This is a genomic window from Brevibacillus sp. NRRL NRS-603, assembly GCF_003013445.1.
Lineage (GTDB): Bacteria > Bacillota > Bacilli > Brevibacillales > Brevibacillaceae > Brevibacillus > Brevibacillus formosus.
Genome location: NZ_PXZN01000013.1, coordinates 346029 through 402007, shown reverse-complemented (window position 1 = coordinate 402007; position 55979 = coordinate 346029). Strand labels below are relative to the sequence as shown.

Below are 55979 nucleotides of genomic sequence, written 5' to 3'. Positions count from 1 at the left end.
CGATCATTTTGCTGATAGCCTGTTCTTTGTTCAAACCATCGAGCATGCCGGAGTTGATGTGCTCTCCGTCGCCTGTATACGCTTCTTTGGAGATATCTCCACCAGCGATTACTTGCTTGATTGGCAGATCGAATGTTTTCGCGAACTCATAGTCGCGTTCGTCGTGGGCTGGAACCGCCATGATAGAGCCTGTTCCGTAGCTGATCAGCACGTAATCCGCAACCCAGATTGGCAGACGCTCGCCGTTAACCGGGTTGATTGCATACGCTCCGGTAAACACTCCTGTCTTTTCTTTCGCCAGATCAGTACGCTCCAGATCGCTCTTGCGCTTCGCTTGATCCAGGTACGCTTCCACTGCTTCTTTTTGCGCTGGTACGGTAATTTGCTCAACCAGCTTGTGCTCAGGAGCCAGTACCGCATAGGTTGCTCCGTAGAGAGTGTCTGGACGAGTTGTAAAGACGGTAAAGGATTCGTCATGGCCTTCGATACCAAAGGTTACTTCTGCCCCTTCAGAACGACCGATCCAGTTGCGTTGCATTTCCTTGATGCTCTCTGGCCAATCCAGTTCATCCAGGTCAGCGAGCAGTCTTTCCGCATACGCAGTAATTTTCAAGACCCATTGTTTCATTGGGCGGCGTTCTACTGGATGTCCGCCACGCTCACTTTTTCCGTCAATGACTTCTTCGTTCGCCAAAACCGTTCCCAAAGCTGGGCACCAGTTTACAGCTACCTCGTCAATATAAGCCAAGCCGTGCTCATACAGCTTCGTAAAAATCCATTGTGTCCACTTGTAGTAATTCGGATCGGTTGTATTGATTTCGCGATCCCAGTCGTAGGAGAATCCGAGTGACTTGATTTGGCGACGGAAGGTGTTGATATTGTGCTCGGTGAATTCTGCCGGATCGTTTCCTGTATCGAGCGCGTACTGCTCCGCTGGCAAACCAAACGCATCCCAGCCCATTGGATGGAGAACGTTATATCCTTGCATCCGCTTCATGCGGGACAAAATATCGGTAGCCGTATAGCCCTCTGGATGTCCTACGTGCAGGCCAGCTCCAGATGGATACGGGAACATGTCGAGTGCATAAAACTTTTTCTTGCCTTCATCCTCGGAGGTTTTGAAGGTCTTGTTCTGCTCCCAATATTGCTGCCACTTCTTTTCGACATTTTGATGACTGAATACCATGGTAAAGCACTCCCATCTTAAAATAGGTGAAGATACGAAAACCTCTATCGAGGATTGCTCAAGGATGAGCGATCGCGTATTAGCGGAATGTTTTCCGTATAAAAAAACCTCACATCCCAGATCGCACTTGCGAAAGGGACGAGAGGTTGTTAACATTCCCGCGGTACCACCCAGATTGGCAAATGACTAAGCATTTGCCCACTTGTTTCATCCGTATCGGGGATAAGCCGCTCACCCTTACACAGTCATGGCGTACATGACCTTGGGGGCAAGTGCTGGGAGGTGAGTTCAGATAGATCCGGGTTGACTTGCACCATCCGTCAACTCTCTGTGAATGCTCGAATCCTATTCCTACTATTCCTCTTAAACGCGTCGAAATCTGTAGTTATAACGCCATTATAGTCAATCCGAACCAATCATGTCAAACTTTTCGGCTTGCGGGCTGAGAAAAATAGGCGCTCACTCGCTTCATGCGGCGGCAAATCCGAATAATCAGCGGTAATGACGATGTCAGTGAAGCCGGCATCTGTAAGCCAACGCATCAGTTGGACAGGCTGGTAAGCCCGTTGCCAATGCTCTTCTTCCATCCGCTCGTAGAATCCGTTTGGCTGACGAATGAAAAACGTTAACTGATGCTCTACCTCTAGTCGCAGCGGGTCGCAATAACATTGCCAAATGTACGAAACTTCATCTTCTACATGTGTGAATGTCTCGTCTCCGAATATGTGCAACATCTTGTACGGACTGTGCACATCAAACAGAAAGCTCCCACCAGGCGCGAGATGAGCGAAAACACGCTTGAACGTTTCCTGCACATCCGCTTCTTCTGTAAGATAGCTCAATGAATCACACAAGGAGATGACCGCATCCGCTTCCGGCAAGGACAGCTCCCGCATATCCTGCTCCACCCACGCTACATCCACTTGCTCCTGCCTCATTTTGTCATAGGCGATCGCAAGCATTTCTGTTGAGAGATCCACTCCAGTAACACGGTATCCCCGCTTGGCGAGTGGGATCGCAATCGTGCCAGTCCCACACCCAAGATCAATGACCCGCACAGGCTTCTCTCCCTTTGCCCAATGACGCTCGACCCAATCGAGCCACTGGTCATAAGGAGTATCCGCCATCAGCCTGTCATATACAGCGGCCATGTGTGCGTATGCCATCTGACCTTACCCTTGCGCGCTGAAGGAAACTTCCTCTGCGTCCTTCCACAGGCGCTCCAGGTTGTAAAACTCGCGATCTTCGCGATGGAAAACGTGAATGACGATATCGCCCAGATCAACCAGTACCCAGCGACCTTCATCCGCTCCCTCGATACCGCGGACGTCAAAGCCGTTTTTGTGGGCTTGATCACGGATTTCTCGAACAATTGCCTGTACTTGACGCTCGTTGTTTCCGTGGCAAATCATGAAATAGTCTGCGATCACGGACAGCTTTTTAATATCGAGCACCTTCAAGTTCTCTGCTTTCTTGTCCTCTGCTGCCTTTACAACCAACTGGGCCAAATCTTCTACTGTTTTAACCATCAAAACCCTCCTTCTCTCCCTTTGCGGGAAACCAAATCGTTATAAGCCGTTAATGTCAACGGGAAAACCGTCTTCTGCTTCTCTATCAAAAATTGAATCGTGCCTCCCAAGGCGAGTGCCAGGGCGGCATCCAAATCATACATGACTTTGGCGCGAATAAAATCGACACCAGGGTAATCCCGGTTTGGTTCTATATAGTCTGCCACACAAACGACTTTTTCTAACAGGGACATGCCAGCCCGACCCGTTGTGTGGTAACGAACGGCTTGTAAAATATCTGCATCCGTTACACCTAGATCAGTCTGGATCACAATGGCTGCTGCAAAGGCGTGCCACAGCTCTTTTTCCCCTTCCAAAAGCTCTGTAGGCATATCGTGGCGAACGAGAATCTCGAACATTTTTTCCACAGGCCAGCACTTACAGTAATCGTGCAACAGACCAGCAAGCTCGGCTTTGTCAGGATCAGCCCCGAATCTCTCTGCCAGCTCGCGAGCCGACGCAGCGACCCCAAGCGTGTGCTTGTAGCGTTTTTCATGCATTTGTTGCCGTACGCGAACGAGAAGTTCTTCCCGATTATCCAAAAGTCTCATAGATTCGGTTCTCCTTTATATAGCGCTCCACGGCATCAGGCACAAGATAACGGATGCTTTTCCTGGCAGCTGCCTTCTCGCGAATCATCGTGGAGGAAATGTCCCAAACAGGCATCTCCACAAATGTGACGTCCTCGCTCGATTTTAGGTCCAGTTCGGTTCCTGGCCTCGCTAGACCTATAAAGCGTACCATATGAATCAGCTCTTGGTACTGGTACCATTTGGGCAAGATTTTTACCATATCTCCCCCCATGATAAAGGAAAACCGGCAATCCGGGAACTGCCTGATGAGCTGAACCATCGTATCATAGGTGTACGATGGACCTTTTCTTTCGAACTCCACATCTGTTACACGAAACACCTCGTGATCAGACACAGCGAGCTGAACCATTCGCAAGCGGTGATGCGCCAGCGTCAGACTTTCTCTCTTTTTGTGTGGTGGAACATGTGTAGGCATAAACCAGACTTCATCCAGGCCCGCTTGCTCTCTGGCTTGTTCGGCCGCCAGCAAGTGCCCGCAATGAATCGGGTCAAACGTTCCTCCCATGATCCCTACTTGCTTGATTGGCTGTCTCATTGCATGCGGGTCACTTATGGCAGCTTGATCGTCTTGTTCTCCCGGGACTCTTTGTACAAGACAACTGTATGGCCAATCAACTGCACAAGCTCTGCTCCAGCTCCTGCTGCCAGATCTTCTGCCACTTGATGTTTATCGTCATTATTGTTTTGCAAGATCGCTACCTTGATCAATTCACGTACTTCCAACGCTTCTTTGATCTGCGTAATCATATTTTCGTTTACGCCGCCTTTTCCTACTTGGAAAATCGGGGTAAGATGATGTGCTTCTGCGCGCAAAAAGCGCTTTTGCTTGCCGGTCAACATCGGCAATGCCTCCTTTTACATCCTGCCAATCAGGTTGTTTTCTTTAGTTGTTGCAAGACGACCTCACGCATAACCCCAGTCGGTGCTCGTTCGCCCGTCCACAGCTCGAAAGCCAGTGCACCTTGATTCACGAACATGCCGATTCCGGAATGAACAGTGGCTCCGATGGCACGCGCTTCTTTGAGCAGACGTGTTTCGAGCGGGTTATAAATCAGATCGCTCACGGTTAAATCAGAATGAAGCCATTCTGCTGGCACAGGTGTCTCCTGCACGTTTGGCAGCATTCCGATCGATGTCGTATTAATCAACAACGAAGAATCCGCAATAGCTGCTTCCCCTTCACCCTGTTCTACAATTTTCGTAGGCACAATCGTCCCGACATGCTCAGCCAATACGGCGGCTCTTTCGCGGGAACGATTAATGATGCGAATTTCCTTGACTCCTTGTTCAGCCAAGGTAAACGCCACTGCACGCGCAGCGCCTCCAGCCCCTACCATGGTTACCACTTGCTTTTCAAGAACGATTCCCGTCTCTTCCACAAGCGAACGAACATAGCCCATGCCATCTGTGTTATAGCCGATCAAGCGCCCATCACGAGAAACGACGGTATTGACGGCACCGATTCGTTTGGCAAGCGGATCGATTTCATCCAGCATCGGCATGATAGCGACCTTGTGGGGGATCGTGACGTTAATCCCTTTCAAGCCTAACGCGCGAATACCCGCGACTGCATCTTCCAGATTTTCCGGTTCCACATCGAACGCAGCATAGGCAAATCCCAACCCGGTCTCTGAAAAAGCTGTATTGTGCATCATCGGTGATTGCGAGTGGGAAACTGGATGCCCAAATAGGCCAACCAGTTGTGTTTTGCTTGTAATCATGGAGCTTTTCCTCCCCGGACGTCTCTCTATAGCATATGGCAAGGGGCAAGGCTAACTCGACTTTTCTTGCTTAAGCTAGATCAGCCCTTTGCGCATCCCAACACTTACGCCTTTAGGTGCATGCACGACAACACTCGCTTCGTGTTTTCCTTGGATGCTGACCCAGCCCAAACCGGAAATTACGATATCAGTTGTCGTCGTGGACTTGTTGATTTTAAAGGTGTGCTTCACAAATGGTGGAAGTGCTTTCGCAGCTTCCTCCCCTGTTGGCGGCACCAGCAAGGTTCCATGATGCTTTTGCATCACTTCGTCTGCTTTCTCCAGCTTCGTCCGGTGGATGTACAGGTCGTTGTCGACATAGACGATGAACGGCTGTCTCTCTCCGCGTACGAAATCGATACGGGCTAAACCACCCAAAAAGAGCGATTGTCCATCATCGAGCTGATACACCTTGGAGTTGATCCGGCTAGTCGGGGTAATCTTTCTCAAATCAGTCGGGGATACCATATGTCCAATCTGGTCGCGATTAATGATCCCCGGCGTATCAAAAATGGAGCGGCCATCCTCGAGCGGAATCTCGATTTTGTCCAGTGTCGTTCCAGGGAATGGAGAAGTCGTAATCTCCAGCTCGGCCGCACCATAGTCATGCAAGATGCGGTTGATCATGGTCGATTTTCCTACGTTGGTCACACCAACGATGTAAACATCTCGCCCTTTGCGCAGCTCTCCAATGCGATTCAACAGTTCATCGATATGAAGCCCTTTTTGCGCGCTGATCAGTACGACATCCTCCGGGCGCAGTCCTCGTTCTTTTGCTTCGTGCTGCATCCAGTTGCGTACGCGGTTCAGATTGATGTTTCTCGGCAGCAGATCAACCTTGTTACCCACGAGCAAAATCGGATTTTTCCCGACAAAACGTGGCAAACCCTTGAGCCAGGAGCCTTGGAAGTCAAAGATATCGACTACCATCACGACAAGAGACTCCGTAGAACCGATGCCATCCAAAATCTTGAGGAAGTCGTCATCGCCCATTCCAACGGGAGCTACTTCATTATAATGCTTGATACGATAACACCGCTGGCAAATGACTACCTTTCTGCCAAGCGCGGACTCAGGTGCATAGCCAGGTTTTTTTGCATCTGCTGTCTGAATGGCAATCCCACATCCAGCACAAGAGCCATGCATTTGTTCCGTCATGCTTTTCTCCTCCACGAAACCATTCCTTTCCTCTCCATCCAATTAAGGGCCACACGCTCCATCTGACGATTAAAGCGCGTCCAAAAACCATCCGTCTGGGCTACAGGAACGACCAGGATCGTATGAAATCCTAATCGATTTCCTCCCAGCACATCGGTAAACAATTGATCGCCAATGACAACGGTCTCAGCGATGGTTACATTCATCTGCCGCACTGCCTGCAAAAAGGCACGGTTTGTCGGCTTTTTGGCCGCATAAATAAACCCGAGATTTAATGGGGCACAGAAGCGGTCTACACGCTCCTTGTTGTTGTTGGAGACAACCGTGACCTGTATACCAGCCTCATGCATGCGAGCAAGCCAGTTGATGACCTCCTGGGTTGCATGTGGCCTGTCCCATTCCACCAAGGTATTATCCAAGTCTGTAATCACCGCACGGATGTTATTTCGTTTCAATTGATCTATGTCAATGTGATGGATTGATTCGACGAACTGACTAGGCATCAGCTTCTCTAAAAACACGGGGCACCTCCAAATGATGTGAAGCAATCAACCGCGATTTCGGCACCTACTATACCATAATCGACCACTTGGTTGCAAAACAAAAAGCATGATCACCACTTGCTTTGCTCTGTCATCCTGTGTAAAATGGCGTTACCAAGAAAACTATTTTTGTTTTTACGGTTTTCAATTAGGCTGTTTTTGCTGGGGGTCGATTGCAATTAAAAACCGGATCATGAAAGGGTTTATTGAAGAGATTCGCGATAAAGGCATGAAATTTTCCATGGATGATTTGGCAAAACGACTTGGGATCAGCAAACGCACGTTATACGAGCACTTCTCATCCAAGGTGGAAATTCTGGAAACAATCATTCAGCAGTCCTTTGAAGAGGGCGATGAAAAAACACAGCAAATCCTCGCTGACGACACACTCTCTCTTATTGATAAAATCAAAGGTGTCATGATGGTTTTACCGACACACTATGAATTTTATGATTTGCGCATCCTCGAACAGATGAAACGATATTATCCTGAGCAATATGCCCAAGTCGAGGCTTCTCTATCCGAGGATTGGCAAACGCTTCGCGTTCTTCTCGAGCAAGCGATTCGAGAAGGACTCATCGTCAATATGGACGTCACGCTTATGCTGAAGGTTATTGTCGATGCGCTGAATTCTACACTCGACCAGCGCTTTTACATGAAAAACCAGATTACAGTCTCAGAGGCGCTTTCTGCAATTGTAGATGTCCTTTTGTTTGGATTGGTACCAGCGGATAAACGGTAACAAATGACTCGTGGTCATTCCACTACCTTTGGAAGACCACGATACCGTTTTTTGCAAGAAAACCAATAAAACAAAATTAGTTTTTATAGTTAAGAGGTGTTTTATCATGTCCATTTTTACACAAATGACCAAACAACAACGAATCGGACTTTTGTTTGTCATCCTGATCCTTTTCATCGACATGCTGCTGTACAGCTTGTTGATTCCGATTGTTCCTTATTTTACAGAATTGCTTGCGCCCTCCTCGACCATAATGGGCGTGCTGTTTAGCAGCTATGCAGTCGCGATGCTCATTGCCACCCCCATTTTCGGGCCGATATCCGATCGAGTTGGGAGACGGACCATGCTGTTGATCGGCTTGGTCGGTCTCGTCGCTTCCACGTTATTGTTTGCTTTCTCTGAAACAATGGCCTTGTTGATTACCGCGCGTTTTGTTCAAGGTATTGCCGCTGCGGCAACATGGCCAACTGCTCTTGCCCTCTTGGCGGATTTGTTCCCCTCCAAAATGCGCGGAGCTGTTATGGGAATTGCATTGACGGCGATTTCAACCGGTACATTGCTCGGAGCGCCGATTGGCGGATGGTTGTTTGAAATCAGTGACCATCGCATGCCTTTCCTTGCAGCAGCAGCCTTTACCGTGATCAACATTGTGCTGGTCTACTTGTTCTTGAAGGAAGACACGGCGAGAACTGTCAGTGAAAAGCTTCATGTCGGTGGATTCATCCGGAATCCGCAAGTCATCTTTATCGCTGGAATTGTCCTGTTGGCTGAGATTTCCCTTTGTTTGCTGGAACCGACGTTGCCCGTATTTTTCACAGAGAAGCTCAGCATGACGCCGACAACAATTGGTCTTTTGTTTGGGGTCATGACACTCGCCTACGGACTGATCGCCCCAGTTGCCGGCTCTCTTTCCAGCCGCATGAATCCGTATAAGCTCATGTTTGGGGGAATCATGATGCTGGCTGTGTTTCTGCCATTTTTGGCGTGGGCAGACTCCCTCTGGCAGGCAATGCTCGCAATGGCATTAGTCGGGGCTAGTATTGGCTTTACCTTATCGCCTACCTTGGCTACGTTAGGGGCCATCATTGACCAAGGAGGAAGCGGTGCATACGGCACGGCGTACTCTCTCTTTAATATGTTTCACGGAATCGGAATGGTAGCAGGCCCATTGGCAGGGGGAATTTTAACGGATCTACTTCCTGTATCCTCTGCCCTCCTGGTCGTGGCGGCATCCATCCTTGGCTTCGGCATTTTCCTTTTTGTCCAATTAAAAGCAAGCAAATCCGCCAGTCATTACACCAAGGAAAGCGAGATGAAATTTTGAGCTTGTCTATTCGTGAAATTACGAAAGAAAATTGGCGCCAAATTGCCTGCTTGACTGTAACGAAAGGTCAACACGCCTTCATCGAGAGCAACGCTTTTTCCATCGCCCAATCGGGTTTTGAACCGGAATGGGTATCATGCGGTCTGTATGACAAGGATATCGCTGTCGGTTATGCCATGCACGGAATCGAAGTAGAGAATGGCCGAATATGGCTGGATCGCTTTATGATTGATGTGAGCCATCAGGGTAAGGGGTACGCCAAAAAGTTTCTGCACATGCTCGTTGAGGAAATGTGTAGACGCTACAGCTGTACGCGCATTTACTTGAGTATTCATCCTGAAAACGAGTTCGCTCGCAAGCTATATGAGTCGTTTGGCTTTACCTCAAATGGCGAAATGGATGGTCCGGAGGAAGTGATGGTCCTCGACCTGACAAATGAATAGAACAGGCACCTCCTCTGTCGGCACTGACGAAGGGGGTGCCTCTTTTTGTCGTTATCGTTGACTTTTACGTGCTTCCATCAGTCGCTTGACCTTCTCTGTCGGAGTCCAGCATTGGAAGCGATAGTCCGGACGTGTCTCATAGGTTAGACGAGAACATCGATAGCTGACTCCGCCCGAACCTTTCTCCACACGAAAATGAATACAGGTCGCACAGCAATGAAAGGAATTCTCTGTCTCCACCGTTCTCCCTCCCTTACTTCCCCAGCTTCCATGAAAACATCGAGAGCTGTTCGTACCGCTCCCCTTGCTGCTCGGCAAAATTCGAAAAGCCTACGCCAACTAATCGAACGCCCGCTGTATAGTCAAAGGCGTCGAGCAAATCGTCCAACAGCTCCTGCCAGTTGGCCCCAGCAACAGCCTTATGCTGCTTGGTCCGTTGGGTAAAGTCCGCGTACTTGATTTTAAGCGTTATCGTCTGGGGCTCGACCCCTTCTTCGCGGATGTCCTCTTCGACCTCACGCAAAAGGGAGGTGGCGATCGGAGCAATCGCATCCCTGTCAAACAAATCAAAGGGCAGTGTCGTTTCGCGGCTCAATGATTTCGGAGCGCGATCCATTTCGATTTCGCGGTTGTCTTCCCCTCTCGCCCGGTAATAGAGGGAACGACCGAACTTCCCAAATAACGTAGTGGCTTCATCGAGTGAGAGCCGCCAAAAATCCTCTACTGTTTCAATCCCCTTTTTCGCGAGCAGCTCTTGTGACTTTTTTCCGACTCCATGCAAGGTGCCAATTGACAACGGCCGCAGCACATCCAGAGCCTGCTCTGGTCGGATGATTACGAAAGCATCCGGCTTTTTCAAATCACTGGCAATCTTAGCCAACGACATATTGTAGGAGAGTCCGATGCTGCAAGTAAGCCCGGTCTCCCGTTTGATTCGCCTCTTGATATCGCGGGCGATGGGTACCGCATTCTCATAATGGGACACGTCTAAATAAGCCTCGTCTAGACCCACTGTTTGATAACGCTCTGTATAAGAAGTAAATATCTGTCTGACTTCAGCAGATTTTTCAATATAACGGTTATAGCGGACAGGCAAATAAAAGCCTTGCGGACATTTTTTCCTCGCCATGGCGACAGGCATTGCGGAGCGAACACCGTATTTGCGTGCCTCGTAGCTACAGGTCGATACGACACCGCGATTACCAGTTCCCCCGACAATGACCGGCTTCCCCCGCAGTTCAGGGCGATCTAATTGCTCTACACTCGCAAAAAATGCGTCAATATCCAAGTGAAGAATTTTTTTCATAGGGATACCCACCAAACATACATTCTCATTTCTATTATCCCTGTTTTATTCCATTGACGCAAGCGAGAACGTCCTAAGCTTGGTTTTCGATTACCTGTAGCAGCTCCGATACTGGAGGATTTCCTTTTTTGGCATATAAGATTGTTCCGTTTTTTCCGATAATGTACACGATGCGTTGCTGGAAAAACAACCCAAGAACCTTACCGACATCATATGCTTTTCGAATCATTTCGTCTTCATCCACAATTAATGGAAATTCATAACGGAACTTATGAGCAAACGATCGTTTCTTGTCCATGCCACCGGGATTGACGCCAAAAACGACTGTATTTGCTTGTTCGATTTTGGTGTAGTGATCCTGAACCGCACATAGCTGCTTCGTGCAAATCGGGGTGTCATCTCCCGGATAGAAAATGAGGACGATATTTTCTTTGCCGATGTAATCCCTAAGATTAATGGTTCCTTTTGTGCTCGCCGCCGTAAAGACGGGAGCCGAGTCTCCGACCTTTAACATTTCTCTCACCTCTATGCTCAGTATACAAGGGCTTCCGGAATGTCAAAATTCATTCTCCCATCCCGATACTTTGTGAACGGATCCTCCTCTTCCCCCATAATCCATACCTTTCCTTCCCATACATGTACGGTTTCAGCATATTCAAATCTTTGTCCACTCTGCTCAACTTCAAGCTTCATTTCAAGAAAGGCAGTATGCCCATCTTCGTATCTAATCTTTGTGATCTCAAAGTTTTTCATTTTATACCGTTGAGTTTGTAAGAAGGCGATCTTTTTCATGTAAAATTCTTTCGCTTCCTGTTCACTTAACATTGTGCCATCAACTGGATGCCTGCCGTTTGCATCATACAGATAAAGCGTCTCGAAAGCTGTTGCGTAGTCTTCATCGATAAGCGCTTGATAATACTTCGTGGTTATCATTTTCATTTCGCGTTCAGCAAAATACTCTGTGAAGAGGAACCTTGGAAAAATGAGCAGAAAAAGCAAAATAACTACAATTATTTTCTTCAAAAACTCACCTCACAAAAATCCATTCTCTTACGTGAAGTTCGATTCTGCCTGTCATTTATCCTTGTTTGACTACACTTCTACCATTGGCATGAGCAACCCGTACGCGGAAGCCCTCCCGCATGCAAAAAAACCGCTCTGGGCAATCCCAGAACGGTTTCTCACATTTTCTATTCTATTTAGTCGCTTGCAGCTTCAACTGCTTTACCCGGGCAACAAATGCCTCGGCAATCTTCAACATGTCGTCGTCGTGTGCCCACATCCGTTCTGGATGCCACTGTACGCCTACATGTAGCCCGTCGAGGCTTTCCATCGCCTCAATCACACCGTCAGCCGCGCATCCTGTGACTTTGAAGCCCGGTGCTATTTCTTTGACTGCTTGGTGGTGAGAGGTGTTCACGAGCACCTCTGTCTTTCCGAGGGCATCCGCTACAAAGCCAGGTTGCAGCGTAATCTTATGCGCCCCGTATTGCCGTGAACCCTTCTGCGCATGCTGCAGCGCTCCTGGTACTTGGCTCGGGATATCTTGAATGAGGGTGCCGCCACACGCCACATTCAAAATTTGCATCCCGCGGCAAATGCCGAGAATTGGCTTTTTCAGCTCCAGCGCAATCTTGATAATCTCAAGCTCAGTGATGTCTCTTTCGTAGTTGATATCGCCCAGCCCTTGCAGCGGGTCTTCACCGTACAAATGCGGCGCAGGATCTTCACCACCGGACAAAATCAAGCCGTCCAGGGATTCGATCATCTCACGAAACGGAGCATCCTGAATCGTCAGCAGTGGCAAGATCAGTGGAGTACCGCCACTGCGCGCAATTCCGTTCACATAGCCTGAACCTACATAGAAAAACTGGTCGAGATCGTTCTTCGGAAAATACATTTTCGTACATGCCACACCAATGATCGGACGCACGCCAGTCACTCCCTCATAGACTCATGATTACTTTTGATTGGAAGCGTACTTGAAGTCGATGAACCCGAGTGCATCTACTACCACATCTTTTACGCTATCCTGCTTCACCCACGCATAGGTGAAATAGTAGATTGGCAACGCAGGCATTTCATCCATGACGATTTGTTCAGCTTTCTTGAGGATTTCCTTGCGCTTCGCTACATCCCCTTCTTTGGCAGATTGCGCGAGCAAATCGAGGAACTCCTTGTTTTCCCATTTGGATGTATTGAGTCCACCCTTGAAGACTTCCAGGAAGTTGATCGGATCGTTGAAATCGCCAATCCAGCTACCACGGCCAATTGTGAAGTTTCCTTGCTTCATGTCTTCACGGTGAACCTTGTTCTCTTTATTAACCAGTTTGACTTCGATGCCAAATGCTTTGCGCCATTGATCCTGGATGACTGTCGCAATACGTGAATTGACCTCTGACGTATTGTATGCGATCGTGATCGATGGCAACTCCTTGATCCCCGCTTCTTTCATACCTTCTGCCAAGAGCTTCTTCGCGGTCTCTACATCGCCGTCTTTGATGTAGCCCTCTGGCGTGAGTGCCATGGTCGGCGGGAGAATACCCGTCGCTGGCGTGCTCTTGTATGGTACGACATTATCGGAGATTGCCTGACGATTAACTGCCGTAGCAAATGCCTGACGAATCTTTTTGTTGTCAAAAGGCTTTTGCGTCGTATTGAAAATGTACCAGTACGTCCCCGCTGTTGCTTGAGCTTGCATCTTTCCGGATTCTTTCAGAGCATCCAGCGCATCCAGTGGCAAATCGCCCAGTGGTGAACCTGCCCAATCCAGATCACCTTTTTCAAACATCGACAGCTCTGTATTGGCATCCTCGATCATATTCAACGTCAGCTTCGACAATTTGACGGCGTCCTTATCCCAGTAAGAATCGCTCTTTTCGAATTCAATCTTTGATTTGTGCTCCCAATTTTTCAAGGTGAATGGCCCGTTTGTAATGTACGTCTCTGGCTTCGAAGCCCACTCTTTGTTGCCCTCAACCGCTTTTTTGTTAACCGGGAAATAGGTGACAGACGCAACCAGTTCCGGGAAAAACGGTGCCGGGTTTTCCAGCGTAACAACCAGTGTCTTGTCGTCTGTTGCCTTCACGCCTACATCTTCGGCTTTTGCCTTGTTGGCGTTAAAGGCTTGCCCATTTTTCAAATAGTACATCTGATACGCGTAACTGGAAGCGGTTTTCGGGTCGAGAACCCGTTTCCATGCGTATTCGAAGTCATGAGCCGTAACCGGATCTCCATTGGTCCATTTGGACTCCCGCAGATGGAAGGTGTACGTGAGACCATCAGCAGAAACCTCGTACTTCTCTGCGACCGCCTCTTTTAGCTCGCCTTTTTCATTCAAGCGCAGGAGGCCATCAAATGCTGCACGGGCAACAGACATCGAAGGGATATCTTCTGCCAGTCCAGGGTCGATCGTGCTTGGCTCACCGGTGTTCAGGTTGACCTGCATCGCTTGGGGGGCGCTACTCTGCTCCTGCTTCGCACCTGTCGTCTCCCCCGTGGTGCTTGCTTGCGGTGTTCCACAACCAGCGAACGCTAAACTCGTTAACAGAACAGCACAAAATGATAGTTTCTTCCACTTATGCAACAGCAAAACCCCCATCTTAGGAATAATTCTTCTTGATTGTTAGGAGCATGACTAAATAATATTATCTTGAGAAAATTTTGTCTACATCGAAACAAAAGGAGATGGGTCTACATGTTATCCAGTCTTTTTGCCCAAATATCCAGTCTAATCAAGGACGCTGGAGGGGAATGGGGAATCTTTTTCGAAGATTTGCAAACCGGTGAAACATTATCCATCAACGAAGACCAACGCTTCTATGCGGCCAGTGTGATCAAAGTCCCGATCATGACAGCTGTTTTTGCAGAGGCGTACGCAGGCAAGTTTGCCTTAGAGGACAAGATCAAGCTGCGTGCAGAGGATCTCGTTGGCGGTGCAGGTGTTCTTCAGCATATGACTCCCGGCACTGAATTTACGATTCGCGACCTGGTTACCCTGATGATCATCCAAAGCGACAATACAGCGACGAACATATTGATTGATCTCGTCGGAACAGAGAGCATTCGAAACGCGATGCAAAAAACCGAAATGGCGAACAGCCACTTCTACAACAAGCTAATGGTCGTCCCAGCCGAATTGGAAGGATACAATGAGGTGACGGCAAAAGACATGGGAAGCCACCTCCGATACTTGGCAACAGGAAAAGTCATCTCCTACGACAGCTGTTTAAAAATGGTCGCCATCTTGAAGACTCAGCAGCACCGTGACCGCATTCCCTTCCTTTTGCCTGACCCGGATGGCGATGTGATCGGGATGATTCCGAAATGGGAGTTCGCCAACAAGACTGGCTCTGTGACCAAAATCACGCATGATGTCGGCATCCTCTACATCGGTTCTCATGCTGTCACCTTGTCCATTTTAAACAAGGGACTCGAGCAAAAGGATGCTGCCAACGTCATGGCGCAAATCGGCAATCTCGTTTATCACGTATATAGTCAGAAGGCGTAATCCATGTGGCCTGCCATCTCCATTGGCGGGCTTTTTTTAAATTTTGAATTTGAAGGAGAAAAAACAAGCAGGCATTCCTTTCTCCAAGGAATACCCGCTCGTCATCGGCTTATTCTTTTTCCAAAATCAGCTTGGCAACGTTCATCGCGCTAGAGAAAGACAGCTCAGACAGTTGGCCTTGTCCTTCACACCAGTCACCCGCGAAGAACAGGTTGCGGTAATCCGGCATGAAAATTGGCATTGGCTTCTGATTCATGGTCCACTTGATCTCCTGTACGACTGCACGAGCAGAAACGCGCGGCACAACGAGTTGTTCACGCCAGCCTGGGAAGTGCTTGTCATACAGGTTTTCAATCTCTTGTTTGCGGATTTCGGCCGCTTCCTTGTTTCCTACTTCATCCTGACGCATGTATGCAGTCGCCTGCAGCAACTGCCCGCCTTCAGGTACACAAGTGCGGTCATAATACGAGATATCGGTAATGAAAATATTGTTTGCTTTTTCGTAGATGTAGGAGAACGGTACGTCAATTCGTTCTTTCAAGCCAATGTCATACACCATAACAACCGTTGGCTCGTATTCAGCATGCTGTGCAATTGCATGCTCCAGGCGAGTCTCCGCAAAGACCTTCGCCATCTCCTTCGGCGGAATACAGCAAATAAATTCATCCGCCGTAAATTCGCCCTCCGGTGTCACCACTCCAACCACACGATCGTTCTCTACTTGGAACTTTTCTACTTTGGTTTTGATCAGAATCGTACCTTGATTTGCTTCAATCACACGCACGAATTCATTGATCAATGCTTGCCAGCCGCCACCGATATACGCTACCGGTTTATTCGTTGTAAACAAACGGCTGTAGTACTCAAAGAATACGTCAGAAGGAATCTTTTCAGGCTCACGTGTGAAGAAGTTGGAAGAAGCAAGCGTCAACATCATTTCTCGCACTTCTTCGTTGACTTGCTTTTTCTCCATCCACTTTTGAATCGACATATGTGGATGGCCTTTCTCCATTTTTAGCATCGTTTTCAAAATCTCAAACGTGAACAACACTTTGTCCATGCCTTTTAAGAGCTTCGTTTGGAAAAGTCCTTGTACATTCGCCGGAACTGCAGTCAGATCGCTACCAATATCGTACTTGGCTTTTGTCGGATTGAAATCCTGCCAATCGATGTTCAGACCCAATTCTTTTTCAAACGTTCTCAAAACGGAGCTGTCGCGAGCATAAATGGCATGGGCACCGAAGTTGAAGTTAAATCCTTTGATCTTCAGTGTAACGGCACGTCCACCCAATTGACCGCGTTCCAAAACTGCAACTTTTTTGCCTTTCGACGACAGGTAGGCGGCACTGGAAAGACCAGCAAGTCCCCCACCTACAATAACAACGTCATAGTGATTGGTTGTCATACACAATCTCCCCTACGCACTAGCGATGTTGAATACATAAGCTAAACCCTATCCTAGTCTAAGGGATGGATAAGGTGGAAGTCAACTATTATTGAACTGTGTCTATTTTTATACTGACTTATACCAATTTTTACCTAATAAACCAGCTTGTTTACTGCTCTTCTTGAAGCAGTATGCCCCGCTATTCGCCGTATATCCAACCAATGAAAACACGTACAAAAAAGCCCTCTGTAGCAGTCATCTGATCTGCTTGATAGAGGGCTCTAATGCAACTGGAAGCAGCGAACTAATCGTTTCGGCGAGTCATTTGCTGCCAAACGGTTCCGCTAGCCGCCTCGCCACTTTCAATGCGCTGCACGGCCATTTGGACTTGCAAGCTGACCTCGAACTCGGGATCGTTCTGTGCGGCACGTAAAGCGTCCAAGGCGGTTTCATCCCCCACCTCAAACAAGTAGCGAGCAGCGCGCCAGCGTACCAGCTTGTTTTTATCCTTCAACGCCTCACACATCGGCAGAATTGCGCGCGTATCACCTAAGTCAGACAAGGTATCCCCCGCTGTGCGTCGTACAGAGACGGATTCATCGCGGAGGGCTTCAAACAGCAGCGGGAAGACGTCATCCCCGCCAATCATGCCCAGATACACAACCGCCAGCCTGCGAATTGACGGCTTGCCATCTCGAAGCGCTTTTTCCAAAACAGGCAAATCCGCTTCAGTAGGCTCCATCCGATCGAGTGCTTCATATCTTTTTTGCCAATCCGGATCATCGAGCATCTCTAGCGTAACGACTTTCTTTTCACGCACGACTGGCTCTGGAGTTTCCCCTGGACCAAGAGCCATGGCCTGTTCCACGATTTCTTCCACACGGCTCTGCGGATAGGAGGCATCGACTTCCAATGCGACCTCCTCGCCAATCTCGCGCAAATCGCCATAGCGCACGCCATGCTCGACCCATTTTCGCTCCATGATGAGGTTGGGCGAAGCGGATCCGGCACGCACAGCTGCCTGTCCAAAACGCTCTGGCAGCGCTGCACGAATCTGTTCCGTTCCCAGCGTCACTTTGACCTGCATCGGTACACCGCGGAACATTTGAATGTACACTTGCGCCTCTCCAAATGCCCCCGCATCCTCCGCAGACATGTCAGGAACAGCCCCTCCTCCGCCTGCTTGCAAAACCTCGCGCGCGACAGTCAAAATACGCTGCCAATCTGCATTGGACTTTCGCTCCAGCGCGAGAAAGTCTGCCGTATGAAAAATCGAGGTAACCCCTTCGATCTCCAAGAGCTTGTTCATGAGTTCTGGTGCTTTACTCGCATCTTTCTTTGTATACACATGTTGTACCCCATCCGGCAAACGCTCGTCTACATTCAGCTTCATGACGTTTGGACTCGGCGTCGGTTCGATGGACAACAGTTTCATAGTGAGTCACTCCTTATTATGCATGTTCAAAAAGTCACGAACACCTCGTGATCAAAAGACAGCTTTTTGAACAACCTTTTTACAACGCTGCTTGCCCTTCTATCGTAGCATGGAACTTCATTCGTTTTCCAACCGAGAGATCGTGAAAAGCAGTTGCCCGCTACAACGACAGCTTGTAGTAATCATTGGCTGACTTTACAAAAAAGCCGCATGATTCATATAGCCCCAGAGCATTGCTGTTTTCACAGGCTACCTCCAGGGATACATCTTGATATCCCTCTTCCTCCAGCCTCTCAATCGTTTGTGCCAAAGCCTGGCGTCCGTATCCTTTTCCTTGGTAATCTGGGTGGACACAAAATCCATAAATAAACGCCTTGCCCTCATCCTTGTTCACGCTTATTTTGCCAATGGCCTTATCACCGACAATCATCAACTGCGTGGTTGCCTTAGGATTACCCGCCATGTTTTCGGCCATTTCCCTCGCGCGTTCTTCCTCCATTTGAAAACCATGGACGTTTAGCCAAATCAATGTTTCGTAGTCACTGGCGGTCTCCGGTCGAAGAAGCACGTTTCCTGAGACCGTTGCTCTTTGCTTCTCTCCTAAATCCATCCAATATTCCGAGAATTGATATTCCCCGCCGATTCGCTCCATATATGACTTGCCGTTTTCCGAATCTCGCTGAACGATAAACAGCTGCGCCGGAATCCCTCTTCGTCTGCATGCATCTGCGGCTTGTGCTTGCAACGCTGTGAATATGCCTTTTCTTCGGTAGGCTGGGTGGACCATGCCGCTCACTTCTGCCTCACCGCCATGAAACACGTAGAGCCCTAGAAAGCCAACCAGCTTTCCATCCGCATAGCATACAAAGTCTTCTTCATGCTCTCCTGAACGCTTTTCCAGCATCCCCGGGTTTACTTTGAGATCAATCCCATCCTGCTCATTGCAAATCGCAACCAGCTCTTTAATCTGTGCCAGTTCCTCTGAGGACAGTGTTTTTCTTGCCGTGATCGTATACATCAAAGCGCACGCACCCTTTCTATGATTAGAAGTATCGTCGTTGCAATTCTGCGACCATATCTTCCAAATTATTAGCGACCTGCGGAATCGAATAGCCTACGAAAAGAGGTGAGGTAACAAACCTCGGAACCACTTTGGCGATCAGCTTTTCTCCCCAATGGTAAAAGAAAAAATTGTAGCTTTGGTTACGCGGATTGACATGAGTCAGTATCCAATGTGCTAAAATTTGTAAGTAGTCTGCCATTTTCGGCAGTCGATCCAAGTCCGATAGAATGACATTGTATTCAAAAAAACCCGCACGCGGATGCGTAGACAGATTGCATTCAACCCCTGCCTCTTGATCGATGGTCATGCCAATAAAATCACTGTCTTTTACTTGATCCAGATAGTTGTAGTCGTTTAATCCGACGATCTGCATGTGAGGATGACGGATGCTCCCTCCGGAATACGGACCGTGGTTTTTGAAAAACAGAACGGAGCGATATGACTTGCTTTGCTCCATTTCAAGCCACTTCTCTACCCCGAATGCCAGCAATGCTCGTACATGTTCCTTGGAATAAACAGACCAATCCCCTTGGCATTCATCCGATTCAATCAAAACAGTTTGATGCGTATCCTCCAGAACAGGGAATTTGTTCATGAGCCAAATCATGGAGCCCCGCTGCTCCAAAACATCGGTGAGACTGTTTCGATCACAAAAAGGACAGGCCGTTTCTGTGTTGTTTACACTCACTGGCTTTTTTCTGCCGATTTGCATGTTAAAGTGCAAGTGCGTCTGCTTCATTCCCTTGTCCCTCCAGTTTGTGCTTACTTCCACTTTACACGCATTTATTGGGAAAATCATGACGTTTTTTGCCCAGACGACACTTTTGAACTCTCAATTGGGCTGCCTATTTTTCAATGCCTGTGGCGTTTGTTTCTTTTTTTATCTCAAATGTTTTACATACAATGGGAAGCAGTGAAACCTGGAAAGGTGTTGGAAATGGATGGAGAGATCATTTTATTATCCTGTTAGCTGGAGCGAGGCCCAACATTACAAAACGTTGCTTGATCAAGAGGGAGTCCCCTATGAAATTCAATCCCCGCTCGATTTGCCGGTCCTGGAAGAAGGTAAGCTCGCCATTGTCTTTCCTTCCATTCCTTTACGGATGTACGTCTGGGTGCGAACCTTGTTCTATCGTGACGGACTGCGCTATCCGGATACGTTTTCGTTAGATTTCAAACTACATTAATCATCAGAGGAAAGGTACCAGTTCCGTTGGTTTTCATACGATGGTAAGAGCGGCATTTCGTATCGTTTGTGGGGGGAGGTGAAGAAGCTGCCGTCCTACAACATCCGCATCTCGATTGCAAGGCTACGTCTCGATCTATTCGATGGAAACCAACTCATCCGCTCTTATCCTGTTGCTTTGGGCAAAATTGCCACATCGACACCTCGAGGGGATTTTACCATCATCAACAAAGTCCCCCATCCGAACTCCTATCCGGGAGGTCCTTTGAGTGTATTCGGTACCTTCTGGATGGGACTGAGCAAGCCTCACTACGGCATTCACGGCACGAACAATCCTTCCTCGATCGGCAAGTATGTATCTCGCGGCTGTATTCGCATGTACAATAAGGACGTGAATGCTCTGGCAAAAATCGTGCCCATCGGTACGCCCGTTCGAATCCGTCAGCAATAAACATAGACATGCAAAGACCCGCCTCTCTAATTCCAAGGCGGGCCTTCTTTACATAAGATGAGTCTTTTTCTCTTTCATTCTTTCGGCTTCCGTATCATCCGCTTCCAAGTATACAAGAAATCTTCTCGCTTGCTTGTACATGATCGATAACGTCATTTCCCTGATCTTGTTCATGATCACTTCTTTATCCTTTGGATGAACTTCGGAAGAGAGCTGTTGTTCTTGCAGCTCTAGGTAAGACATCACCCATTCCGGGTCTAACTTATAGGCAGGCAACGACAGCGACTCCTCTACTCTAGTAATCTACTCTAGTCTACAGTTGGAAGCGCCGCATTCCCAGCCCTCAATTACTGGCTACACCACTAATTATTTCCCTTGCTCCAATTCCTCTACCAATGCAGATAATTCCGCCCAACGCTCAATGGTTGCTTCCAGCTCTGCCGCCACTTGCTGTTCTTCTGCATAGAGCTTTTCAATTTTACCGTAATCGCTGCCAGACGCTGCAATCTCTTGCTTTAGCTTGACGCTGCGCTCTTCCAAAGCCGTGATCTTGCCTTCAATCGCATCCCATTCCTTCTGATCCTTATAGGACAGCTTGCGCGTGCGGTTGTTGCCGCGATTAGCGCCGCTGCTGCTTTGCGTCTTTTCTGCCTGTTGCTCCGCTTCTTGCACCTGTGTTGCTTTTTCCTGGCGTCTTTCTTCCAGGTACTCGGAGTAGTTGCCGTAGTAATGACGAATGCTTCCTTGCCCCTCAAAAGCAAACAAATGGTCAACGGTACGATCGAGGAAATAGCGGTCATGCGATACCGTGATGACTGCGCCTGGGAACTGCTCGAGATAGTCTTCCAAAATACTGAGTGTTTGAATATCCAAATCATTCGTGGGCTCATCTAAAAACAGTACATTTGGCTCTCCCATCAGCGTCCGAAGCAGATAGAGACGCCTGCGCTCTCCCCCAGACAGGCGGGAAATCGGTGTCCATTGCATATGTGGTGAAAACAAGAACCGCTCCAGCATTTGCGAAGCCGTGATCGATTCACCGTTGCTCGTCTGAATAACCTCTGCGGCTTCCTTTACATATTCGATGACGCGCAGCTTTTCATCCATCTCGACATTATCCTGGGTGTAGTAAGCGATTTTAACGGTCGTCCCGATTTCCAATGAACCGCTATCCGGTTGAATTCTTCCTGCGAGCATATTCAAGAGCGTCGTTTTTCCGCTTCCATTTGGCCCGATAATCCCCACACGATCACCCGGCAGGACAATATAGTTGAAATCGTTGATCAGTTTTCGCTCACCGTACGCCTTATGGATGTTTGTAAGCTCGATCACCTTTTTGCCGAGACGGCTGGCCCCTAGTGCCATTTCCATCTTGGCAGCAGGTCCATCTACGACTTTATCTCGCAACTCCTCAGCACGTTGCACACGCGCCTTTTGTTTGGTCGTCCGCGCTTTTGCTCCGCGACGAAGCCATGCCAGCTCGCGTCGAAGCAGATTTTGCCGCTTGCTCTCTACAGCCGCTTCATTTTCTTCACGCTCGGCCTTTTTCTCCAGGAACATCGCATAGTTGCCTTCATAGCTGTAGAGTTTGCCGCGATCCAGCTCAAACGTGCGGTTCGTCACGCGATCCAGGAAGTAACGATCATGGGTGACGAGCAGCAAAGCACCCTTGTATCGGGACAAATACTCTTCCAGCCACTCGACTGTCTCATTGTCAATATGGTTCGTAGGCTCATCCAAAATGAGCAGGTCTGCTGGTTGGATCAAAGCACGTGCCATTGCTACCCGCTTTTTTTGTCCACCAGAGAGCTCTCCCACCTTTTGCGAGAAATTGTGCAGGCCAAGTTTCGTCAGAATCATTTTGGCTTGCGTATTGCTCTCCCACGCATCAGCCGCATCCATCCTGTTTTGAACAGCAAACAAGCGCGCTTGCTTTTTCTCGTCGTCAGGCGATTCCTGAACAGCCTCTAGCGCTGTTTCATAATCACGCAATAGCTGAATGAGCGGAGAATCGCCGTAAAATACTTGTTCCAGTACCGTGGAGTTTTCGTCAAAATCGGGATTTTGCGGCAAATACTCCACATGGAAATGATTCGCGTGAACAATTTTCCCGCTATCCGCTGTATCCAAGCCCGCGACGATTTTCAAGAGCGAGGATTTTCCCGTCCCGTTTACACCGATCAGACCAATGCGCTCTTGCTCGGCAATATGAAAGGAAATGTTATCAAACAATACTTTTTCTCCATAGCCCTTGGAGAGGTTTTCTACTGATAATATTTGCATGAACGTCACCTGTTCTTTTCTATTTGCTTATCGAGAAGCCATATGAATCTTACACTCGATGGTATCATGTTTTTCGCGCAAGCTCTAGGGTGATTCAAATGGATGGAGTAAATATTGGAATGCATTTCATATTAATGGTAAAATATTGAATACTTAGTAATAATGGAACTTGCACGAAAATAAAATAGGAAGCGTCACTAGCAATATGGCATGTCAACGAGTCCAAACAGAAGAGGCGTACTCTTTTCATCGAGCACGCCTGCTTTTATTCTCCTAATGACTGTCCTACTCTTTGCAGCACATTGCCGATCCGTTCATTTTGGATGACCTCATCTGCCCACGCATCCAATGGGGTTGGTTCCTGATTGACAATGACCAGTTTGGCTCCTCTTTCTTTTGCATGCTGCGGAAACCAATTGGCTGGACTCACGGTAAGTGAAGAACCTAATACGATGAACAAATCGGCTTGTTCCGTCCACGAGATGGCCTGGTCGACTTGCGATTGCGGCAATGATTCGCCAAACAGGACAACAGCCGGGCGCAAAAATCCTCCGCATGTGCAAATCGTCCCTTGATCCTCCAGATAGCGTGTGTTCGCATATTCGGTCCCGCAGGCAAGACAGCGGATTTTTGCAAGGGAGCCATGGAGTTCGGCTACAGCCAAGCTTCCCGCCGCTTGATGAAAGCCATCTACATTTTGTGTAATGACCCCATGAACCAATCCACGCCGCTCCCATTCAGCTAAGCATTCGTGTCCGGCGTGTGGCTTGCAAGACAGTAGTCCTTGAATGCGCATCTGATAAAATTCAACAAACGCTTCCCGATTCTCCATCATCGCGCGTGTACTCGCGAGTTGCATCGGATCTTTGCCGCGCCATAGCCCAGACTGTGAACGAAAATCAGGCAAGCCACTCTCTGTCGACATGCCTGCTCCGGTGAATACAACGGTAAAGGAAGATGTCCGCAACCAGTGTGCCAGATGATCCATCATGGTCTCCCCTTTTTCTTTGAAAATGTTCTTCTCCTGATTGTAATAGAAGAGCGCTGTATTTGGGAGACCTGGCCATCAGGACACTATCTGTCTTTCCCTTCAATAGGATGGATAAATGGATTGTGGAGGAAAGCGGGTATCGTAGGGATTCGTGCCATATTGCGGATATCCGGTCGGCTGTTGATAGACTGGGTACTGTCCATACCCCCCCTGCTGCATATAGTTGGCATCGTAGTAACCGTAGCTGTCTGGCAACTGGCTCGAGTAGCCATAGTACGGATAGTGGCTGGAAGCAGCTCTATCTGGCAGCTGCCCCTGCTGCTGACATCCTAATGGCGGGCCAATCACAACTGTTTTGGTAATAGGCGCAAGAGTTTCTCTTACCTTTGCTTCGTCTAAACAATACGTATGTGCCCACACACTCGCTGGAGTCAAGCGCAAAATATCGGAGCCAAAGATGACCTCAGGAACAGGCGCATCAAAAATAGCCAGTAGATGCGTATCGTCTGTCAAAGCCATTTCATAATGCCACCAGCCCTGCGGGATATTGGCAACCTGCCTCGGTTTAATATGGTAGTTGAGCAATTGATTGGTAAAAGGATTGATCAAGGATACAATGGCCTCACCAGCGATGCAATACACCAGTTCCGCTGCGTTTTGATGAATGTGTGGCTCGACAACATTTCCGGTTGTCAGGAAAATATCCAGCAGCGAGCTGTTGTCCAATGTATTTAATTGTGCGATCCCCAACGCATCGATGAAATTCCGATCGTCCTTTTTGAAAAACAGATTATTTCTCATATCGTACGTGAACTGAGTATTTGGCGAAGTATAGTCGCGATAGGAAGTAGCCATCTGTCGTTTGATCCTCCCACCCGAATGGGTATTTGACTCATTTATGCATCTCTATTCCCGTTCACAAAATAGGTGCATCCATTTATACGCCCGGGAAAGAGACACCCCCTTTTCACCCTCCACTTTGCACAAACATATCCTACTTAAAGGCATAACGGGTAATCGAGGAGGGTGATCTTGTTTGGCTACTTATTTAGTCTCCGACATACATGGTCAGAATCAGGCATTTCAAAAGGCGCTGCGGGACGTTTCCTTCTCCCCCCAAGCTGGTGAGCGTCTGTTCGCATTGGGGGACATGATCGATCGAGGACCTGAATCAAAGGAGGTATTACTCGATTTACTCGCTCTTCGACAGGCGTATCCGAACCAAGTCTTTCTCATAAAAGGCAACCACGAGCAAATGCTTGAAGATTGGCTATCCGGCAGCGGGAACCCGGAGTTATACCTGCGCTACAACGGTGGTGATGCCACCATACGTTCTTTCTTAGGGAATCACCCGCTTCGGCGAGCTTTTCTTAACCGGATGCCTTCTTTACCGGAGCAAGAAGAAGCGCGACAATTCATCCTTTCTCGCTATCCAACAATTTTGCCAGCCTTGTCGTCTCTTCCTTTGTATATAGAGCTGCCAGCCGATCCGCGAACAGGAGCTCCAGCCGCACTTTTGGTACACGCAGGCATTCGACCCGGCATCCCCTTGCCGGAACAAAATCCACAAGATTTACTATGGATTCGCGAGCCTTTCTACCTTTATTATGATGGAGAACTCCCTGTCATTTTTGGCCATACCCCTGTTCCAGGATTACCTCAATACGCAGGCAGCGGTCCTTGGCGCAGAGACAATATGGTCGGAATTGATGGTGGCGCAGGATATTGGCGCGGCGTCATGTTAGTCGAGTGGCCTTCTCTTCAAACCATTTTCGTACCGATTCGGGATAGGCAATCCTCTCCACAAGTACGGGTTTACTAATCATGCTCGGAAAACTGGGAGCTTTCGGACTGGTGCTCCTACCTGCTGCAAGCGCATCGGGTAGTGCATCCAGTATGATGCAGGAGACAAGCCCATCCGTTCAACAAATTATTACTTTTTATAATCTACTTTCGATTTGTAATATGTTAAGATATGGACGAGGTGTTTATATGAAACGTCAGCAAATCGTGGAACAAGCCATGTTTGCCGCATGGGGAGTCTCCCTCATCGCAACAGGAGGCAGTTTGTTTTTTTCAGAGGTCTTAAAGTACATACCGTGTGACCTGTGCTGGTACCAGCGAATCTTAATGTACCCGCTCGTCATCTTGCTCGGGGTTGCTTCCGCTAAGAAAGATGACAAAATCGCGTCGTACGCCTTGATTCTCTCCATCATCGGAGGACTCACATCGCTGTATCATTACTCGATTCAAAAAATACCTGCCCTGCAAGATCTCGGCAGCGCTTGCGGCATTGTGCCATGCAATACGGATTATATTAACTGGCTAGGGTTTATCACTATTCCGTTCCTTGCTCTCATTGCCTTCACCTTGATCAGTATCCTGCTTGTCATCGTAATGAAAAATGCAAAGGAGAAATGATTCATGAAGAAAGTCATCTTTCTATCCATCCTTGTGGCTGCGCTCCTGATCGGTGCGATCGTGTACGCTGACATTTCGAACCGTCAGCTTGCGGAAGGAAACCCTTACGGTAAAGCCAATTTGCACCCCGCTACTCTCGAACAATTGAGTGACCCGCTGTACGATAATCTCATTATGCCTGATGAGCTCAAAGGTAAGCTCGATAATCAGGAGGACGCGTTTGTTTACTTTTACAGCCCGGTTTGTGAGCATTGCAAAGCAACGACCCCCGTCCTTGTACCGATCGTAAAAAGCTTGGACATCGATATGAAAAAGCTCAATTTGCTAGAATTTAACGCCAGCTATGGTGAATACAACATCGAATTCACTCCGACCCTCGTTCATTACAAAGGCGGCAAAGAAGTAGCCCGACTCGTCGGAGGACGCGAAGCAAGCGAATGGAAAGCTTGGTTGGAAGAACAGAAAAAATCATAACGTGTGGCAGCCTCCCTCTTTTCTTTCGGGAGGCTCCTTTTTTATTTGGACATACGTGACAAATATGTGAAGAATTCCGTTCCCTTGGAAGAAATAGCCCGAACGAGTCATTAGGCTTTTCCAATTATTTGCCTATAATGAGTACTGGGGATAATCCTTGAAAACGGAGGTAATCGCATGACCCTCACTTATTTCACTGAAACCTTTGGCTTTCGGGCGACATGGAATCCAGAGCTGATTCTTTTGACTTTCTTGATTGGTCTGGCTTATTTCTCACTGACTGGACCATTACGCCAAACTTTTCAAGATTCCACACCTGTTACACGCAAGCAAAAGACTTTTTTTACTCTCGGCTTACTTGGTTTTTACTTTAGTATGGGAAGTCCCTTGAACGTAGCTGGGCATTTTTTGTTTAGCGCCCACATGCTGCAGCAATCGTTGCTTTATCTCGTAATGCCCTTGCTGCTCTTGGCAGGAACCCCGTCCTGGTTGATCCGCTCCCTGTTTTATCGCCGGGGGCTCAAGCTTTTCATGCGCATAGCGAGTCACCCGATACCTGCTATTCTCATGTTTAATGCCCTGTTCTCGTTTTACCATATGCCTGTTATTTTAGACTTGGCAATGAACAACCTGGCCCTACATAATTTGATTCATTTACTGCTGCTGGTGGCTGCGATTTTGATGTGGATGCCCGTTGTCGCACCGATACCGGAAATTCACCGTCTGTCGGAACTGCAAAAGCTTGCCTACATCTTTGCTAACGGTGTTTTGATTACGCCCGCATGCGCACTGATTATTTTTTCAGCAACACCTTTGTATACGACATATGTAGACGGTCCTTCCATGCTCTGCGCTCCATTCTTTTCCACGCCGATCGACAAATCGATGTTCGCCGTTCCACTTCTCCCTCTGGAGGATCAACGGCTGGGCGGAATTGTGATGAAGCTCATGCAGGAGCTGACGTACGGAGTCGTCCTGGCTTACATTTTCTCTACCTGGTATCGAAAAGAAAAGAATCAGGAAGAGGACGGCCTCCTAACGCCATAGCCAAAAGAATCTGAAAGGAGGCGCTACACACACGTGAATATCGCCCCTGCTACCGCTATCCGAATCAGACGGTTGCTCTTGTTGTTACCCGTCCTTGTCCTTGTTGCTCTTATCGCCTCTTGGTTTTGGTTCGGGCCCAAAAACACCCAGGCAAAATTGCCTGATGTGACTCTGCAAACCATTGATGGACAACCTTATTCGCTAGCACCGCAAAAGAAAAAGGTTCGCTTGGTGGAGTTGATTTATACCCGTTGCCCGGATATCTGTCCCACGACAACGGTAAAAATGGTTCAGCTGCAAAAGCGCTTGCTCGAAGCAAACCTGATGGGGCAAGACGTCGAGTTTTTGACCATCACGATTGATCCGCAAAACGATACCCCGGATGTCATGCGCTACTATGCCAAGCAGCTGGGGATTCAAGAACAAGGCTGGACCCTGCTTCGTGGCGATGACGAAACGATCAAATCGGTTACAAATTCGCTTGGCTTTTTTGCCAATAAGATGGATGATGGATTTATCTCTCATACATCGAGTACGTATCTCGTGGATGATAGCAATGCCGTCATTCAAAAATTCGGCATGGGTGACGATTTCGATCCCGAACAAATTTATCAGGAACTGTTGAAATTGAAAAAGGAAGGGTAATCCAACATGAAACGTACGATGATTCTGCTCTTATCCATGCTTATGCTCCTTTTAGCCGCTTGTGGAAAAGAGGCCGAGCAACCAGCTTTTCAACCCGGTGCTCCAGTTAAGGCTGCCTTTACATTGGAACCAAAAGAGCTTGTAGCCGGCGACACAGTTACCTTCTCCGTTAAAGTCACACAAGACGGCCAACCCGTGGATGACGCCAAGGAAGTGAAATTCGAATGGTGGAAAGATGGGCAAGAAAAGCATGAAACGATCCCGGCTTCACTACAAGGAGACGGTGTCTACACGGCCCAACAAACCATTAGCGAGCCAGGTTCTTATTTTGTCTACTACCATGTAACAGCACGAGATTTCCACAATATGCAGAAGACCCCGTTTACCGTTAACAGCAAGACTGGGGAGACGCCATCCGCACCTCAAGCTGACGCAGGTCAGTCACACGATCATGGGGCGGCAGGTCACACGAACGGGGAAACCGTTGATTATCATTTCTCCCCAGCCGACAATATTCAAGTCGCAACTCCAGCTGCTCTCACTGTTCATTTGATGAAAGACAACAAAGCGTTGGACAAAGCGACAGTCAAATTCGAGTTCTGGCGGGGGAATGACGAGAAGCACAGCTTCGTCGATGCAACCGAAACTGCGGCAGGCCAGTATGAAGGCAACGCACAGTTCCCTACTGCCGGGGATTATACAGTGAAGATCCATGTGGAAAAAGGAGACATTCATGATCACAAGGACTTCTCACTCTCCATAAAATAAGTCCTTCAAAATAAAAAGGCCTTCCTCCCAGGGAATGGCCTTTTTACTCATGAATGGCGTTAGCATGTAAAATAGGCGATTCGATCCAAGTCTGTCCCGTAATACTCCCATCGATATCCTCTCCAGCGATAGCCGGTTACAGAGTGACGACTGACATAGACGGGGTAAAACCAGAAAGAGCGACCATTTCGCAGCCAAACGTACGTGTAACGATATAAACAGGGATAGAATCCGCCAGCATCAATCCGGCGTGTTCCCCCATAGCCTCTTGCTCCCGGTGCACTTGGCGTCCTTCTCGGTGGAGGACCCGGTGGCGGAGGGGGGAAACCTCCCGGTGAACCGGGGGAACCTGGATAACCTGGGGAACCTTCTGGACCGCCAGGGGGAAATTGATATGACATGACGTGTCACCTCCTACTAGTCTCCCTATAGGAAATGCAGCAAACGCACAGATGGTATGTGCGTTTGCCCGCCGTCATTCACCTATTTTTTCCGCAATAGCCTGTATATAAATCCTTATCTGCCCCCCGCATTCACCCTTTCGCAATGCTTTGATTGGCAGTTACCCTGCACAAAAATTGTACAGTCTCTCCCATTTTCAACCGATTTGAACCTTTTACGAGAAAGGCTGTATTTGGCTTCAGCTGTTTTGCTAGACGCCGATGCAAGCCTGCCTTACTCAAGCAATGCCTCACCCGATTTGCCGGAAATCCGGAGCGAATCGCTGCTCTTGCAATATACCTAGCACTACTCCCCAGCGTATATAAATAGTCTACATTTTTTTGACTCAAATATCTCCCGACATCCTCATGACCTTTTACGTCGTATTTGCCCATTTCCAGCATGCTGGCGAGCACGGCGATCTTTGTGGTATGCCCTACCTGGCTTAACACATCAATCGCTGCCTTGGCCGCATCCGGATTCGAGCTATAGGTATCATCCAGCACCTGAATGTTATTCGCGAGCCGATAGCTGGTAAGGCGTTTTCGCTGTCCGCGAAACTGACTCAACCCGCGACGAATGTCATCGACGGGAATCCCCATCGTATGTGCGACTGCGATAGCAGCCAATGCGTTGTATAAATTATGCTCGCCAGGAATAGGAACAAAAAATGACTCCTTTTCTCCACGCAAAGAACATTCGAATCGAAACCCATTGCCTTCTATTTTCGTTCGTCCCGCCTTATAGTCCGCCTCCTGCTCCTTGCCAAATGTCACGATTTTTCCCGTGAACGACCCTAGGTAAGGCTGTTGAATAAACTCGCGAGAATAAGGACAGTCCCAATTCAAAAAAATGGTGCCCGTGGGCTTCATATGGCGAATTAACTCCGTTTTTGCTAACGCCAGCTGCCTGGCATCACCGCCAAAATTTCCGATATGAGCCGTGCCAATATTCGTGATGACTCCCATCGACGGCTGGATGATTTTGCAGTGCTGTCGCAAATGACCGCTTCGATAAATTCCATACTCAAGCACTACGGCCTTGTGCTCGTCCCGAATTCTTTTGGTATGCGCTCTTGTATTTCCCAGGAAGTTCTTGTTGTACATCGATTTATATGTGGGCATGCGCAGATTCAGGATGGTGTAGATCATTTCCTTTGTCGTGGTCTTCCCTGCGCTTCCCGTCACAGCGATAACTGGCTTGTCGAGAATCAGCGTCTTTACAGGTGCTACAGCTCTTCTCTTCTTTTTCATGGGTATCACCCCTTTGCCTCGTTCTTCTTCTCTCGATCAGCTTTCCTATTGTATGAACGACATAGACAGCCTGTATAGACCATTATCTATGAAAACGTTCCGCTACTATCCAAATCAGACGGACGACTTCTGGAATAGAGTAGGAGGGGAGGTGAAGCGCATGAAAAAGAAGGCCACCATCGCCGCTGTAGGCGACATCCTGATGTGGAAAGAGCAGGTGGCAACTGCCAGACTGCCTGGTACAGATCAATTCTGTTTTACAGATATGTTTCACCCCGTGACACCGATTCTCTCAGCGGCAGATCTCACAATAGGCAATTTAGAAACCACTTTTTCCGGGAAAACACAGCCCTATCAAATCGGTTCGGCACGAACCGGTTACCCTCGCTTCAACTGTCCAGATGAATTGGCTCGGGACTTGAAAACATCTGGATTTGACGTATTGACTACAGTGAATAACCACTGTCTGGATGGCGGGGTAACCGGACTATGCCGAACCCTTGATGTTTTGGATCGATACAAGCTTGCCCATACCGGAACCTATCGAAGCCCCGAGGAGGCAAATACCTACCTGATCAAGGAGGTAAACGGCATTCGCATCGCCCTGCTTGCTTACACCTACGGGACAAACAAGCAGGTGATCCCCGCTCATACGCCATGGATCGTTCGACTTCTTCATCTTGACACAATATTATCCGACCTGAGAAGAGTCCGTCCTCTCGTCGATGTTGTGATCATCTCCCTTCATTTTGGGATTGAATTCCGCTATACTCCAACGACTCGCCAGCGGCAGCTCGTACAAAACCTGCTCGACAACGGTGCTGATGTCATCCTCGGCGCTCACCCACATGTTCTGCAGCCTGTTGTCACTCCGAGTATCATGACTCCTCACGGGACAAAAAGACAAACATTGGTCGCGTATTCTTTAGGTAATTTTATATCAGAGAAAATGCTCTCGTTTGATCAATCACAGTGTGGGGCAATCCTGCGATTTACTGTCGAAAAAGATGAGAGGAATCAGATCTCACTCGAGCAAATTTCGGTCATCCCGACATTTTCGCAACGATATGTAAGTCAAGGACGTATATGTTTTCGTGTCATCCCCATGCGTTCCTATCTGAAAAGTCCTGATCTGTATGTGCGCCCCCTGCAGAGAAAAAAGCTCCAGTTGCTGTGGAGTCGCGCCATCCGCATCATAGGTAGAGCGCGGGGTGTATTGATTGAATAACACAGGAGCAAACGAGGGAGGGGGCAGTGCGCTCCCTACCCTTCCTATTTTTCTACATAGACGACGATTGACTATTCACAGAACATTTTGGTAAAATCCACCTGTAACTAACGAAATTATTTTAGATAGTTACAAAGGAGAGATGACTGCATGATCACCGTTCGCCGTATCCCCTCGGAAGATTTACCTGCATTTCTTGCCTTCCCGGACCACCCTGCGTCTGTTCGGAATGATATCGCTGCTTACCTCGATAAAATGTTTACACAAGGAGCCATGCGTCAGGACTGGTGCTTCGTTCTGGAGGTACAGGGTAAGATCGCTGGTCGTCTAGCCTTCTGGACATTGCCTGGCAGTAAACAAGCGACTGATTTGGTATTGTGGGAGCTTCCATGGAAAGAAACAGAATGTGTTTCGCTCGGCTCTCATTTCTTACGCGAAGTCTTTACACTCATGGCAGGGAATCTTTCGGAGAAAATCGGCTATGTTCTGGATTCACCTTCCTCCTCTCCCCAATGGCAAACGGATCACCAAGAGCGTAGAAAAGTTCTGGAAGCGCTCGGCTTTCGGATTAGCCGGGAAACAAACCGCTTCGAATGGCATGCTCCCATTGAGACAACTGCTATACCGTCAAAAGAAGAGCATGATCCGATCGTGTACCGCAGTCTTCCGGAGGTTGGCGAGGCTGCCTTTGTGGATGCTATCATGCGCGTCTCGCAACTCACCCATGATCAACAGATTACAGAGGAGCGCTTGGAAAAAGGCCCTCTAGCCCAAGCCCAGGAAATGTTCCAAGACTTGCAACAAATGAAGTACGAACCGGAATGGTGGCAGCTTGCCTATACAGCAAAAAATGAGCTCATTGGATTTTTAATGCCTACGGTCAGCCCAACCTTTGCTACGATTGGATACATAGGTGTTCTCCCCGAGCAAAGAGGACACGGCTATATAGATCGATTGCTGAAGCAGGCCGCAGACGTTCTTGTCAAAGCAGGCGAAACATACATCCGCGCGGATACCGATGTTAAAAACACACCAATGGCCAAAGCCTTTTTACGTGCTGGATACCAGCAGTTTGCCAGTCGCCAAGAATTTTCCCTCAATCATGGCTTGCGGCGCTAACGGACATACAAAAAAAGGGGGCGATTGCCGTAACAATCACTCCCCTTACTTCCCTTGTATGGACAATATTTATGGGACAATTTCAGACATTTCTTCTGGGCATACAGCTTGCTTTAGCATTTCGGTTGCCTGTTCCGTATCTACGTCTTTTACCAGCTCAATCTCACTAATGAGGAGCTGCTGCGCATTATCCAGCATCACTTTGTCACTCGTACCCAATACTTTTTCTTTACTTATACCAACCAAATCGCGAATGACCTGAGATTGCTCGTAAATATCGCCACTCTTCATTTTTTCTGTATGAAGCTTGTAGCGCTGCGCTGCATTCAAGGCGGTGTCGCGTTGCCCCTCTCGCAGGGCGGCCAAAACATTCTCTAAAATGTCGGCTTCGACCACCTTTCGAATACTAAGAGCGGACATCTTTTCAACCGGGACCATGATGTTTAACTCTTTCAGCAGCATGTTGAGCACATAATAGAGGTGTTTTTCACCCAGAAATTCTTTCTCCTCCATCGCCTCAATTACGCCTGCCCCGTGCATTGGATAAAAAACCTTGTCTCCAACTTGAAACATACGTCCACCTCCTTCAAAGCAATCTATAGCTATTATAGCACAAAAATCAAATTTAAAATTTTTTATTTTATCATGACGTTTAAAATTTAGTCAACAAAAAATTTACATCTTACTCATGGAGCGTTTCTGTTGCCATTCACCACCCAGTTTAAATACGATCACACCCCCGACAATGACCAGAACCCCAAACAATTGCGTAAACGTCATCGGCACTTGAACCAGCCCTAACCAGCCGATTGAATCCGACCATAAAGCAAAGCCAAGCTGGGCAGTGAGAACGATGGAAATGGCATACGTGGGGCCAAGCAGCCTCATCCCTTGCACCAGACAAAAGACCACCCCAACGCCGATTATGCCGCTGAACCAGTACCACGGCTGCATAGCTGGAAGCGAAAACAACTGATTTCCTTCAAAAATGAGACCCATCGTCAAAGAAGACAGAAATCCCATCCCAAGCACAAGAGTCGTCGTCGACCATGTTCCTGCCTGTTCACTTACTTTCCTGTTGAAAATATTTTGCAGGCTGACCAACAAGCCAGCCAGTAACGCGAAGAATAGCCCGACTACCATGATTTTGCCACTCCTGTCTCATTATTCGTTTGGAGTCCCGCTCGCCACTTTAGCTAAACCTTCCTTATCCTTGATCAGAAGGAATCCATTGGCACGCTCAATCAGCCCCTCCTTGCAGAACTGTTGAATGACCCGATTCAAATGTCTGTAGCTCGTTCCAATCATATTCGCTGCATCCAAGAGATTGCTCGTACTAATCTGTTCTTTGTCGGCAGGATCCCACTCTTCTATCGGAACGGACAACAAGTAACGAGCGAATCGTACTTCTACTGGGTACAGAAGGTTGATGCTTAATGTGTTGGACTTCACACAAAATTTGTGCGTAATGATTTGCAGTAAAAATTGCAGGAGTGGAGCGTAGTCTGTTCCGTATTTTTTAAACCAGCGATAATGAATCCCGATCATCTGAACAGACGAGGCCGCCTCCACCGAATTTAGATAAGAAATTCCTCGTACGTACTCAATATCTCCGATCACTTCAAGCGGCTTTTTAAAGGAAAGGATCAGTGTTTTTCCTTCGGGGGAAGTCGTAAAAATCTTTACTTTACCCTTCACCAAAACATACAGATGACAGGCCGTTTCGCCTTGGGCACAAATGAGCTCCCCTTGGTCAAATTGAAACAAGGACAAATGCGGCAAAAAAGGCTCATGAAAAACAGACGCTAACTGATGGTCACGGAGATATTGTTGCAAAAGCTCACGGTTTTCAATTTCCTTCATCCCTCTGTTTCACCCTCTCGTCATCAAGCTCTTAGTATCAGTACCCCCAGAATCATCATCCCGATTCCAATAAAATGCGGCAGCTTCATCTTTTGTTTATCGACACCGAACCACCCATTACTGTCAATGAGAAACGTCAGGCTTAGCTGCGCAATCAAGAGGGCTGAAATCGTCATGGTTACTCCGATATGCTGGATGGCCGTAACATTGCTAAAAATGATAAACGCTGCGAATGCCCCACCTGTCAAATATAACGGTTTCACTCGCCTGTATGCCTGCCATTTTCCATCTCGAAAAAACAACAAGAGTAAAAAAGCCGTGAGAAAGCCCGTTAACTGCGTAAGTGACGCGGTTTGCCAAGTACCAATATCTTGACTGATTCTTGCATTCGCAACACCTTGCAAAGTAATAAAAACACCGCCCATAAGAGCAAAAATAATCCCCTTCATCCTCTCACCTCACACTAATCTGCTCCTAATTAAAAAGGATTGCAAGGTGGATAGGGAAGGACATATGTCCTCATCATTTTCGTTGCAAAAAACAAAGAAGAGGCCCTTTCCGTTAGATGGCCCCCTCGTTCATTCTTCTTATTGAATCTTTCTTTGTTTCACGATTCCTGTCACAAGCAGGACGATCATTCCAATGATGGTGATCGGCAGAAACCACTTCCCAAAGCCGCCTCCCCATCCTAGAGCAATGGAAACCGACTCCAACAAGATTAAGGAAAAAATAATTAAGCAACTATTTTTTATTTGGTTCACGATTTTTCGACTGTGCAAATAAAACTGCTCGGCATTCGATTCAGAGAAGCGTGCTGGATAGTTATGGAGCTCCGGATGTTTTTCTAGCACCTGCATGAGGAAAATGATAAAGACGCCAATCCCAGGTAAAAGAAGCAGTTCCCATTTTGAGCCCCAGCGATCTACTTCCCCTAAAGCATTGTAATGGGCAGGCACCTCGTCAGGAAGCTTATTCCATGCAAAGACTAAAAAGAGTAGTGATCCCACGAAGAATAAACAACCAACTACATCCCATAACCATTCGCAGCCTGTCTTTGGTATATTAGTGATTGGTCTCTTCATATTCTCCCCCCTTACTGCTGCTCCTCCTACAAGTATTTTACCATTTATGTCCATTTGGGAGTCAAGGTCAATCCGTCACACACTTCTGGGCGTTCTTACATATCTTGATGTGGAGTAAGGAGGGAACAACAGTGAGAGATCCTTTGAGAGAAAGTATGTTATTTGAGCACCGTTTCTGGCTACAAATTCTCGGCGATCATGCCCGCTTTATTTTTCAATCACTCGCTCCGAATGAAGAGCAGGAGATTGAAAGAGCCTTATACTTTATCGTGTCCTTCGATAATTTATTGGATAACGCCAGACAGAATCTGTCTTCCGATGAACTACACGCACTCAACCAGCAGGCAAGTGAACTCACGCAACAATTGCGCGATTTTAAACTCCACCTTCTGGAAAGGCACCTCGTCAGTAAAATATCGATCAGTCTTCCCCCGACGTTTATCAACCACATGGTCAATGAACTAGAAGAATATGAACGAATTTTGCATGCTTTTCTCTCCGGAAGCTTGCCACCTGCCAATCACCCGTTAGAGCTCCACCTTCTGTGGTTATCCGATGCGATCGGACATGCGGCCTCCATCACTTCGCTTTTGGACATGGTGGAAAAAGATTATCAGCTTAAAAGTGAACAATTTACCAAACAGTTCGAGCATTTTTACCTAAAAGCAGTGGAATTAGCCGGGTATCTCCGAACAAACTTGAATAACTTCCCGGCACTACGCCGTTTTAACCATCAAGCAGAAATGGAAATGAAGCTTTTTCAGGTATTCTTGCATGAATTGGAAGAGATGCGGATGCGCGATGAATTGCTTGGAGTTTTCTCCCCGCTCATGGCCGACCATATGTCTCGAGAAGAATGCTACTATTTGATGAAGCTATCTGAGGTTTCCGACGTGCAATCACCAGACTGTTTCCCCACCAGACCGCGCATCGAATAAGAGATTAACCTTGTTTAGAACGGGGCGAAAGCTAAAGGCTTTACGCCTCTTTTCCATTCCTTCCTGGCGGTATCCACTCATGCATAAGCAAGCAAGAAGCTGTCCTCATAGCATATAAAGTACCAACGTTAAGGGGGAAGTGTCATGGATCCGATTGAGCATCATAGACGGAGAATGCGTCATCACTTACGGCAAGCAGACCGTTATCGCTCTCTGGCTTTTGAACATCGCCATGATCGCATGCGTCATCATACCTTTCGAGAAAGAGAACACTTCCATCGCATGCGGGCCCATCACCACAGAATGCAAATGCATTCGATACGTCGCTTTTAACTTGGAAAACTCCCATTACAGGGAGTTTTTTTATGGGACAAGCCAGAAAACGCATTCTTTTTTTGATTCTGTGCTCATGCCCATTCACAAAACTGGGTAAACGCATAGACATACATCATGTGTGATCAAAAGTGGAAATTGGGTTATGATCCGCCCAAATCCTTATGCGGAGGTACAACATGACAGATGTTTTCGTTGATCGATCATTAGAGGAAATACGTTTTTGGTCTCGTATCATGAAAGAACATTCCCTGTTCCTCAAATTGGGTTTTAACTGCGAAGACACAAAATTGATTGAAGAAGCGAATCGCTTTTACAGCATTTTTGAAGAAATTGAAAGCCAAGCCCTTGCCTTTTCTTCTGACGTAGACCCTCAACGAATCTATGACTTTAATCAAATCGTTCACAATGCCGCTTCCTATATTTGGGCCTTTAAACGCAAAGTACTCGGACTCATTATTCGTTGCAAAATCGGTGGTAACAACTTTCCGCTGTTGGTCGATCACGTGAGCAGGGAAGCTGCCTATTTTCGGAATCGATTAGAACAACTGAATACAGGCAACCTTGATCCCTTACCTGATGCGGTGATTAATGAAAATGTCTTCTTCCTACGCATCATGGCTGACCATGCGAAATTTATTAACCATTTGCTCGATCCTTCTGAAAGAAAGCTAGTGGATCAAGCCAGAGAATTTAGTCATGATTTTGATCAATTATTGTTCCAAGCTCAGGATCTTGATTCCATGCGCCCCCAATCTCAAACGAAACCGCTACTGAATCAATTTGTGGATCAAAATCGCGTATCCGTTCGTCAATTGCGTGACTTCAAAAAAACAGCTCGTGATTTGATTGAGGAATGCAAAATTAAGAGCATAATCCCCCCATTGCTGGCTGACCATGTATTTAGAGAAGCCTCGCATTTTCTAGAGATTTTAGATGCCTTTGAGGTATCCCTTACACACGCAAAGTAGCGAAAATTCACCCGAAAGATTGTCACTTTATGCAAAGTGTAGCTTGCAGGTGATTGCTATTTGTGCGGACTGACGTGGAAAAGACCTAAAAGAGGCACCTCCTATCAGACAGGATGTGCCTCCTCATATGCAAGGAATCCCTGGATACTGATCTACGGATTCATACGAACGTGAAATGCCCAGCTCACGCGCTATTTCGCACTGTGTCGTGTCTTTTTCCTGATTCAGCCCAAACCTGCCGCCGCTGAAAAAGCCTTACAGAAGATTATAGGCAATCACAACACTTCGACATAATGCTTGGCGGTGTTATTATTGAAAAAGAACTTATAATTGGAGGACAAAAAGCATGACCCAGAAAAAAATGCTGATGTTGATTGTGGTGCTGCTGATTGGCGCCGCCTATCTCTTTGGAATTGTGCCAATGCCAATAGAGAACAAAACAGTCAGCACCGGAAACGCAGACCATACCATTGTCTTTCCGTCTGATCGATACCCTCAGACTGCAAAGCATATCAAAGAAGCGATTGCCTCTGGGAAGTCAGCTATATGCACAATTGACCGTAATGGAGCAGATGAAAATCGCCAAGAATCACTAAAAGGCATTCCTACAAAAAAAGGGTTCGATCGAGATGAATGGCCAATGGCTATGTGTGCGGAGGGAGGCACAGGAGCACATATCCAATACATATCGCCTTCAGATAATCGAGGAGCTGGATCGTGGATTTCCAATCAACTAGAGGAATTTCCAGACGGAACCAAGGTTGAAATCTTGGTCAAATAAGGTCTCTGTGCCCTCGCGTGTTTGCGGGGGCACTTGTCTATTGTCATTAATTTTAATCAAGTCCTAATTGACTTGCGCTATTTACCTGCAATCCTTTGGCCACTCCATTAGAAGACTGCAACTTACCTTCTTCCTCCAGGAATTTCCCTTGATAAACCCCTTTAATTACGTACGCGTCTTCGACAACGGGACCTTCATATTTTTCTAAGTATACATACGCTTTTTCACCTGTTTCAAATACTTCATTACCTTCAAAAGTATACGCTGTTCCATCTTTATATCCGCCGGTCTCTAGTATTTTGATCACATTTTCCGGCTCTACATCACCCTTGTGCACTTGTTTGACTTTTGCATCACTAAGGGTAAAAACGACGCTTTTATACTGGAAGCTCTCCGATTCATTGATTTCAACCTCGGCAATCACTTCAGCACTTTCATTAAGCTTTTTGATACTGTCGAAGCCCTCTACTACATCTCCCGATACATCTACTATTTTTATAATCTGCTTATCACTTTTTGCTAGTTCATAAAATGTTTGTTCGTAAGCACGACTCGTTTCGATTTTATGAGAATCTAAAAATAGATAGCTCCCGCCAACAAGAAAACCTAATGTATTTTGGTGACTTTGATCTTCACGTATTTTGAACTCCCATACAATCTCGTCTGACGGCGTACCACTTACTCAGAGTAGTAGATTTCTCCTGCTACTAAGTCAGCATTCTAATTTTTATATAAATTTACATTCATATAAATAGGACCACTTCCATAATTTACGCACTCTAAATAATACGTCCCGGGCTCAAGTTCAAAATACTCTTCTTTATATTGATTCCCAACTACTGACATAGACAGAGTCTTTCCATTTGGGTTAACTATATAGACCTTTGAATCCGGGAACACTGGATAACTTACACTACCTGTAAAAGCTATTACCTTAACCTTCGTATTTGAGTTGATAGTGAATGTTCCTGAGGAAGCTATCCTATCTAATCTCGAAAGATGAAACCAGAAGAAAGGAGACTCGCTTTGTATGTCAGCTTGAAGCTTACTCTGCCCTTGGTTAAGAGAAGTTTGAGATTGTGCGATTTCACTTGCAAACACAGTTTGCGAACCGAAAGTTAATGCAGAAAAAACTGCACCCAAAGTTATTAAGTTTTTAATCATAATCCACACTCCTATTTCTACTTAATTTTTTCTAACATACCTTCTCATATTCCTATCTACCGAGATGTTTCGTCGACTACGACGAACCGATAATCATAAATATACATAATTTCCATCTATTTACATTCCCAAAGACATCATAACACGCTTTTTTAATTAATACAATCGTATTGTTTAAACTTAGTTGTTATTCTTTTCCTGTTACAATATAGCCATGCAAAGTAATGAAATGAGTTGACTAGAAAATAATCATGGTTTCCTGCAACGATCAGAATGTATTCATATATATTTCAACTCTTCAATAAAAGGAAAATCCTCGTCTTTTTTCTAAGTATGAGCTTTTGAATTGCCCCCGACATGCTATTTTTTGAATATGATTCACATCTTTCGTGACTTTTTTAATATTTCCGACGTATTAATAATTGGTAATAGATAACAAAGGTGAGATAAAGGTGGTTGCTATGAAAAAATTCTTCACGATTGCTTTTGCTGCATTTTTAGTTATGTCTGTATCTACTAGCTATGTTTCAGCTTGGAACCCTTGCCAGCCTTTAAAAGAGTGCACTGGTGGGAAACCTGAATGCAAAAAAGTTCCAGGTGGACAAGATATTTGCCCTTGGTAATAGTGATACCACGCCCCCTTATTGGGGGCTTATATATGCCCTCGTAGAAGCTTGACTCATTCAACTTGATTGTTATACTTGCCCCCGACGAAAAAGAGTTCCACAATAATTTCTTATCTTTTTCAGTTTCCTTTCTTTAGATATTAGAATTCAGAGTATTCTTACATCTATCAGCAAAAACGACGAGTGATTTCACATAGCGAAGCTTGTGATCATTTAAAAAATTTCTAGTGTGTTAGATAACACCATAGATGGAGAGGATAACTATCGTTACTCTTGAAAAACTCTTCAAGGAGGGAACGAATTGGGCAAATATCGCTGTTACTACTGTGAACGTGAAACCGACAGCGCTCGCCAAATCACGTTTTTCCAAGGTAAGCAGGATCGCGATGAACTTTTATGCGATACCTGTCATGCTGATTGGATCGAATCCCTAAAGAGTGAGCCATAGGCAGGGTAACGATTCCCACCCCCACCCTTAGTGAATGTGCGATAGGGTGGGTCTTTTTTGCTCATTCACCCACAGCCTTGTCTTGCCTTTTCGCATGCTGTAAAAGAGCTGTCCTTCTGAAGTCTTGGAGTATTCGCCATTCACGAATACGAGCTCAATCCCGCGTTTATCAAATTCATCTGTCATTAGCAGCTGGTTCATCAGCTTCCGTGATAAACGGTCTGGGTTAAGACAAACGATCTTCTTAATAAGCCCATCCTTCACATCTTGTCTTAGCCTTGAGAGAGCCGGTCGATCTAAGAACTCGCCTGATACATCGTCAAGATATTCAGCAGCTTCACTCGTCGCTGCCTTCTTCCTGCATTCCCTTAACTGATCGTCGAGGCTGAATCCGCTCTTGGCTTGTTCCTCTGTACTCACCCTGGCATGTATTCCGATCATACGGCTTCTCCCTCCTGTCGAGAAGATATGCGCGAACGGCTTGTTAAAAGTAGTGAGCAAACATGAAAAAAGCACCACACGGGTGCTATTGTTTGATCATTGTATCGATAATAATGTTTAGATAAAGTTTTAGACGCGTCGAAAGCTCACCGAATATGATCTAGAACGCTTTTCATGACCTGCGGCGAGTCCTGCCGATCGAATAAATTATAGCGGGCCTTGACTGTTTGATAGACCTGATTCAGCGCTTTTTGGCTCTTCGTTTTCCGGTACTCGCTCACAAGTTTAGTAAAGGAAGGATGCCGGATTACGTCTGTTCGCCAGTCCCACACGCGAGGTTTTTGGACTTCTCGCCGGACCTGTTCCACCATCTCCAGTACTTTAGGTGCAAGAGAGGCGCTGAGCTGCGTTTCGGCCTTCTTCTTCTCTGGAAGATCAGACAGCATCACGTAGTTGGGAAGGGAAGACAACGGCTTGTTGTTTACATGCAACAATTGGCCTGAATAGTTGTGCACGGCCTCTAGCAGCATGTCTTGATTGACTTCGTATTGAAAATACTCCCATCCAGCCGCCATTTTTTTGCTCGGCAAAAACAGATGGAGGAAATCGAGCATATTTGTGTAGTACGGCTGAGATTCCGGATACACATACCCTTTTGTATCGACCTGGAATCCCGGCACCCCTACCTCTACTGCCCAGCGGACCGCTTCACTTTGGCTATCCTTGGGAGCTACACTCCCCTTATAAGGTCTAACTTTTTTGTACATGCGGTACAACGTCTCCGCAACAAATTGCTTCGTTAGCCGTTGGTCTTTCAGTTCCTCAGGCTGTACGTACCCCGCCTGGACAAGTGCCTTTATCCGCGCATTTAGTTCCATCTCTCCCCGCTTTCGTCGCAGCTCGCCTCCCCATTGACCAGATGCTTGCTGCTCCAATATTTGCTTGCTGATCGCGGCCGGATCGTAACCTTGGGGATAGACGGGGTCCAATATCCCGATCTCATTGTACAGGGCCAGCAAATACCCATTTTTAGAGACGCTGAATTCATCGATCATGAAACCGCGCGGCGTGTCTGTACCGTTAAGGTCGCCGACGATTTCCGTGAGGCTTTTTCTGTTTTTGTCCAGGATGCTGGCCGGATGCGGATTTTTGATCTTGAGCGCCCCTTTTAGGAGAAAATGAAAAACTTCTTTTTCTTCCAGCGTATTGACCGTGGGCATTTTGTAGGCAATGCGATAAGAGGCCGCCGTTGCCGCTCCTGCCTCTTGAATCGGATAGACAATCTGTCCGACAGACAGAACGACTGCGATTGCAGCGGTGAACACAGCCTTTTTCATGGATTTGTTACCTCCTCAATGTGGTAAACGCATCGGAATATGATTCACGGGAGTTTGCAAATACATTTGTTAGACGCACCCTTTTTGAATAAAGTTACATCGCACCATCATGGCTAATTTGAATATGAGAAATGCTAGACAAGGGAAGACGACTAAAACCGTTGCCTACTGAGTTAATTTTGCAATAGAAAAAGCACCGCGGGGGTGCTTTTATGTCTATCTATTCCGTTAGAAATTACTTTAACCAAAGAAAAATAGTCGTATCGGCATTTCTTTCCCCTCTAATTTCCACTGCGTTTGATACTGCGATTACATTATTGTTTTGGTCTAGCGCATAAGCATGTATTCTGTATAGTTTTCCAATTCTTAAACTATAAATTTTTGTGCTAGTAGTGTACGAAGTACCACTCATATCCTCATATCCATCGGTTATATTGTAACGAACCCACTTATATCTATCTGCACCTGGAATAGAATTAAACTTCACCCCAATATCTTGAAACACATCTTCATACTTTTCATCTTCGTTAGAAGATATTTTGGATGATGAATAGTGACCGGTTGCAGTAGATGCAGGTGATTGCTGTCCCTCCTGTGCAAATGCAGGTACGGCTGAAGTCAATAGTGCCAATGTTGCTAAACTAGTCAGAAACTTTTTCATCGAAAACACTCCTTCTTTCTCTTTTTTTACCCGCCCTCAGAAGAGAAGCAAGTTAACGGGGGAGTGGATTTGGTTGCCGATATTCAAATGTTACAGTAACAACTTCCATTTACTCCCATTTATTACAAAAACATCATAACACTCACTTTAAGATAATACAATTGTATTGTTTGAAAATATTCAACTATTTTTTCTCTAGGGGACTCCAGCTCAAGCCAAACCTTACTTTAAGGACAGGTTGCAAGAAAATATTTAAAAGCATGTTCCCTGCTAAGCTTGTTACAACTGGTGCATATGCGATCAGAATATTTCGTCTGTTATTCCTAATTTTGTCCGGGTTTTATCCATGGTTTTTGTCGGTCTTTTGGACATAAAAAAACACTCAGATCATCCCGAGTGACTGCAATGCCCTGTCGCTCCTTTTTATTTTGGACAGCAACACACAGGGCTTTCTGACTTCTTCTTTCATCTATTGGTTCCAGACGTGCAACCATTTGTAGTAATTCCATTGCTGTCATTTCACTTGTACATGCACTCCCATATAATTTGCAAAGAAACTACGTCGTGCTTTGAATGTACTGAAATAACCGATCCTCGTGGTTCTTTGCGTATAAAAACCTTAGCGCCTCTTTCATTGCCTGCCACTATCGTTTCACACATTGATTGTTGTCTTGCCTAGTCGTCTCCTTGCTACATACTTTCATCCGCTTTCCTCCCCATTTTACAAATCGTGTGGTTTGAAAATTTCCCCTGGAAATTGCGCAACCTATACCATCATGAATGCGGGGGTATCAGCATGAATTGGACTCTTATATGAAGACTGTAGGTGTGATTGTAATCGGTCCCCTTTGTACTGCGAATTGCTGGTAGAAAATCAATTTCTCAAATGACTATGGCCCAAGTAATTGTACTGATCGAGATTGGTACTTCGATCATTCAACACTTATTACTAGTAATGGTTAACGCACTACAGAAGGCCCGATGCCTAAATTCTTTTGCTACGGTTTTATAACCCATTCCATCTCTCAAATATAAATCCACTTCTTTTTTCTTAAAGGCAGCGTCAAAAGTTCTTCTGATTTTTCCCATGAGAAAATCCCCCCATAATAGACAGAGTAAGGTGCTTACTTTTTTCTGTCCACTTTGAGGGGATCATATCATTCCGAATGGCTTATTTCTTATTTGCTTGTCTCCATTTTATCAAAAAGTCTTGTTAGCTCGCAGAATCATACTGTACTTAAACTTGTGTAATTAATTGTCAGCCTAGTAAGCTCATCTTATTGATCTTGTTTTGTAAAAGAAAAAGCACAACGTGGCTGCTTAATTTAAACTATTTCTTACTAGGATCGCTGTGACAATAACCCCTGCGATACTTGGAAGAATAATTTTCGAACTAACAACAATTTCAGGTATCGAAATTCCTAGATAAATTTCTGGCAAAATCTCACCCCCTATATTTCCATTCTGAGGTAATGGCAGGCGCTTGTCTATATAAAAAGCACCACTCTTTCGGCAGGTTTTCCAAAGTTCCGAGAGGGGTTCCCAAACTTGAAAACGTTGAAATGCATACAATGAAAATAATTGCATGGTTCCCTACTCAGATCATCGCAAGACGAGCGCGTTCAGGCTCAGAATGTGTCCCCCTCTTGTAAGGTCACATTCGTCATCACCCATAGATTCGCTCAGGTACGCTATTGATAAGGGATAGACGGTATCTCCCATGAGCAGATGTAGCTTGCTCTTGACTCAAGATTACCGATTACACAATTTCAAATCGTCCTGCCTTTTATCCCTGATTTTGTCCGCGTTTTGTCGGGATTTTGTTGGGACTTCCTTCATTCGCGTCTGTGACCAACTTTTCAATAAGTTTTTTAACAAATACCTCTTCGATTTTCTTGATTTCTTTGTCAGCTTCATTATCGGCAAGTCCATGAATTTCCTTAAGAATTGCATTTGGATCTTTCCTTTCTCGAATCTTTATATAACGGCTAATTAGCTCACAATCATCACCTATGAGTTCATAGATTTCTTCATAGTTGAAAACAAAACTACTTTCTTTAATCACAATAAAGCCAAGATACAGTCCAAGCAATTTTTCAAGGGGTACATCAAGGGCAATAAAGATCCTAGCAATCTCCGTCAAGGGCATACGCCTTATTTTTGATATATCTTTCGGACCATCGAATGCGTAGTTATCATTTATTAGATCTGTTTTATCTTTTAAAGCCTCTTGAGACTGTCTCAAGGATAAAATATTTGCGCCCCCCTCAAAATCCGGGTCAAAGTACTGATGTAAATCATCCTGCCAATAACAAACTGGACAAATATCAACGGTTCCCGGGGGTTTTAAGTCAAATGTTTTATAACCGCAACAAGGACAAGTGTATTTCATGTATCCACCTCCAAATTACTCTTTATAATCATCCAACGTAATCCCCAATCTCGAGTAGACATGAAGTTCACAAGACTGAATACCATGTTCTCCGTTCTCAAAACCCACTTCACATTTCATCGACATTCTTAATGGAGCGATCTGTTCTCTTCCCGAATTCCATGCTAGTAACGCAAACTGGACTATGATAATAAGACAAATAAATTGATGCATCAGGCATAGGAACTTCGTCATCCTCGAAAGCGAAGTCGGTAAACTCGTAAGCCTTATTCTCTAAATCCTTCCAACTCCGAACACTTGGCACACAATAACTATTACTGTAGAGCTTAGATTCCCTCTTTCTCTACAAATAAAGGACTACATGCTATACGCGGAAGGGATTTACCACATGATAACTCCCATATTCTATTATTTTTTGGAGGACATAGTCTACACGAGAGTCGATTGTCACATCATCTGCCGCGGATGGAAAAACGCAGGCTTGTGATGAGGAAGCCATTAGACGCAGATCGCGGGTCGGACATCTCCTACAGCTCATAGCCGGCGGCAGACAGTTGTTCTGGTTCACCTCTCACAACATGCTTCATTTTGATGAAACAGCCTGGCCCCAATAAGGAACAAGCTGCTTTTTTGTGAATAGCTTGAAATGTAGGACATGAGATAAAAGGGGAAGTGACCGTCGTGGGAGCAGGTGCACACTCTGTTGATGATCATTTTGATTACATTGTCATTGGCGCTGGGACTGCCGGAGGGGCAATCGCAAAAGAACTATCGGATGACAAGAGAACTTCCGTCCTCGTCCTGGAAGCAGGTACGAATATGCCGAACAGCAGTGCCTCTGTTTTAGCGGCAGCCGCAGCAGCAAATGATAACAAGCTTTCCTATATGGCTTATTCACAAATCGAGAAAAATATTGGACGTCAGCTTAAACTTTCGGGTGGAAGGGTCATCGGGGGGAGCTCCCAACACAATTTCATGGGGGCTTTTCGTGGAAGCCGTCAACTTTATGACCAGTGGGCAAGCCTCGTCGGCAAACAATGGAAGTACGAGAATATACGCTCCCTATTCAAACAAGATGAAACTTACACGGGAAAAACACAAAGCCCGGACGAACGAGGAAGACATGGCCCCGTTTTTGTCAGACAGCAACTCATCCCGAAACATGGTCTGATCCAAACGTTAGCGGAGGCAACCTCGGATGTTTTGGGCATCCCCATTGTCGAAGATTACAATACGGGAATAAGAGATTGCACCTTTTTCAAAACACAGCTCATCCAACAAGAAGTGGATGGCAAGTTTGTCCGTTCATCTACTACCACTGGCTATTTAAATGAGAAGATTGTCACACAAGGCAATGAGTTTCAACCCGATGAGTTTGGGGTCGGAGGCAGAAAGCTTGTCATTTTTGGAAAAACGACCGTGAATAAAATACTCTTTACACAAGAAGGGCAAGATTATATTGCAACGGGTGTTGAATATGTAAGGGACGGGGTGACGCAACAATCTTTTGCTCGAAAAGGGGTCATTGTTTCAGCTGGTTTTTTCTCCTCGGTGATTTTGCAGCGATCGGGAATCGGACGATCGTCGGACTTGCGTGATGCAGGTATAACACCATTGGTGGAAAGCCCACATGTTGGCTACAATTTCCAAACTCATTATGCTGTTGGCATGGGAGTTGAGCTAAAAACAGACCGACTTCTGCCGATATTGGAAGCTGACCCAGATCAACCGGTTACGCTTGGCGCTTTTAAAAAGGACAAAGGACCTGGGCGTCGCCTTCAATTATTAGGGCTGCCATTCCCCATCTTTCTCCCGTCCCAAGATGTGATTTTCAATCACTGGGGATTTGATCCCACGAAATCGAGAAATGTCATGAGCATTGGCATTGCCGATGTAAACCCCAAAAGCAGAGGCACCATCTTGGCAACTCACAGTGACCCGGAAGCGTATCCATCCATTCAGTTCAATCCGCTTGAAAATCCAGATGACTTACGCTATATCGTAGACCAATATATCGAGACATATAAGATTATCGCGAAGGCTCGTAAACGGGATCCAAAAGGCGGTTACAAGGTAGTATACCCGCCAGAACCTATCTTCCATATAAAGAATGAAAAAGAAAAGCGTGACCAGCTCGCTGATTATGCCCGCGCTTCCTATTCGAATTTTGCTCATTTCGGAGGACAATGCAGAATGGCGAGAAGTATTCAGGAAGGAGTCGTTGATGGATTCCTCAATGTTTTTGGCACCAAAAATCTGAAAGTCGCTGATCTTTCTGTTGCTCCTGTTTTACCTGATAGCAACACGTCCACCCCAGCTCGGATGATTGGGTTAAATGCCGTACGTTTTATTCGTGAAGAGGAACATCGTGATTGATCATATAGAATAGCCCATGATTGATTCTGCTGTGTGCAAGAATCAATCATGGGTCTTTTTTTGGCCACCCCTGATGAAGAATAGTGCAACTCATGTGCTATTCTTCATTTCCATTCAATGTCTCAATTCTTTGATTCCACCTAACAGCTCGTTTTTATCAGAAAATGAAGCGATTTGTATTGAATGTGGTAAATTAAAGCTAAACTACCAAAGTGAAGACACCGAGGAATCAATTCTGTATTCGGTGTTGATTTTAAGCCCGAAGATTTAGGCATATCGCTAAAAGAAGTAGCCTTGTTCGTTGATAGATGGGATGAAAACATAACATATGAGTATTTCATAGGGATTTGATTATGTTGTCTCATACATTCCAATAGTTTTTAAAAACAAGAAACTTGGCTCATATAAACTACTATTCAATCTAAACGGAGATATTTTGGATGATTTCTTCGTCATTGACTTAGTACACATTTTGTTACTATGAACCAGAAAACTGACGAACTCCAGGTGATAAAATGGGACTTACACATGAATTTTACTTAGTACGAAGTGAAAACGAAAATGAACCATTTGAGACGGTAGTTTTAAGCGATAACCTTGTCCTCTACATATGGGACTCTCTTCGTTGGATACCTTCCTTTAATCCCTCAACCCAAGAAAACCAAACTGGCTTAAATTACCACGGCATTACAATCATTCGTCATGAAGGTGCGAACCTTCTCAAAGACATTTGTTTAAATTGGTCACGGCTGTTTTCTCTGGCTCCTTCAACGTTCCGGCTAACCGGAGACTTTGTGATGGATGAGAATGGGAATGGTGCCTACGAGAAGTGGAATTGCACCAGAGATGAACTGACTAAAACCCTATCCGCTTTGGCAGCTATTGCTGAACGGGCTTTTCATGAAAACTACAATATCGTTCACCATGGTATTTAGCATTTTGAAAAACGTGTAGATTCCCTAAATTGTAAATATTTTACTCTCGAACGAATTGAAGTGGACTCTTTACCTACAGTATAATATCCCCAAAAATAAGGGTGGGAAGTTGAGAATGAAAAACCTATATTTGTTACTGGCCATTTTGGGAGCAGTCTTGCCTTACAGTTATTTCATTCCGTTCCTTCGTGCAAATGGATTAGATATCAAACTCTTCACATCGGAACTTTTTGCAAACAACATTTCTTCTTTTTTTGCAACCGATTTTTTTATCTCATGCTTAATTTTCTGGGCATTTCTTTTTCAAGAAGTTAGAAAACATCACATTAAGCATTGGTGGATTTACATCGCCGCAACTTTAACTGTTGGTCTATCATTTGCTTTTCCTCTGTTTCTTTACTTCAGACAAAAAACAATAGATAAAGGAAGATAACTATCGTTACCCTTGAAAAACACTTCAAGAAGGGAACGATTGGAGAAATATCGACTTTCCATCAGATTGGATACTTTCAAATTGATGTTGTGTTGTTCTAAGAACCAATATCGGTCGTAGTACAAATACAATCAATTTAAGGTTATTCGCACAGCAATCACCCGTAAGACGGCTGGCTTAAAGAATGCCTCTCTTACGGGTGATCTTTTTCCAAATGATTTTCCTTTACTCCCTTAACTTTTATCTTCCTTGCGGCTGTTTCGTCCGATAAAACTCATTAAACAACTTCATTAACGCTCGCTTTTCGATACGGGATACATACGAACGAGAAATACCCAGCTCACGCGCAATTTCACGCTGTGTCTTTTCTTTGTCCTGATCCAGTCCAAACCTGCCGATGATCACCTCTTTTTCGCGCTCATCGAGGATGTGTATGTGCTGGTAAATTTTATTGGACTCCAGCTTGAGCTGCACAGCGTCGACCACTTCGTCGGTTTCTGTGCCAAGGACGTCGATTAAGGTGATTTCATTGCCTTCCTTATCCGTCCCGATTGGGTCGTGCAAGGAAACATCTTTTTTGGTTTTTTTCAGACTTCTCAGATGCATGAGGATTTCAATCTAAATGTCAAAAGGGTTGCATAGGCAAACTTAGAACGTGTAAATCTCCACGCTCTCTTCAAAAACTCGTACTTCCCTTACCACATGTCGGATTAGCTCTTTTTTATCCTCAAAGGTAAGATCATCCTGTCCCTTCGATAAATAATATTCAGCAGCTTCTTGGATCAAGTTGCGGCTATACTCATAATTGACCTGCTGTTTTGTTTGATCCAGCAGCTCGTTTAGACGCTGATTCAGTTTATCTTCCTTCTCCTTCAGTTCTTTCAACTCTTGGCGAATATCTTCTTCACCAATATCTTCTTCGCCGGAAGCAAATAATTTAAGCAATCTCTTGCGTCCTGTTTTTGTTTTTTCGAGTTCTTTTTGCAATCGTTCCAACTCCACTTGCTCGAATGGAGTTTCCACTTTATCTTCCACTGTCACGGCAATCTCGTCAGGATTATTCAACCAAGACGCCACCGTTTCCCAAACCTGATTGTCCAATTGCTCACATCTTACACGGCGACCGCATCCCTTATTTTTTGCACCCGCTGTATTCTTAACGTCGGTATACTCAAATACATGTTGGCTCCAGTTTTTCGCTTTTCTTCCTGGCATCGTATTTCCACAAGTCCCGCAACGTACTAAGCCGCTTAAGAGGTACTCGTTGAAGCTCCGGCCCGCCCATCTTCTTCTAGATTCCTTTAGTAGTCGTTGAGCATGTTCAAACTTCATTTCATCAATAATGGATGGGCAGGGCAGTAATATCCATTCTTCTTTTGGGCGCATTTTCATACGGACTTTCTCATCCGGTTGCCGAAACTGGTTGCCGAGCATCCCTTCTGTATTCCATTTATTCTGATAAAACCTCCCCACATATGCCTCATTCATGAGCATCTGACGTACCACTTGTCGATGCCATACACTCGCCCCACGCTTTGTAGGAATCCCCTTGCTGGTCAAGTAAACGGCTATTCCATTTATCCCTTCAACAAGATCATTTGGCTGAGTAAACAGATCAAATACAAGTCGCACTACTGCTGCCTCAGCATCATTTATTAATATCTGTTCCTTCTCAGAATCATAACTGTACCCATATATTTGAAAGTCACGGAGAACGCGACCTTGTCTTGCCTTTTCTCTTCTTCCCCGACTCATACGCTCATTAATTTTTGCCTTCTCAAATTCAGCGATCGCTCCACGCATGCTGTAAAAGAGCTGACCTTCAGGAGTTTTTGCATATTCGCCATTTACGAACACAAGCTCTATACCACGTTTATCAAATTCATCTGTTATAAGCAACTGGTTCATTAGCTTACGTGATAAACGGTCAGGGTCCAGACAAACAATTTTTGAAATGACCCCGTCCTTCACATCTTGTCTTAGCCTTGAGAGAGCCGGACGATCTAGGAACTCGCCTGATACATCATCTACGTACTCGGCAGCTTCACTCGTCGCTGCCTTCTTCCTGCATTCCCTTAACTGATCGTCGAGGCTGAATCCGCTCTTGGCCTGCTCCTCTGTACTCACTCTGGCATATATTCCGATCATACGGCTTCTCCCTCCTGTATTTTCCTAATAAATAATGATAACAGGCGGAACGAATACTGTCAGTAGAACTTCCCGGTATAATCTTTACATGCACCGTTCATCCCCTCCTGTCGAGATGATATGCTCGAACGGCTTGTCATAAGTAGTGAGGAAACATGAAAAACCGGTCTCCTTAAAAGGGAGACGGACAGGTTCACTAAAAAGAGTTGGAATAACCCTGCGGCAACACAACAATCCAAAGACACGAAAAGTTACTACCCCAGTTTATTTAATTGGAAGTATGTTACCAGTTTGTAACCACTCAATTAACAAAATATAGGATAATAATTCAATTATTTATAAATTAATTTTTGTATCTATTGGTAGTTAATGGTTTAATTTAACTATATAAACTACATAAGGTGGAGTGATAATATGAATTTTGCCTTTGGAGTACCTTCGGTAATACTAATCGGTTCTACAATACTCCTTATTTACATCATCTACACATTTATTAAAGTTTTACGAAAAAAGAAATAATATGCAGAAATTTGTAAATTATTGTTGAAATTTCCAACAATTGGTTTTATTATGAAATCGTTGTTGCAACAATAACTTTTTTGGGAAGAGGGAGTAATGAAATGGTTAAAAAAATTTTTTCTGTTCTGTTAGGATCTCTAATGTTATTTGCTTCAACTGGATTTACTCATGTAGGACAAGTCAAAGCAGAAGAAGTCACTCAACAAAAACATAAGTTGAGCGAGTCAGAGTTAGCAGAGCTCAAAGATAAACTATCTGATTTGGGAATAAACGAAGTAACGCAAGAGAAATTGATAGAGAAGTATGAGAATGGGCAACCTTGGGACTCTGTGAATCCAGCTAAATTGAAAAAAATAGCACCTTCTTTCCAGATAAGCTCTAAAAATCCAGTACAACGTTATACTTTCGAAGATGGTTCAGTATTACAGCTTAAAGTAACGGTTTTGAAGGAAGAAACAATAAACTCAGAACAAGCAGCTAGCTTGATGGCTAAAAAGAAAGATCCAAAACCAGAATGCGGAACTGGATATTGCAAATTCTTTGATGTACTGGTTGATGGAACTAGTGGGGTTCAATCAGCAGAATTTAAAGCTGATTTTGTCCTCGTACAACAGGGTTATGACTATATTTCTGATATTTCTGATTGGCGAGTTGTAACAATCGGGGGCTCTTACACCAAAGAAGAATTTCAGATTAACCGTCCAAAAGAAACGAAAAATCGTGATGCTCAAGCCACATTGCGTTGGACAACGACTGCACTTGGTGGCGCTGGCGGATCAACTTCTTACCTGAAATTGAACGTTGGCGATGATGATTGGTATATAGATGCGTCAATGTAATTATGAAAAAACTAGGACGATATTTGTCCTCGCTTTTTGTTGTATAACATTAAACAACCCGTCTCCTTAAAACAGGGACGGGTTGTTTCTTTATCACCCAAAATGAGGGCTTCGTAGAGACTGAGTGCTTAGCTTATTCAAAAAAATCATCACCATATTCAGCTTCTGAGTCACTAGAAACATCATCGATCTTCGCCATAATTGTTTGTAAATCACCTTCTCGAATAAGCTCATCCACTACTTTTTCAATCGTTTCACGACTCACATCTTCAACAATAACCATATTTATCGACCATAGATAAGTGCCAGACAGGTTCTCACCAGTATTTTTATTCTTCCGTCGTAATGTTTCGATGTTTTGATAAGTAAAAAAGGTTCCCCACCATCTTGTTCGATCTGGTAAGGTGACAATTACATCTACATTATTATCATTTTTTTGTTGACTCTCGATCTCAGATAATTCTGTGCTAATCCAAATATGCTTTTTCATAGTTAACAGATCCCTTCTCAATTGACAATATTAAACCAATATTTTCTAATCGTATAGTTTTCTCAAACGGTTGATAACGTCTTTCTGATTGTGTTTGTCAGATTTCGCTAGTACCTCAACAGTATCTCCTGACTTTCTCAAGTACACTCTTGCACCTTTTCTGGATCTGAGTTCAAAGATGTCTCCAAAAATATTATTATTTTCGATCCCAGGATTATTATTCCCTTCTAGGTATCTTCTTAATAATGCATCAGCATCCTTCTGTATTCTCGAGTCTTTCATAGCCTTCTCAGCTTCTCTAACGAGAAGGCTATCTTCATGTATACGAGACTCTACATAATATTTTCCGACTTTTACTTTTCCCGAAAGAGTACGATCAACAAACTTAGCAACATCTTCGTCAAATTTTTTTAGAAGTTTCATCCCTTTTATTGCCTTACCAGCAGGGAATAAAGATAAAGCAGCTAATCCCTTATCCGTATTACTGGATTTAGGGTCAAATAATGTTTTTACATCATCTAATACAAGAAAATCAAGACCTGCTTTGCCTGCTTCTACTGCAAAATCAGCTGCATCAGATGCCCATTGTTTCCCTATCTCATACCAGTCTGATACTATAGCCTCTACGTCCTTCCAAGGACTACTATATGCCGCACTTCTAGTACTTCTCAACATCAACTGCGCATCGTTTGAAATCTCTACAGTGTCGACATTATTACTCGGTACCTGTAATTTAGTTTCCTTTCCAGTTTTATATTTATCTTGTACACTATTTACGCTTGTCAATGAATCTCTATAGCTAGGCACAGTCTGAAAATTAAAGTTGTTGTCTATCCTTACCACAATACTACCTCCCAATATATTACATAACCACATGTAAGAATATTACATGGAAATTTAATCAAGTCAACCTTTTTTATCCATACTAAATTTTTCTAAACTATAAAATATACAGGAAGCCATAGTAAAAATCCCTCCCCCGAATTATTCCGAAGAAGGTATTTGCTTTTAGAATCAATTAAAATTAACTCAAAAAAACCCGTCTCCTCAAAACAGGGACGGGTTAGCTATTTCTTGAATACATTCTGGCATGTCGTTTTCTGGACTGCCAACCATTGCTGGAACAGGGTAGGCTTTCATCTGTTCGTGATCATATAGTACAAGCAGCGATTGTAACAAGTCAGCATCAAACTTTTCGCGATCAAGCCATGCTAATTCGTCCTGTTGCCGCAATATCACAGGCATGCGATTGTGGATGTCCTTGACCACTTCGTTGGGTTTGGTAGTGATGATTGTACAGGTATGGAGTTTATTACCTTCTGGATTCATCCAGGTATTAAATAGGCCAGCAAAAGCAAACGGCTCTCCGGTCTTCATCATAATCCGCATCGGCTGTTTCCCTGACTCACGCTGCTCCCATTCATAAAATCCATCTGCTGGTACAATGCATCGTTTTCTCTCAAACAGCAGGCGAAAGGCTGGCTTTTCAGTGAGCGTCTCAGCCCGCGCATTTATCATCTTGCACCCGCTCTTTTCATTCTGCACCCCAGACGGAACTAATCCCCATTTTAACTGTCCGAGTCGACGCTTACCTTGATCAGAGATAATAGCAGGGATTAATTGACCCGGTGCGATATTATATCGTGGCTACATATCGAAAGGTATAACCTCGATTTGAAACCTTGCATTCCATAACTTAAGGTTGGTCACTAGCGTAAAGCGTCCGCACATACTATCACCTCTTACTACCATCATAGCCGAATGGCTACTTGGTATACCAGCTCTAAGCAGTCAGGATGAAATCAACAAATACTGGTGATCGCAGCATGCCGCTTTTTGTCCAGTTTCTCATTTTGACGCTTGCTTTAATTTGAGGCT

Annotated in this window: 64 protein-coding genes, 5 pseudogenes and 1 other annotated feature (1 of these 70 only partly in view); of the genes and pseudogenes, 25 read left to right on the top strand and 44 right to left on the bottom strand. The window is 45.6% G+C overall.

Features of this window, described 5'->3' with window-relative positions; all coding sequences use genetic code 11:
* From leuS to C7R94_RS13790, 9 genes are all read right to left on the bottom strand, one after another.
* Positions 1-1186 carry the 5' end (the start) of a leucine--tRNA ligase gene (gene leuS, locus C7R94_RS13830; protein ID WP_106781970.1) on the bottom strand. It extends 1232 nt beyond the left edge of the window, so 1186 of the gene's 2418 nt are visible here — the first part of the coding sequence; the start codon lies at positions 1184-1186; the stop codon falls past the left edge of the window.
* 131 nt (positions 1187-1317) lie between these two features.
* Positions 1318-1563: a binding site (T-box leader), on the bottom strand.
* 39 nt (positions 1564-1602) lie between these two features.
* Positions 1603-2352, bottom strand: coding sequence for a class I SAM-dependent DNA methyltransferase (locus tag C7R94_RS13825; protein WP_106781969.1), 750 nt, complete (start codon positions 2350-2352; stop codon positions 1603-1605).
* A 6-nt stretch (positions 2353-2358) separates the two neighbouring features.
* Positions 2359-2715 carry a ribosome silencing factor gene (rsfS, locus tag C7R94_RS13820; RefSeq protein ID WP_047072622.1) on the bottom strand — a complete coding sequence of 119 codons (357 nt, stop codon included), beginning with the start codon at positions 2713-2715 and terminating at the stop codon, positions 2359-2361.
* A complete protein-coding gene (gene yqeK / locus C7R94_RS13815; RefSeq protein WP_106781968.1) occupies positions 2715-3305 on the bottom strand; it encodes a bis(5'-nucleosyl)-tetraphosphatase (symmetrical) YqeK in 591 nt (196 codons plus the stop codon). Before yqeK ends, rsfS begins: the two co-directional genes overlap by 1 nt.
* Positions 3289-3882 carry a nicotinate-nucleotide adenylyltransferase gene (locus tag C7R94_RS13810; protein ID WP_106781967.1) on the bottom strand — a complete coding sequence of 198 codons (594 nt, stop codon included), beginning with the start codon at positions 3880-3882 and terminating at the stop codon, positions 3289-3291. Before C7R94_RS13810 ends, yqeK begins: the two co-directional genes overlap by 17 nt.
* A 14-nt stretch (positions 3883-3896) precedes the next feature.
* Positions 3897-4187 (bottom strand): ribosome assembly RNA-binding protein YhbY, encoded by a 291-nt coding sequence (gene yhbY, locus C7R94_RS13805; protein ID WP_007727776.1) that lies wholly within the window; start codon positions 4185-4187, stop codon positions 3897-3899.
* Between the two features lie 29 nt (positions 4188-4216).
* Positions 4217-5068 carry a shikimate dehydrogenase gene (locus C7R94_RS13800; protein WP_106781966.1) on the bottom strand — a complete coding sequence of 284 codons (852 nt, stop codon included), beginning with the start codon at positions 5066-5068 and terminating at the stop codon, positions 4217-4219.
* 75 nt (positions 5069-5143) lie between these two features.
* Positions 5144-6265 (bottom strand): ribosome biogenesis GTPase YqeH, encoded by a 1122-nt coding sequence (gene yqeH, locus C7R94_RS13795; protein WP_106781965.1) that lies wholly within the window; start codon positions 6263-6265, stop codon positions 5144-5146.
* Positions 6262-6786 (bottom strand): YqeG family HAD IIIA-type phosphatase, encoded by a 525-nt coding sequence (locus tag C7R94_RS13790; RefSeq protein WP_047072631.1) that lies wholly within the window; start codon positions 6784-6786, stop codon positions 6262-6264. Before C7R94_RS13790 ends, yqeH begins: the two co-directional genes overlap by 4 nt.
* A gap of 214 nt (positions 6787-7000) precedes the next feature.
* Here C7R94_RS13790 and C7R94_RS13785 point away from each other — a divergent pair, with 214 nt between their 5' ends.
* From C7R94_RS13785 to C7R94_RS13775, 3 genes are all read left to right on the top strand, one after another.
* Positions 7001-7549, top strand: coding sequence for a TetR/AcrR family transcriptional regulator (locus C7R94_RS13785; protein WP_197243407.1), 549 nt, complete (start codon positions 7001-7003; stop codon positions 7547-7549).
* Positions 7550-7655: 106 nt separating this feature from the next.
* Positions 7656-8873, top strand: a complete 1218-nt coding sequence (locus C7R94_RS13780; protein ID WP_106781964.1) for an MFS transporter — start codon at positions 7656-7658, stop codon at positions 8871-8873.
* Positions 8870-9316, top strand: coding sequence for a GNAT family N-acetyltransferase (locus C7R94_RS13775; protein WP_106781963.1), 447 nt, complete (start codon positions 8870-8872; stop codon positions 9314-9316). Before C7R94_RS13780 ends, C7R94_RS13775 begins: the two co-directional genes overlap by 4 nt.
* A gap of 51 nt (positions 9317-9367) precedes the next feature.
* On the opposite strand, the gene C7R94_RS13770 is transcribed toward C7R94_RS13775, so the two are convergent.
* The 6 genes from C7R94_RS13770 to C7R94_RS13745 form a co-directional block, all read right to left on the bottom strand.
* On the bottom strand, positions 9368-9556 hold the full coding sequence (locus C7R94_RS13770; protein WP_106781962.1) for a hypothetical protein: 189 nt from the start codon (positions 9554-9556) through the stop codon (positions 9368-9370).
* A gap of 13 nt (positions 9557-9569) precedes the next feature.
* Positions 9570-10622 carry a DNA polymerase IV gene (locus tag C7R94_RS13765; RefSeq protein WP_106781961.1) on the bottom strand — a complete coding sequence of 351 codons (1053 nt, stop codon included), beginning with the start codon at positions 10620-10622 and terminating at the stop codon, positions 9570-9572.
* Positions 10623-10695: 73 nt separating this feature from the next.
* Positions 10696-11136, bottom strand: coding sequence for a peroxiredoxin (locus tag C7R94_RS13760; RefSeq protein WP_106781960.1), 441 nt, complete (start codon positions 11134-11136; stop codon positions 10696-10698).
* A gap of 17 nt (positions 11137-11153) precedes the next feature.
* Positions 11154-11645, bottom strand: a complete 492-nt coding sequence (locus C7R94_RS13755; protein ID WP_106781959.1) for a hypothetical protein — start codon at positions 11643-11645, stop codon at positions 11154-11156.
* A gap of 172 nt (positions 11646-11817) precedes the next feature.
* Positions 11818-12555: a gamma-glutamyl-gamma-aminobutyrate hydrolase family protein gene (locus tag C7R94_RS13750; protein ID WP_106781958.1), complete on the bottom strand. Its 738-nt coding sequence runs from the start codon at positions 12553-12555 to the stop codon at positions 11818-11820.
* A 27-nt stretch (positions 12556-12582) separates the two neighbouring features.
* Positions 12583-14208, bottom strand: coding sequence for a peptide ABC transporter substrate-binding protein (locus C7R94_RS13745; RefSeq protein ID WP_106782104.1), 1626 nt, complete (start codon positions 14206-14208; stop codon positions 12583-12585).
* Between the two features lie 111 nt (positions 14209-14319).
* On the opposite strand from C7R94_RS13745, the gene C7R94_RS13740 reads away from it, so the two are divergent.
* Positions 14320-15132 carry a serine hydrolase gene (locus C7R94_RS13740; protein ID WP_106781957.1) on the top strand — a complete coding sequence of 271 codons (813 nt, stop codon included), beginning with the start codon at positions 14320-14322 and terminating at the stop codon, positions 15130-15132.
* A 109-nt stretch (positions 15133-15241) separates the two neighbouring features.
* Here the strand turns inward: C7R94_RS13740 and C7R94_RS13735 are convergent, their stop codons facing one another.
* The 4 genes from C7R94_RS13735 to C7R94_RS13720 form a co-directional block, all read right to left on the bottom strand.
* Positions 15242-16537: a phytoene desaturase family protein gene (locus C7R94_RS13735; protein WP_047072646.1), complete on the bottom strand. Its 1296-nt coding sequence runs from the start codon at positions 16535-16537 to the stop codon at positions 15242-15244.
* Between the two features lie 286 nt (positions 16538-16823).
* Positions 16824-17954, bottom strand: coding sequence for a virulence factor (locus C7R94_RS13730; protein WP_106781956.1), 1131 nt, complete (start codon positions 17952-17954; stop codon positions 16824-16826).
* A 160-nt stretch (positions 17955-18114) separates the two neighbouring features.
* Positions 18115-18972 (bottom strand): GNAT family N-acetyltransferase, encoded by an 858-nt coding sequence (locus C7R94_RS13725; protein WP_233220558.1) that lies wholly within the window; start codon positions 18970-18972, stop codon positions 18115-18117.
* Positions 18973-18997: 25 nt separating this feature from the next.
* Positions 18998-19756: a DUF4931 domain-containing protein gene (locus C7R94_RS13720; protein WP_047072651.1), complete on the bottom strand. Its 759-nt coding sequence runs from the start codon at positions 19754-19756 to the stop codon at positions 18998-19000.
* 202 nt (positions 19757-19958) lie between these two features.
* On the opposite strand from C7R94_RS13720, the gene C7R94_RS13715 reads away from it, so the two are divergent.
* Both C7R94_RS13715 and C7R94_RS13710 read left to right on the top strand, forming a co-directional pair.
* Positions 19959-20204 carry a hypothetical protein gene (locus C7R94_RS13715; protein ID WP_012685685.1) on the top strand — a complete coding sequence of 82 codons (246 nt, stop codon included), beginning with the start codon at positions 19959-19961 and terminating at the stop codon, positions 20202-20204.
* A gap of 78 nt (positions 20205-20282) precedes the next feature.
* Complete coding sequence (locus C7R94_RS13710; RefSeq protein WP_106781954.1) at positions 20283-20654, top strand: L,D-transpeptidase; 372 nt, start codon at positions 20283-20285, stop codon at positions 20652-20654.
* Between the two features lie 48 nt (positions 20655-20702).
* Here the strand turns inward: C7R94_RS13710 and C7R94_RS13705 are convergent, their stop codons facing one another.
* The 4 genes from C7R94_RS13705 to C7R94_RS13690 all read right to left on the bottom strand — a co-directional run bounded on the left by C7R94_RS13705 (position 20703) and on the right by C7R94_RS13690 (position 24783).
* Positions 20703-20930, bottom strand: coding sequence for a hypothetical protein (locus tag C7R94_RS13705; RefSeq protein ID WP_106781953.1), 228 nt, complete (start codon positions 20928-20930; stop codon positions 20703-20705).
* A gap of 90 nt (positions 20931-21020) precedes the next feature.
* Complete coding sequence (locus C7R94_RS13700; protein WP_106781952.1) at positions 21021-22937, bottom strand: ABC transporter ATP-binding protein; 1917 nt, start codon at positions 22935-22937, stop codon at positions 21021-21023.
* 265 nt (positions 22938-23202) lie between these two features.
* The gene (locus C7R94_RS13695) at positions 23203-23925 is read right to left on the bottom strand and encodes an NAD-dependent deacylase (protein WP_106781951.1); all 723 of its coding nucleotides are present in this window, start codon (positions 23923-23925) and stop codon (positions 23203-23205) included.
* 102 nt (positions 23926-24027) lie between these two features.
* The gene (locus C7R94_RS13690) at positions 24028-24783 is read right to left on the bottom strand and encodes a cupin domain-containing protein (protein WP_106781950.1); all 756 of its coding nucleotides are present in this window, start codon (positions 24781-24783) and stop codon (positions 24028-24030) included.
* A 181-nt stretch (positions 24784-24964) separates the two neighbouring features.
* Here C7R94_RS13690 and C7R94_RS13685 point away from each other — a divergent pair, with 181 nt between their 5' ends.
* The 6 genes from C7R94_RS13685 (at position 24965) to C7R94_RS13660 (ending at position 29283) form a co-directional block, all read left to right on the top strand.
* Positions 24965-25750, top strand: a complete 786-nt coding sequence (locus tag C7R94_RS13685) for a metallophosphoesterase family protein (RefSeq protein ID WP_106781948.1) — start codon at positions 24965-24967, stop codon at positions 25748-25750.
* Positions 25751-25920: 170 nt separating this feature from the next.
* Positions 25921-26349, top strand: a complete 429-nt coding sequence (locus C7R94_RS13680) for a disulfide oxidoreductase (protein WP_047072664.1) — start codon at positions 25921-25923, stop codon at positions 26347-26349.
* Between the two features lie 3 nt (positions 26350-26352).
* Positions 26353-26823: a thioredoxin family protein gene (locus C7R94_RS13675; protein ID WP_047072666.1), complete on the top strand. Its 471-nt coding sequence runs from the start codon at positions 26353-26355 to the stop codon at positions 26821-26823.
* 177 nt (positions 26824-27000) lie between these two features.
* Positions 27001-27870: a cytochrome c oxidase assembly factor CtaG gene (gene ctaG / locus C7R94_RS13670; protein ID WP_047072668.1), complete on the top strand. Its 870-nt coding sequence runs from the start codon at positions 27001-27003 to the stop codon at positions 27868-27870.
* A 33-nt stretch (positions 27871-27903) separates the two neighbouring features.
* Positions 27904-28515, top strand: a complete 612-nt coding sequence (locus C7R94_RS13665; protein WP_106781946.1) for an SCO family protein — start codon at positions 27904-27906, stop codon at positions 28513-28515.
* A gap of 6 nt (positions 28516-28521) precedes the next feature.
* Positions 28522-29283 carry a FixH family protein gene (locus tag C7R94_RS13660; protein WP_106781944.1) on the top strand — a complete coding sequence of 254 codons (762 nt, stop codon included), beginning with the start codon at positions 28522-28524 and terminating at the stop codon, positions 29281-29283.
* A 59-nt stretch (positions 29284-29342) separates the two neighbouring features.
* On the opposite strand, the gene C7R94_RS30285 is transcribed toward C7R94_RS13660, so the two are convergent.
* Positions 29343-29684 (bottom strand): transporter, encoded by a 342-nt coding sequence (locus C7R94_RS30285; RefSeq protein WP_197243376.1) that lies wholly within the window; start codon positions 29682-29684, stop codon positions 29343-29345.
* Positions 29685-29816: 132 nt separating this feature from the next.
* Positions 29817-30977, bottom strand: a complete 1161-nt coding sequence (locus C7R94_RS13650; RefSeq protein ID WP_106781941.1) for a UDP-N-acetylmuramoyl-tripeptide--D-alanyl-D-alanine ligase — start codon at positions 30975-30977, stop codon at positions 29817-29819.
* Positions 30978-31137: 160 nt separating this feature from the next.
* Between C7R94_RS13650 and C7R94_RS13645 the strand changes: the two genes are divergently transcribed.
* Complete coding sequence (locus C7R94_RS13645; protein WP_233220551.1) at positions 31138-32205, top strand: CapA family protein; 1068 nt, start codon at positions 31138-31140, stop codon at positions 32203-32205.
* A gap of 150 nt (positions 32206-32355) precedes the next feature.
* Positions 32356-33324 (top strand): GNAT family N-acetyltransferase, encoded by a 969-nt coding sequence (locus C7R94_RS13640; RefSeq protein ID WP_106781939.1) that lies wholly within the window; start codon positions 32356-32358, stop codon positions 33322-33324.
* A 69-nt stretch (positions 33325-33393) separates the two neighbouring features.
* Here C7R94_RS13640 and C7R94_RS13635 read toward each other — a convergent pair whose 3' ends face one another.
* The 5 genes from C7R94_RS13635 to C7R94_RS13615 form a co-directional block, all read right to left on the bottom strand.
* The gene (locus C7R94_RS13635; RefSeq protein WP_106781936.1) at positions 33394-33897 is read right to left on the bottom strand and encodes a CarD family transcriptional regulator; all 504 of its coding nucleotides are present in this window, start codon (positions 33895-33897) and stop codon (positions 33394-33396) included.
* Positions 33898-33999: 102 nt separating this feature from the next.
* A complete protein-coding gene (locus C7R94_RS13630; RefSeq protein ID WP_106781934.1) occupies positions 34000-34467 on the bottom strand; it encodes a DMT family transporter in 468 nt (155 codons plus the stop codon).
* 21 nt (positions 34468-34488) lie between these two features.
* Positions 34489-35187 (bottom strand): Crp/Fnr family transcriptional regulator, encoded by a 699-nt coding sequence (locus tag C7R94_RS13625; RefSeq protein WP_106781931.1) that lies wholly within the window; start codon positions 35185-35187, stop codon positions 34489-34491.
* Positions 35188-35210: 23 nt separating this feature from the next.
* Complete coding sequence (locus tag C7R94_RS13620) at positions 35211-35636, bottom strand: DMT family transporter (protein WP_106781929.1); 426 nt, start codon at positions 35634-35636, stop codon at positions 35211-35213.
* 138 nt (positions 35637-35774) lie between these two features.
* Complete coding sequence (locus C7R94_RS13615; protein ID WP_106781927.1) at positions 35775-36269, bottom strand: DUF1648 domain-containing protein; 495 nt, start codon at positions 36267-36269, stop codon at positions 35775-35777.
* Positions 36270-36376: 107 nt separating this feature from the next.
* Here C7R94_RS13615 and C7R94_RS13610 point away from each other — a divergent pair, with 107 nt between their 5' ends.
* The 3 genes from C7R94_RS13610 (at position 36377) to C7R94_RS13600 (ending at position 38511) form a co-directional block, all read left to right on the top strand.
* Positions 36377-37207, top strand: coding sequence for a DUF2935 domain-containing protein (locus C7R94_RS13610; RefSeq protein ID WP_206768010.1), 831 nt, complete (start codon positions 36377-36379; stop codon positions 37205-37207).
* Positions 37208-37351: 144 nt separating this feature from the next.
* A complete protein-coding gene (locus C7R94_RS29895) occupies positions 37352-37540 on the top strand; it encodes a hypothetical protein (RefSeq protein WP_146142801.1) in 189 nt (62 codons plus the stop codon).
* 179 nt (positions 37541-37719) lie between these two features.
* Positions 37720-38511, top strand: a complete 792-nt coding sequence (locus tag C7R94_RS13600) for a DUF2935 domain-containing protein (protein ID WP_106781920.1) — start codon at positions 37720-37722, stop codon at positions 38509-38511.
* A gap of 156 nt (positions 38512-38667) precedes the next feature.
* Here C7R94_RS13600 and C7R94_RS30990 read toward each other — a convergent pair.
* A pseudogene (locus C7R94_RS30990) lies at positions 38668-38751 on the bottom strand (RNA polymerase subunit sigma); the annotation flags it as partial.
* 106 nt (positions 38752-38857) lie between these two features.
* Between C7R94_RS30990 and C7R94_RS13595 the strand changes: the two are divergent.
* Positions 38858-39292: a NucA/NucB deoxyribonuclease domain-containing protein gene (locus C7R94_RS13595; RefSeq protein WP_106781918.1), complete on the top strand. Its 435-nt coding sequence runs from the start codon at positions 38858-38860 to the stop codon at positions 39290-39292.
* A gap of 52 nt (positions 39293-39344) precedes the next feature.
* Here C7R94_RS13595 and C7R94_RS13590 read toward each other — a convergent pair whose 3' ends face one another.
* Complete coding sequence (locus C7R94_RS13590) at positions 39345-39716, bottom strand: hypothetical protein (RefSeq protein ID WP_106781916.1); 372 nt, start codon at positions 39714-39716, stop codon at positions 39345-39347.
* Between the two features lie 296 nt (positions 39717-40012).
* On the bottom strand, positions 40013-40456 hold the full coding sequence (locus C7R94_RS13585) for a hypothetical protein (protein WP_106781913.1): 444 nt from the start codon (positions 40454-40456) through the stop codon (positions 40013-40015).
* Between the two features lie 452 nt (positions 40457-40908).
* Here C7R94_RS13585 and C7R94_RS30040 point away from each other — a divergent pair, with 452 nt between their 5' ends.
* Both C7R94_RS30040 and C7R94_RS30035 read left to right on the top strand, forming a co-directional pair.
* Entirely contained in the window at positions 40909-41079 is a 171-nt protein-coding gene (locus tag C7R94_RS30040) for a hypothetical protein (protein ID WP_158264679.1), read from the top strand.
* A 251-nt stretch (positions 41080-41330) separates the two neighbouring features.
* Entirely contained in the window at positions 41331-41516 is a 186-nt protein-coding gene (locus C7R94_RS30035) for a hypothetical protein (protein ID WP_158264678.1), read from the top strand.
* 41 nt (positions 41517-41557) lie between these two features.
* Here C7R94_RS30035 and C7R94_RS13580 read toward each other — a convergent pair whose 3' ends face one another.
* From C7R94_RS13580 to C7R94_RS13570, 3 genes are all read right to left on the bottom strand, one after another.
* Complete coding sequence (locus C7R94_RS13580) at positions 41558-41971, bottom strand: recombinase family protein (protein WP_233220550.1); 414 nt, start codon at positions 41969-41971, stop codon at positions 41558-41560.
* A gap of 146 nt (positions 41972-42117) precedes the next feature.
* On the bottom strand, positions 42118-43308 hold the full coding sequence (locus C7R94_RS13575; RefSeq protein ID WP_106781911.1) for a hypothetical protein: 1191 nt from the start codon (positions 43306-43308) through the stop codon (positions 42118-42120).
* A gap of 235 nt (positions 43309-43543) precedes the next feature.
* A complete protein-coding gene (locus C7R94_RS13570; protein WP_106781909.1) occupies positions 43544-43969 on the bottom strand; it encodes a hypothetical protein in 426 nt (141 codons plus the stop codon).
* A gap of 853 nt (positions 43970-44822) precedes the next feature.
* Here C7R94_RS13570 and C7R94_RS30660 point away from each other — a divergent pair.
* Positions 44823-44918: pseudogene (locus C7R94_RS30660) on the top strand (DUF421 domain-containing protein); the annotation flags it as partial.
* On the opposite strand, the gene C7R94_RS13560 reads toward C7R94_RS30660, so the two are convergent.
* Together C7R94_RS13560 and C7R94_RS30655 are read right to left on the bottom strand one after the other, a co-directional pair.
* Entirely contained in the window at positions 44906-45058 is a 153-nt protein-coding gene (locus tag C7R94_RS13560; protein WP_199197934.1) for a transposase, read from the bottom strand. The pseudogene C7R94_RS30660 and the gene C7R94_RS13560 sit on opposite strands and share 13 nt — an antisense overlap.
* Positions 45059-46196: 1138 nt before the next feature.
* Positions 46197-46361: pseudogene (locus tag C7R94_RS30655) on the bottom strand (CPCC family cysteine-rich protein); the annotation flags it as partial.
* A 681-nt stretch (positions 46362-47042) separates the two neighbouring features.
* Between C7R94_RS30655 and C7R94_RS13540 the strand changes: the two are divergent.
* The 3 genes from C7R94_RS13540 (at position 47043) to C7R94_RS13530 (ending at position 50105) form a co-directional block, all read left to right on the top strand.
* Positions 47043-48737: a GMC family oxidoreductase gene (locus C7R94_RS13540; protein WP_106781903.1), complete on the top strand. Its 1695-nt coding sequence runs from the start codon at positions 47043-47045 to the stop codon at positions 48735-48737.
* 515 nt (positions 48738-49252) lie between these two features.
* The gene (locus C7R94_RS13535) at positions 49253-49672 is read left to right on the top strand and encodes a hypothetical protein (protein WP_106781900.1); all 420 of its coding nucleotides are present in this window, start codon (positions 49253-49255) and stop codon (positions 49670-49672) included.
* Between the two features lie 115 nt (positions 49673-49787).
* Positions 49788-50105 carry a DUF2834 domain-containing protein gene (locus C7R94_RS13530; RefSeq protein ID WP_106781898.1) on the top strand — a complete coding sequence of 106 codons (318 nt, stop codon included), beginning with the start codon at positions 49788-49790 and terminating at the stop codon, positions 50103-50105.
* A 240-nt stretch (positions 50106-50345) separates the two neighbouring features.
* Here C7R94_RS13530 and C7R94_RS13525 read toward each other — a convergent pair.
* The 3 genes and pseudogenes from C7R94_RS13525 to C7R94_RS30650 form a co-directional block, all read right to left on the bottom strand.
* Positions 50346-50720: pseudogene (locus tag C7R94_RS13525) on the bottom strand (sigma-70 family RNA polymerase sigma factor); the annotation flags it as partial.
* Between the two features lie 33 nt (positions 50721-50753).
* Positions 50754-52232, bottom strand: coding sequence for a recombinase family protein (locus C7R94_RS13520; protein WP_233220557.1), 1479 nt, complete (start codon positions 52230-52232; stop codon positions 50754-50756).
* Positions 52150-52347: a hypothetical protein gene (locus C7R94_RS30650; protein WP_233220561.1), complete on the bottom strand. Its 198-nt coding sequence runs from the start codon at positions 52345-52347 to the stop codon at positions 52150-52152. The genes C7R94_RS13520 and C7R94_RS30650 overlap by 83 nt, the downstream gene beginning before the upstream one ends.
* A gap of 526 nt (positions 52348-52873) precedes the next feature.
* Between C7R94_RS30650 and C7R94_RS13515 the strand changes: the two genes are divergently transcribed.
* Positions 52874-53611, top strand: coding sequence for a hypothetical protein (locus tag C7R94_RS13515; RefSeq protein ID WP_106781893.1), 738 nt, complete (start codon positions 52874-52876; stop codon positions 53609-53611).
* A 133-nt stretch (positions 53612-53744) separates the two neighbouring features.
* On the opposite strand, the gene C7R94_RS13510 is transcribed toward C7R94_RS13515, so the two are convergent.
* From C7R94_RS13510 to C7R94_RS13500, 3 genes and pseudogenes are all read right to left on the bottom strand, one after another.
* Complete coding sequence (locus tag C7R94_RS13510) at positions 53745-54101, bottom strand: hypothetical protein (RefSeq protein ID WP_106781891.1); 357 nt, start codon at positions 54099-54101, stop codon at positions 53745-53747.
* A gap of 45 nt (positions 54102-54146) precedes the next feature.
* A complete protein-coding gene (locus C7R94_RS30645; RefSeq protein ID WP_233220549.1) occupies positions 54147-54944 on the bottom strand; it encodes a hypothetical protein in 798 nt (265 codons plus the stop codon).
* Between the two features lie 204 nt (positions 54945-55148).
* Positions 55149-55832: pseudogene (locus C7R94_RS13500) on the bottom strand (SOS response-associated peptidase).
* Between the last annotated feature and the right edge of the window lie 147 nt (positions 55833-55979).

Excerpts from the sequence above, each read along its gene's own strand:
- C7R94_RS13825 (WP_106781969.1), bottom strand. The coding sequence starts at position 2,352 with ATGGCATACGCACACATGGCCGCTGTATATGACAGGCTGATGGCGGAT.
- rsfS (WP_047072622.1), bottom strand. The coding sequence starts at position 2,715 with ATGGTTAAAACAGTAGAAGATTTGGCCCAGTTGGTTGTAAAGGCAGCA.
- yqeK (WP_106781968.1), bottom strand. The coding sequence starts at position 3,305 with ATGAGACTTTTGGATAATCGGGAAGAACTTCTCGTTCGCGTACGGCAA.
- C7R94_RS13810 (WP_106781967.1), bottom strand. The coding sequence starts at position 3,882 with ATGAGACAGCCAATCAAGCAAGTAGGGATCATGGGAGGAACGTTTGAC.
- yhbY (WP_007727776.1), bottom strand. The coding sequence starts at position 4,187 with ATGTTGACCGGCAAGCAAAAGCGCTTTTTGCGCGCAGAAGCACATCAT.
- C7R94_RS13800 (WP_106781966.1), bottom strand. The coding sequence starts at position 5,068 with ATGATTACAAGCAAAACACAACTGGTTGGCCTATTTGGGCATCCAGTT.
- yqeH (WP_106781965.1), bottom strand. The coding sequence starts at position 6,265 with ATGACGGAACAAATGCATGGCTCTTGTGCTGGATGTGGGATTGCCATT.
- C7R94_RS13785 (WP_197243407.1), top strand. The coding sequence starts at position 7,001 with ATGAAAGGGTTTATTGAAGAGATTCGCGATAAAGGCATGAAATTTTCC.
- C7R94_RS13780 (WP_106781964.1), top strand. The coding sequence starts at position 7,656 with ATGTCCATTTTTACACAAATGACCAAACAACAACGAATCGGACTTTTG.
- C7R94_RS13765 (WP_106781961.1), bottom strand. The coding sequence starts at position 10,622 with ATGAAAAAAATTCTTCACTTGGATATTGACGCATTTTTTGCGAGTGTA.
- C7R94_RS13760 (WP_106781960.1), bottom strand. The coding sequence starts at position 11,136 with ATGTTAAAGGTCGGAGACTCGGCTCCCGTCTTTACGGCGGCGAGCACA.
- C7R94_RS13740 (WP_106781957.1), top strand. The coding sequence starts at position 14,320 with ATGTTATCCAGTCTTTTTGCCCAAATATCCAGTCTAATCAAGGACGCT.
- C7R94_RS13735 (WP_047072646.1), bottom strand. The coding sequence starts at position 16,537 with ATGACAACCAATCACTATGACGTTGTTATTGTAGGTGGGGGACTTGCT.
- C7R94_RS13730 (WP_106781956.1), bottom strand. The coding sequence starts at position 17,954 with ATGAAACTGTTGTCCATCGAACCGACGCCGAGTCCAAACGTCATGAAG.
- C7R94_RS13725 (WP_233220558.1), bottom strand. The coding sequence starts at position 18,972 with ATGTATACGATCACGGCAAGAAAAACACTGTCCTCAGAGGAACTGGCA.
- C7R94_RS13720 (WP_047072651.1), bottom strand. The coding sequence starts at position 19,756 with ATGAAGCAGACGCACTTGCACTTTAACATGCAAATCGGCAGAAAAAAG.
- C7R94_RS13715 (WP_012685685.1), top strand. The coding sequence starts at position 19,959 with ATGGAGAGATCATTTTATTATCCTGTTAGCTGGAGCGAGGCCCAACAT.
- C7R94_RS13700 (WP_106781952.1), bottom strand. The coding sequence starts at position 22,937 with ATGCAAATATTATCAGTAGAAAACCTCTCCAAGGGCTATGGAGAAAAA.
- C7R94_RS13695 (WP_106781951.1), bottom strand. The coding sequence starts at position 23,925 with ATGGATCATCTGGCACACTGGTTGCGGACATCTTCCTTTACCGTTGTA.
- C7R94_RS13690 (WP_106781950.1), bottom strand. The coding sequence starts at position 24,783 with ATGGCTACTTCCTATCGCGACTATACTTCGCCAAATACTCAGTTCACG.
- C7R94_RS13680 (WP_047072664.1), top strand. The coding sequence starts at position 25,921 with ATGAAACGTCAGCAAATCGTGGAACAAGCCATGTTTGCCGCATGGGGA.
- C7R94_RS13675 (WP_047072666.1), top strand. The coding sequence starts at position 26,353 with ATGAAGAAAGTCATCTTTCTATCCATCCTTGTGGCTGCGCTCCTGATC.
- ctaG (WP_047072668.1), top strand. The coding sequence starts at position 27,001 with ATGACCCTCACTTATTTCACTGAAACCTTTGGCTTTCGGGCGACATGG.
- C7R94_RS13660 (WP_106781944.1), top strand. The coding sequence starts at position 28,522 with ATGAAACGTACGATGATTCTGCTCTTATCCATGCTTATGCTCCTTTTA.
- C7R94_RS30285 (WP_197243376.1), bottom strand. The coding sequence starts at position 29,684 with ATGTCATATCAATTTCCCCCTGGCGGTCCAGAAGGTTCCCCAGGTTAT.
- C7R94_RS13650 (WP_106781941.1), bottom strand. The coding sequence starts at position 30,977 with ATGAAAAAGAAGAGAAGAGCTGTAGCACCTGTAAAGACGCTGATTCTC.
- C7R94_RS13645 (WP_233220551.1), top strand. The coding sequence starts at position 31,138 with ATGAAAAAGAAGGCCACCATCGCCGCTGTAGGCGACATCCTGATGTGG.
- C7R94_RS13640 (WP_106781939.1), top strand. The coding sequence starts at position 32,356 with ATGATCACCGTTCGCCGTATCCCCTCGGAAGATTTACCTGCATTTCTT.
- C7R94_RS13635 (WP_106781936.1), bottom strand. The coding sequence starts at position 33,897 with ATGTTTCAAGTTGGAGACAAGGTTTTTTATCCAATGCACGGGGCAGGC.
- C7R94_RS13630 (WP_106781934.1), bottom strand. The coding sequence starts at position 34,467 with ATGGTAGTCGGGCTATTCTTCGCGTTACTGGCTGGCTTGTTGGTCAGC.
- C7R94_RS13625 (WP_106781931.1), bottom strand. The coding sequence starts at position 35,187 with ATGAAGGAAATTGAAAACCGTGAGCTTTTGCAACAATATCTCCGTGAC.
- C7R94_RS13620 (WP_106781929.1), bottom strand. The coding sequence starts at position 35,636 with ATGAAGGGGATTATTTTTGCTCTTATGGGCGGTGTTTTTATTACTTTG.
- C7R94_RS13615 (WP_106781927.1), bottom strand. The coding sequence starts at position 36,269 with ATGAAGAGACCAATCACTAATATACCAAAGACAGGCTGCGAATGGTTA.
- C7R94_RS13610 (WP_206768010.1), top strand. The coding sequence starts at position 36,377 with ATGTGGAGTAAGGAGGGAACAACAGTGAGAGATCCTTTGAGAGAAAGT.
- C7R94_RS29895 (WP_146142801.1), top strand. The coding sequence starts at position 37,352 with ATGGATCCGATTGAGCATCATAGACGGAGAATGCGTCATCACTTACGG.
- C7R94_RS13600 (WP_106781920.1), top strand. The coding sequence starts at position 37,720 with ATGACAGATGTTTTCGTTGATCGATCATTAGAGGAAATACGTTTTTGG.
- C7R94_RS13595 (WP_106781918.1), top strand. The coding sequence starts at position 38,858 with ATGACCCAGAAAAAAATGCTGATGTTGATTGTGGTGCTGCTGATTGGC.
- C7R94_RS13585 (WP_106781913.1), bottom strand. The coding sequence starts at position 40,456 with ATGATTAAAAACTTAATAACTTTGGGTGCAGTTTTTTCTGCATTAACT.
- C7R94_RS30035 (WP_158264678.1), top strand. The coding sequence starts at position 41,331 with ATGGAGAGGATAACTATCGTTACTCTTGAAAAACTCTTCAAGGAGGGA.
- C7R94_RS13580 (WP_233220550.1), bottom strand. The coding sequence starts at position 41,971 with ATGATCGGAATACATGCCAGGGTGAGTACAGAGGAACAAGCCAAGAGC.
- C7R94_RS13575 (WP_106781911.1), bottom strand. The coding sequence starts at position 43,308 with ATGAAAAAGGCTGTGTTCACCGCTGCAATCGCAGTCGTTCTGTCTGTC.
- C7R94_RS13570 (WP_106781909.1), bottom strand. The coding sequence starts at position 43,969 with ATGAAAAAGTTTCTGACTAGTTTAGCAACATTGGCACTATTGACTTCA.
- C7R94_RS13560 (WP_199197934.1), bottom strand. The coding sequence starts at position 45,058 with ATGGGAAAAATCAGAAGAACTTTTGACGCTGCCTTTAAGAAAAAAGAA.
- C7R94_RS13535 (WP_106781900.1), top strand. The coding sequence starts at position 49,253 with ATGGGACTTACACATGAATTTTACTTAGTACGAAGTGAAAACGAAAAT.
- C7R94_RS13530 (WP_106781898.1), top strand. The coding sequence starts at position 49,788 with ATGAAAAACCTATATTTGTTACTGGCCATTTTGGGAGCAGTCTTGCCT.
- C7R94_RS13515 (WP_106781893.1), top strand. The coding sequence starts at position 52,874 with ATGGTTAAAAAAATTTTTTCTGTTCTGTTAGGATCTCTAATGTTATTT.
- C7R94_RS13510 (WP_106781891.1), bottom strand. The coding sequence starts at position 54,101 with ATGAAAAAGCATATTTGGATTAGCACAGAATTATCTGAGATCGAGAGT.